54 protein-coding genes, 2 tRNA genes, 1 pseudogene, 1 riboswitch and 1 other annotated feature (2 of these 59 cut by a window edge) are annotated in these 57,671 nt (G+C 35.1%); of the genes and pseudogenes, 25 read left to right on the top strand and 32 right to left on the bottom strand.

The annotated features are described in order from the left end of the window. The 18 genes from LQ617_RS08980 to LQ617_RS09070 form a co-directional block, all read left to right on the top strand. Window positions 1–284 carry the final stretch of an ATP-dependent helicase gene (locus tag LQ617_RS08980; RefSeq protein WP_000181735.1) on the top strand. It extends 1,510 nt beyond the left edge of the window, so 284 of the gene's 1,794 nt are visible here — the last part of the coding sequence; its start codon lies beyond the left edge, outside the window; it ends in the stop codon at window positions 282–284. 199 nt (window positions 285–483) lie between these two features. After that, the gene (locus LQ617_RS08985; protein ID WP_000421279.1) at window positions 484–798 is read left to right on the top strand and encodes a YdcP family protein; all 315 of its coding nucleotides are present in this window, start codon (window positions 484–486) and stop codon (window positions 796–798) included. Window positions 799–818: 20 nt separating this feature from the next. Then, entirely contained in the window at window positions 819–1,196 is a 378-nt protein-coding gene (locus LQ617_RS08990) for a YdcP family protein (RefSeq protein ID WP_001234191.1), read from the top strand. A 9-nt stretch (window positions 1,197–1,205) separates the two neighbouring features. Further along, window positions 1,206–1,979, top strand: a complete 774-nt coding sequence (locus tag LQ617_RS08995) for a Mom family adenine methylcarbamoylation protein (RefSeq protein WP_000185761.1) — start codon at window positions 1,206–1,208, stop codon at window positions 1,977–1,979. A gap of 21 nt (window positions 1,980–2,000) precedes the next feature. Further along, a complete protein-coding gene (locus tag LQ617_RS09000; RefSeq protein ID WP_001130244.1) occupies window positions 2,001–3,404 on the top strand; it encodes an FtsK/SpoIIIE domain-containing protein in 1,404 nt (467 codons plus the stop codon). Window positions 3,405–3,585: 181 nt separating this feature from the next. Beyond that, entirely contained in the window at window positions 3,586–4,770 is a 1,185-nt protein-coding gene (gene mobT, locus LQ617_RS09005) for a MobT family relaxase (RefSeq protein ID WP_000426689.1), read from the top strand. A 283-nt stretch (window positions 4,771–5,053) separates the two neighbouring features. Continuing rightward, complete coding sequence (locus LQ617_RS09015) at window positions 5,054–5,275, top strand: hypothetical protein (RefSeq protein ID WP_001009054.1); 222 nt, start codon at window positions 5,054–5,056, stop codon at window positions 5,273–5,275. A 41-nt stretch (window positions 5,276–5,316) separates the two neighbouring features. Continuing rightward, window positions 5,317–6,096 carry an abortive infection family protein gene (locus LQ617_RS09020; RefSeq protein WP_000675717.1) on the top strand — a complete coding sequence of 260 codons (780 nt, stop codon included), beginning with the start codon at window positions 5,317–5,319 and terminating at the stop codon, window positions 6,094–6,096. A gap of 60 nt (window positions 6,097–6,156) precedes the next feature. Then, window positions 6,157–6,657 carry an antirestriction protein ArdA gene (locus LQ617_RS09025; protein WP_000425404.1) on the top strand — a complete coding sequence of 167 codons (501 nt, stop codon included), beginning with the start codon at window positions 6,157–6,159 and terminating at the stop codon, window positions 6,655–6,657. A 55-nt stretch (window positions 6,658–6,712) separates the two neighbouring features. Then, window positions 6,713–7,351, top strand: a complete 639-nt coding sequence (locus LQ617_RS09030) for a DUF6037 family protein (RefSeq protein WP_000248477.1) — start codon at window positions 6,713–6,715, stop codon at window positions 7,349–7,351. Between the two features lie 71 nt (window positions 7,352–7,422). After that, on the top strand, window positions 7,423–7,818 hold the full coding sequence (locus LQ617_RS09035) for a conjugal transfer protein (protein ID WP_000723887.1): 396 nt from the start codon (window positions 7,423–7,425) through the stop codon (window positions 7,816–7,818). Continuing rightward, window positions 7,802–10,255, top strand: coding sequence for a conjugal transfer ATPase TcpF (gene tcpF / locus LQ617_RS09040; RefSeq protein ID WP_000331165.1), 2,454 nt, complete (start codon window positions 7,802–7,804; stop codon window positions 10,253–10,255). The genes LQ617_RS09035 and tcpF overlap by 17 nt, the downstream gene beginning before the upstream one ends. After that, window positions 10,252–12,279: a CD3337/EF1877 family mobilome membrane protein gene (locus tag LQ617_RS09045; RefSeq protein ID WP_000192393.1), complete on the top strand. Its 2,028-nt coding sequence runs from the start codon at window positions 10,252–10,254 to the stop codon at window positions 12,277–12,279. Before tcpF ends, LQ617_RS09045 begins: the two co-directional genes overlap by 4 nt. Next, window positions 12,276–13,298, top strand: a complete 1,023-nt coding sequence (locus LQ617_RS09050; RefSeq protein ID WP_000768373.1) for a bifunctional lytic transglycosylase/C40 family peptidase — start codon at window positions 12,276–12,278, stop codon at window positions 13,296–13,298. Before LQ617_RS09045 ends, LQ617_RS09050 begins: the two co-directional genes overlap by 4 nt. Before the next feature lie 16 nt (window positions 13,299–13,314). After that, window positions 13,315–14,244 carry a conjugal transfer protein gene (locus LQ617_RS09055; protein WP_000584387.1) on the top strand — a complete coding sequence of 310 codons (930 nt, stop codon included), beginning with the start codon at window positions 13,315–13,317 and terminating at the stop codon, window positions 14,242–14,244. A gap of 274 nt (window positions 14,245–14,518) precedes the next feature. Further along, entirely contained in the window at window positions 14,519–14,605 is an 87-nt protein-coding gene (locus LQ617_RS09060; RefSeq protein ID WP_011058339.1) for a tetracycline resistance determinant leader peptide, read from the top strand. A gap of 15 nt (window positions 14,606–14,620) precedes the next feature. After that, the gene (gene tet(M), locus LQ617_RS09065; RefSeq protein ID WP_000691737.1) at window positions 14,621–16,540 is read left to right on the top strand and encodes a tetracycline resistance ribosomal protection protein Tet(M); all 1,920 of its coding nucleotides are present in this window, start codon (window positions 14,621–14,623) and stop codon (window positions 16,538–16,540) included. 118 nt (window positions 16,541–16,658) lie between these two features. Next, window positions 16,659–16,826: a cysteine-rich KTR domain-containing protein gene (locus LQ617_RS09070; protein WP_001803271.1), complete on the top strand. Its 168-nt coding sequence runs from the start codon at window positions 16,659–16,661 to the stop codon at window positions 16,824–16,826. Between the two features lie 57 nt (window positions 16,827–16,883). Here LQ617_RS09070 and LQ617_RS09075 read toward each other — a convergent pair whose 3' ends face one another. Beyond that, window positions 16,884–17,237, bottom strand: coding sequence for a helix-turn-helix domain-containing protein (locus tag LQ617_RS09075; protein ID WP_001227350.1), 354 nt, complete (start codon window positions 17,235–17,237; stop codon window positions 16,884–16,886). A 530-nt stretch (window positions 17,238–17,767) separates the two neighbouring features. Here LQ617_RS09075 and LQ617_RS09080 point away from each other — a divergent pair. The 4 genes from LQ617_RS09080 to LQ617_RS09095 all read left to right on the top strand — a co-directional run bounded on the left by LQ617_RS09080 (window position 17,768) and on the right by LQ617_RS09095 (window position 20,335). Continuing rightward, on the top strand, window positions 17,768–18,190 hold the full coding sequence (locus tag LQ617_RS09080) for an RNA polymerase sigma factor (protein WP_000804879.1): 423 nt from the start codon (window positions 17,768–17,770) through the stop codon (window positions 18,188–18,190). Beyond that, on the top strand, window positions 18,187–18,417 hold the full coding sequence (locus tag LQ617_RS09085; protein ID WP_000845143.1) for a helix-turn-helix domain-containing protein: 231 nt from the start codon (window positions 18,187–18,189) through the stop codon (window positions 18,415–18,417). The genes LQ617_RS09080 and LQ617_RS09085 overlap by 4 nt, the downstream gene beginning before the upstream one ends. Window positions 18,418–18,914: 497 nt before the next feature. Beyond that, entirely contained in the window at window positions 18,915–19,115 is a 201-nt protein-coding gene (locus tag LQ617_RS09090) for a DUF3173 family protein (protein WP_000633907.1), read from the top strand. Window positions 19,116–19,141: 26 nt separating this feature from the next. After that, on the top strand, window positions 19,142–20,335 hold the full coding sequence (locus LQ617_RS09095; RefSeq protein WP_000237797.1) for a site-specific integrase: 1,194 nt from the start codon (window positions 19,142–19,144) through the stop codon (window positions 20,333–20,335). Window positions 20,336–20,394: 59 nt separating this feature from the next. Here the strand turns inward: LQ617_RS09095 and LQ617_RS09100 are convergent. From LQ617_RS09100 to LQ617_RS09110, 3 genes and pseudogenes are all read right to left on the bottom strand, one after another. Next, a pseudogene (locus LQ617_RS09100) lies at window positions 20,395–20,631 on the bottom strand (MaoC/PaaZ C-terminal domain-containing protein); the annotation flags it as partial. A 96-nt stretch (window positions 20,632–20,727) separates the two neighbouring features. Continuing rightward, on the bottom strand, window positions 20,728–21,471 hold the full coding sequence (locus tag LQ617_RS09105) for a glycerophosphoryl diester phosphodiesterase (RefSeq protein WP_000958858.1): 744 nt from the start codon (window positions 21,469–21,471) through the stop codon (window positions 20,728–20,730). A 916-nt stretch (window positions 21,472–22,387) separates the two neighbouring features. After that, complete coding sequence (locus tag LQ617_RS09110; protein ID WP_020444595.1) at window positions 22,388–22,777, bottom strand: hydroxymethylglutaryl-CoA synthase; 390 nt, start codon at window positions 22,775–22,777, stop codon at window positions 22,388–22,390. Between the two features lie 35 nt (window positions 22,778–22,812). Here LQ617_RS09110 and LQ617_RS09115 point away from each other — a divergent pair, with 35 nt between their 5' ends. Next, entirely contained in the window at window positions 22,813–23,487 is a 675-nt protein-coding gene (locus LQ617_RS09115) for an IS6-like element IS257 family transposase (protein WP_001106057.1), read from the top strand. 31 nt (window positions 23,488–23,518) lie between these two features. Here the strand turns inward: LQ617_RS09115 and LQ617_RS09120 are convergent, their stop codons facing one another. From LQ617_RS09120 to LQ617_RS09165, 10 genes are all read right to left on the bottom strand, one after another. Continuing rightward, complete coding sequence (locus LQ617_RS09120; protein ID WP_001282728.1) at window positions 23,519–23,758, bottom strand: hypothetical protein; 240 nt, start codon at window positions 23,756–23,758, stop codon at window positions 23,519–23,521. Window positions 23,759–24,172: 414 nt separating this feature from the next. Further along, window positions 24,173–25,429 carry an MrcB family domain-containing protein gene (locus LQ617_RS09125; RefSeq protein WP_000566670.1) on the bottom strand — a complete coding sequence of 419 codons (1,257 nt, stop codon included), beginning with the start codon at window positions 25,427–25,429 and terminating at the stop codon, window positions 24,173–24,175. A 321-nt stretch (window positions 25,430–25,750) separates the two neighbouring features. Continuing rightward, window positions 25,751–26,230: a 23S rRNA (pseudouridine(1915)-N(3))-methyltransferase RlmH gene (gene rlmH / locus LQ617_RS09130; protein WP_025906271.1), complete on the bottom strand. Its 480-nt coding sequence runs from the start codon at window positions 26,228–26,230 to the stop codon at window positions 25,751–25,753. 293 nt (window positions 26,231–26,523) lie between these two features. After that, a complete protein-coding gene (locus LQ617_RS09135; RefSeq protein ID WP_025906269.1) occupies window positions 26,524–27,306 on the bottom strand; it encodes an MBL fold metallo-hydrolase in 783 nt (260 codons plus the stop codon). A 40-nt stretch (window positions 27,307–27,346) separates the two neighbouring features. Beyond that, window positions 27,347–28,138: a two-component system regulatory protein YycI gene (locus LQ617_RS09140; RefSeq protein WP_204188935.1), complete on the bottom strand. Its 792-nt coding sequence runs from the start codon at window positions 28,136–28,138 to the stop codon at window positions 27,347–27,349. Beyond that, the gene (locus tag LQ617_RS09145; protein WP_126476466.1) at window positions 28,138–29,460 is read right to left on the bottom strand and encodes a YycH family regulatory protein; all 1,323 of its coding nucleotides are present in this window, start codon (window positions 29,458–29,460) and stop codon (window positions 28,138–28,140) included. The genes LQ617_RS09140 and LQ617_RS09145 overlap by 1 nt, the downstream gene beginning before the upstream one ends. Continuing rightward, a complete protein-coding gene (walK, locus tag LQ617_RS09150) occupies window positions 29,453–31,294 on the bottom strand; it encodes a cell wall metabolism sensor histidine kinase WalK (protein WP_037589684.1) in 1,842 nt (613 codons plus the stop codon). The genes LQ617_RS09145 and walK overlap by 8 nt, the downstream gene beginning before the upstream one ends. 9 nt (window positions 31,295–31,303) lie before the next feature. Further along, complete coding sequence (gene yycF, locus LQ617_RS09155; RefSeq protein ID WP_025906262.1) at window positions 31,304–32,005, bottom strand: response regulator YycF; 702 nt, start codon at window positions 32,003–32,005, stop codon at window positions 31,304–31,306. 167 nt (window positions 32,006–32,172) lie between these two features. After that, window positions 32,173–32,245: transfer RNA gene (locus tag LQ617_RS09160), tRNA-Asp, on the bottom strand. A gap of 18 nt (window positions 32,246–32,263) precedes the next feature. Then, window positions 32,264–32,338, bottom strand: a tRNA-Glu gene (locus LQ617_RS09165). Between the two features lie 107 nt (window positions 32,339–32,445). On the opposite strand from LQ617_RS09165, the gene LQ617_RS09170 reads away from it, so the two are divergent. Beyond that, the gene (locus LQ617_RS09170) at window positions 32,446–33,330 is read left to right on the top strand and encodes a YitT family protein (RefSeq protein WP_025906261.1); all 885 of its coding nucleotides are present in this window, start codon (window positions 32,446–32,448) and stop codon (window positions 33,328–33,330) included. Window positions 33,331–34,338: 1,008 nt separating this feature from the next. Here the strand turns inward: LQ617_RS09170 and LQ617_RS09175 are convergent. The 15 genes from LQ617_RS09175 to hutP all read right to left on the bottom strand — a co-directional run bounded on the left by LQ617_RS09175 (window position 34,339) and on the right by hutP (window position 51,396). Then, window positions 34,339–34,512 (bottom strand): hypothetical protein, encoded by a 174-nt coding sequence (locus LQ617_RS09175; protein ID WP_239740196.1) that lies wholly within the window; start codon window positions 34,510–34,512, stop codon window positions 34,339–34,341. A gap of 725 nt (window positions 34,513–35,237) precedes the next feature. Next, window positions 35,238–36,524: an adenylosuccinate synthase gene (locus LQ617_RS09180; RefSeq protein ID WP_037589494.1), complete on the bottom strand. Its 1,287-nt coding sequence runs from the start codon at window positions 36,522–36,524 to the stop codon at window positions 35,238–35,240. A 285-nt stretch (window positions 36,525–36,809) separates the two neighbouring features. Next, a complete protein-coding gene (gene dnaB / locus LQ617_RS09185) occupies window positions 36,810–38,210 on the bottom strand; it encodes a replicative DNA helicase (protein ID WP_025906258.1) in 1,401 nt (466 codons plus the stop codon). Between the two features lie 99 nt (window positions 38,211–38,309). Continuing rightward, the gene (gene rplI, locus LQ617_RS09190; RefSeq protein ID WP_037589493.1) at window positions 38,310–38,756 is read right to left on the bottom strand and encodes a 50S ribosomal protein L9; all 447 of its coding nucleotides are present in this window, start codon (window positions 38,754–38,756) and stop codon (window positions 38,310–38,312) included. Continuing rightward, window positions 38,756–40,720, bottom strand: a complete 1,965-nt coding sequence (locus LQ617_RS09195) for a DHH family phosphoesterase (RefSeq protein ID WP_037589491.1) — start codon at window positions 40,718–40,720, stop codon at window positions 38,756–38,758. The genes rplI and LQ617_RS09195 overlap by 1 nt, the downstream gene beginning before the upstream one ends. A 14-nt stretch (window positions 40,721–40,734) precedes the next feature. After that, the gene (locus LQ617_RS09200; RefSeq protein ID WP_239740197.1) at window positions 40,735–41,673 is read right to left on the bottom strand and encodes a DUF2232 domain-containing protein; all 939 of its coding nucleotides are present in this window, start codon (window positions 41,671–41,673) and stop codon (window positions 40,735–40,737) included. Between the two features lie 60 nt (window positions 41,674–41,733). Beyond that, window positions 41,734–42,702, bottom strand: a complete 969-nt coding sequence (metX, locus tag LQ617_RS09205) for a homoserine O-acetyltransferase MetX (protein WP_037589503.1) — start codon at window positions 42,700–42,702, stop codon at window positions 41,734–41,736. A 70-nt stretch (window positions 42,703–42,772) separates the two neighbouring features. After that, a riboswitch (SAM riboswitch) is annotated at window positions 42,773–42,874 on the bottom strand. 66 nt (window positions 42,875–42,940) lie between these two features. Beyond that, window positions 42,941–43,267 (bottom strand): AzlD domain-containing protein, encoded by a 327-nt coding sequence (locus tag LQ617_RS09210; RefSeq protein WP_037589489.1) that lies wholly within the window; start codon window positions 43,265–43,267, stop codon window positions 42,941–42,943. After that, a complete protein-coding gene (locus LQ617_RS09215; protein ID WP_162841900.1) occupies window positions 43,264–43,908 on the bottom strand; it encodes an AzlC family ABC transporter permease in 645 nt (214 codons plus the stop codon). The genes LQ617_RS09210 and LQ617_RS09215 overlap by 4 nt, the downstream gene beginning before the upstream one ends. A 275-nt stretch (window positions 43,909–44,183) precedes the next feature. Then, window positions 44,184–44,699 (bottom strand): YceI family protein, encoded by a 516-nt coding sequence (locus LQ617_RS09220; RefSeq protein ID WP_025906249.1) that lies wholly within the window; start codon window positions 44,697–44,699, stop codon window positions 44,184–44,186. Window positions 44,700–44,824: 125 nt separating this feature from the next. Further along, on the bottom strand, window positions 44,825–46,102 hold the full coding sequence (serS, locus tag LQ617_RS09225) for a serine--tRNA ligase (RefSeq protein WP_025906247.1): 1,278 nt from the start codon (window positions 46,100–46,102) through the stop codon (window positions 44,825–44,827). Between the two features lie 63 nt (window positions 46,103–46,165). Then, window positions 46,166–46,361: a binding site (T-box leader), on the bottom strand. Between the two features lie 48 nt (window positions 46,362–46,409). Further along, a complete protein-coding gene (gene hutI / locus LQ617_RS09230) occupies window positions 46,410–47,651 on the bottom strand; it encodes an imidazolonepropionase (protein ID WP_239740198.1) in 1,242 nt (413 codons plus the stop codon). Further along, window positions 47,644–49,311: a urocanate hydratase gene (hutU, locus tag LQ617_RS09235; protein ID WP_107576684.1), complete on the bottom strand. Its 1,668-nt coding sequence runs from the start codon at window positions 49,309–49,311 to the stop codon at window positions 47,644–47,646. The genes hutI and hutU overlap by 8 nt, the downstream gene beginning before the upstream one ends. Before the next feature lie 68 nt (window positions 49,312–49,379). Next, a complete protein-coding gene (hutH, locus tag LQ617_RS09240; RefSeq protein WP_037589485.1) occupies window positions 49,380–50,864 on the bottom strand; it encodes a histidine ammonia-lyase in 1,485 nt (494 codons plus the stop codon). A 94-nt stretch (window positions 50,865–50,958) separates the two neighbouring features. Beyond that, window positions 50,959–51,396 carry a hut operon transcriptional regulator HutP gene (hutP, locus tag LQ617_RS09245; protein WP_037589484.1) on the bottom strand — a complete coding sequence of 146 codons (438 nt, stop codon included), beginning with the start codon at window positions 51,394–51,396 and terminating at the stop codon, window positions 50,959–50,961. A gap of 222 nt (window positions 51,397–51,618) precedes the next feature. On the opposite strand from hutP, the gene LQ617_RS09250 reads away from it, so the two are divergent. After that, entirely contained in the window at window positions 51,619–52,428 is an 810-nt protein-coding gene (locus tag LQ617_RS09250; protein ID WP_239740199.1) for an NAD(P)H-hydrate dehydratase, read from the top strand. A 73-nt stretch (window positions 52,429–52,501) separates the two neighbouring features. On the opposite strand, the gene gyrA is transcribed toward LQ617_RS09250, so the two are convergent. The 3 genes in view from gyrA to recF are tightly spaced (at most 33 nt apart) and all read right to left on the bottom strand, a layout consistent with a single transcriptional unit that may run on beyond the window. Beyond that, on the bottom strand, window positions 52,502–55,102 hold the full coding sequence (gene gyrA / locus LQ617_RS09255) for a DNA gyrase subunit A (protein ID WP_239740200.1): 2,601 nt from the start codon (window positions 55,100–55,102) through the stop codon (window positions 52,502–52,504). A 33-nt stretch (window positions 55,103–55,135) separates the two neighbouring features. After that, complete coding sequence (gyrB, locus tag LQ617_RS09260; protein WP_037589482.1) at window positions 55,136–57,058, bottom strand: DNA topoisomerase (ATP-hydrolyzing) subunit B; 1,923 nt, start codon at window positions 57,056–57,058, stop codon at window positions 55,136–55,138. A gap of 22 nt (window positions 57,059–57,080) precedes the next feature. After that, window positions 57,081–57,671, bottom strand: partial view of a DNA replication/repair protein RecF gene (recF, locus tag LQ617_RS09265; RefSeq protein ID WP_049320720.1) — the 3' portion only. The gene runs 525 nt beyond the window's last position; only the last 591 of its 1,116 coding nucleotides appear in the window; its start codon lies beyond the right edge, outside the window; it ends in the stop codon at window positions 57,081–57,083.

Here is a 57,671-nt window from a genome sequence, read left to right on the forward strand (position 1 = left end):
CTCGAGATGGTATCACACTTACTACAGCACATAAAGTTAAAGGAAATGAGTATGATACTGTTATCGCTATTAATCTTCTAAACGGGAAAATTCCTCATTGGAATGAAATTTTTAATGTTTCTGATAAAGGAATTAGTTCAGCGAGAAAACTACTATACGTAATTTGTTCAAGAGCAAAAAATAATTTATTTCTTTTCTCAGAGGTGGGTTATTTTACGAGTAAAGGAGACTTGCTTTATCCCACTCAATTATTAGATAAAATAGAATTTGATTATAATATTTAAAATACCTAGGTAGTCGTTGTTTTAAATATAGTAGGAATCGGACGCTCAGTACGGAGCGTCTATTTTTTTACCCAATTTTGAAAGGAAGTGAACTTATGAAAATAAAAAATCAAGAATCAAAAGGTCGCTCTCCCCCCTTTAAAACCATCACACAAATAAGATTCATTCAAACATAAAAACAGAAAGGATAGGTAAAAATATGGAACTTAAATATGTCATTCCCAATATGGAAAAAACATTTGGACAATTAGAATATGCTGGTGAAGGGAACATTGAACAACGTCGAATAAATGGCAGACCAACCATTCTCTCTCGTAGTTACAATTTATACTCAACGATTCAACGAGCAGATGATATTGTTGTCATTCTTCCCTCCGAAGCTGGCGAGAAACATTTTGAATCCGACGAAAAAGTCAAACTCATCAACCCACATATTACCGCAGAAGGTTATAAAATTGGCAATCGAGGATTTACCAATTACATTATGCACGCAGACGATATGGTGAAAGCATAAGAAAGGAAAGGTGAAAAAATATGAGATTAGCAGAAGGTATTGTGATTGAAAAAGACCAGACATTTGGCACATTGAAATTTTCCGCCTTGCGTCGTGAGGTTCGTATCCAGAATGAAGATGGTACGGTTTCCGAAGAAATTAAAGAACGTACCTATGACTTAAAATCAAAAGGACAAGGACGCATGATACAAGTCAGTATCCCCGCTTCTGTTCCTTTGAAAGAATTTGACTACAACGCAGAAGTGGAATTAATCAATCCTGTGGCAGATACCGTAGCGACGGCTACTTTTCGAGGGGCAGACGTTGATTGGTACGTGAAAGCAGACGATCTTGTATTAAAAGGACAGACAAAACCTCATCAGAAATATAAAAAAGAAGCGTCCGAAAGTGAAAAATAGGTGTTGCTTATGACAAACACACCATTGATTTTGAAAGAAATTCCGAAGGATGAAGCCATTTCTTTTATTCGGCAATACCATTATTCAAAGATACTCCCTAGATTGTGTAAATACTTTCTAGGGATTTTTTCAGAAGAAAAATTATTAGGCGTTGTGGAATTAGGCTGGGGTACGCAACCCCTACAAACCATACGCAAACTCTTTCCCGACAGTTCCCTTCAAACCACAGATTATTTAGAAATTGGAAAGATGTGTTTTCTTCCAGAAATGAATCAAACCAATTATTTTGGCAGTCAAGCTCTTTCAGCTCTAATTAAGTGGTTGAAAGAACATACGGACTGTCATTTTTTATATACACTGGCAGATGGAATTGAGGGAAAATGTGGCTATGTCTATCAAGCGTCCAACTTCTTTTACTGCGGGTATTTCAAGACAAGTGTCTATCGTGATAAGCAGTCATGGGAAAAGATACACCCTCGAAGTGCTCGCCTTTTATTAGAGGAAAATGCTCGCTTTGAACAGGTAGAGAAAAAGCATTGGCTTTCCCAGGCATTTTGCGAATACAAAGGGATTGAGAAAATCAATGGACGCATGTTTCGCTATCTCTATCCGTTGACAAAAGAAGCGAAAAAACTGTTAGGACACACTCTCTATCGACGTCATTATTATCCGAAAGAAAAAAATTTACGCTTTGAAAAGCGAATCGCTTATCAGAAATATGAAGCCATTTCTCAACCAACTTTTGATAAACAGGCTCGTATCTACAATACACAATTATTTTGATAGGTGGAAAGGAGGATTTTTATGCCATTGCTTCATGACAGAGGAGAGCGAATCAAAGCCAACGATAAGCACTTGGTCTATCATTTTGTACTAATTTCATTGCTGGTAGTTTTTCTAGTCGTCCTACTCCCTTTTCATTGGAGAGCGTTACAATCGGTGAACTGGCAAGCAGTTCAGTTAGATACATTTTTCTATCAACTTCATACGCCATACTTTTGGAGCAGTATTCTCACTGCTCTTTTTGTATGCGGACTTATCAGCTGGCTTTATTATCACTATCGTATAGATTCTATAAAACAGTTAGAGCACCGTCAAAAGTTAGCTCGTATGATTTTAGAAAATCATTGGTATGAAGCCGAAGAAACTCAATCAGAGGGATTCTTTAAAGATTTACCCAGCAAGAAAACCAAACAACGAATCCGCCATTTTCCTAAAATATATTATCGAATGAAAGATGGACTAATCCATATTCATGTAGAAATCACCTTAGGGAAATATCAAGATCAGCTTTTGCACCTAGAAAACAAACTAGAAACAGGATTGTATTGTGAATTAGTGGAAAAAACGTTGAAAGATTCTTATGTAGAGTATGTCCTACTTTATGATACTATTGGCAATCGAATTGGCATTGAAGACGTGGTAGCTCAAGATGGACGTGTCAAATTGATGGAATCGGTCTATTGGGAGTTCGATTCTCTCCCTCACATGTTAATTGCTGGGGGCACTGGTAGTGGAAAATCCTATTTTATTCTCACATTGATTGAATCTCTCCTGCATACAAATGCAAAGCTTTATATTCTTGACCCTAAAAATGCTGATTTGGCAGACTTAGGGGCGGTCATGAATAATGTCTATTACCGTAAAGAAGATATGTTGGCATGTATCAATCAATTTTACGAAGATATGATTGATCGCAGTGAAACCATGAAACAACACCCTAACTATAAAACAGGAGAAAATTATGCTTATCTTGGTTTGTCTGCCAATTTTCTTATTTTTGATGAATATGTGGCAATGATGGATATGCTAGGTCGTGAAAGTACCACCGTTATTCATAAACTCAAACAAATTGTAATGTTAGGACGACAAGCAGGCTTCTTTTTAATTCTTGCCTGTCAACGTCCAGACGCAAAATATTTTAGTGATGGGATTCGGGACAACTTTAACTTCCGTGTGGCTTTGGGTCGTATGTCTGAAATGGGCTTTGGTATGATGTTCGGAAGCGATACACAAAAACAATTTTTCTTAAAACCCATCAAGGGAAGAGGTTACGTGGATACAGGAAAAAGTGTGATTAGTGAGTTTTATACACCCCTTGTACCAAAAAGGTACGATTTCTTAGGAGAAATAGGAAAAGTCATTCAAAAAAAGCAATCTGAGCCTGTACCGCACGAAGTGAAAGGTACAGGTTCAGACTTGCTTTGATTGGTGTGGCGTTAGCCACGCCAATCCTTTAGCCCCCTCTATCTAACAGGGGGGCACAAATACAACTGAAAACAGGCAATTCTCATCAACCAATGTTGATGGTACAAAGGATTGCGGAAAATATGAAAGGTGTAAACTCAAGGGTCATAGTTTACATCTTTTTTAGATTGGAGGTTTGCGAATGGAAAACGAAAAAATTTGGATTAAGGAATTGAAAGAAAAGCGACTGGCTTATGGCGTTTCTCAAAATAAACTGGCGGTTGCTTCTCATATTACCAGACCTTACCTATCGGATATTGAAACAGGCAAGGCAGTCCCTACTCAACAGGTGAAAGAAGATTTACTGAACGCTTTGGAACGCTTCAATCCCGATAACCCATTGGAGATGTTATTCGACTATGTACGGATTCGATTCCCTACCAATGATGTGGCTCAAATTATCGGTGAGGTTTTACGTTTGAATATGGATTATATGCTACACGAAGACTTTGGCTATTATTCTTATCCCGAACACTATCGTTTCGGTGATATTGTTGTCCTAGTCTCTCATGATGTAAGTAAAGGTGTTTTATTAGAACTGAAAGGAAAAGGCTGTCGGCAATTTGAAAACTTTCTATTGGCTCAACATCGGAGCTGGTATGATTTCTTTCAAGATTGCATGGAACATAAAGGTATTTTCAAACGCTTGGATTTAGCTATCAACGATAAAACAGGGATTTTGAATATTCCAGATTTGGCAAAGAAATGTAAACAGGAAGAATGCATTTCCGTCTTTCGAAGCTTTAAAAATTATCGCAGTGGTGAATTGGTTCACCGTGATGAAAAACCATACATGGGAAACACACTTTATATTGGCTCATTAAAAAGTGAAGTCTATTTCTGTATATATGAGAAAGATTATGAGCAATACGTGAAAAATGATGTTCCCTTAGAAGACGCAGAAGTAAAGAATCGGTTTGAAATTCGGTTAAAAAATGACCGAGCCACCCAAGCCATGAAAGATTTATTGGCACATCAACAGGCGGAAAAAACAGCCTTTGAAATTATCAATCGCTATATCCGCTTTGCAGATAAAGACGACACTAAACGTCGGAGTGATTGGAAAACTAATGAACGTTGGGAATGGTTTATCGGTAAAAATCGTGGAGCATTACGCCTAACCACACAGCCAGAGCCTTATTCTTTTGAACGAACATTGAACTGGTTACATCATCAAGTCGCCCCTACATTAAAAATCGCAAGCATTTTAGATGTTCTCAACGGTACAACCATTATCTCCACCATGATTCAGGAAGCCAAACTGACAGAAAAACATGAGAAATTAATTGAACAACAACATCTAGCCATGGAGGATTTGATTACATGAGCCTTTTAACAAAAGAATTAAAGAAGTTAGGGTTTCAGTGTGGCATTGAGTTTCAAGCGTATATACAAAATACAGGGAAATATACGTCTCTCATTATTGAGGGAAAACGGCAAGCTGGTGATACCATCTATACCTATGATTTTTACAAGGTGAGATTTTATAATAATTATACCAATCGAGTAACCGTCTATGGAGAGCATTTAACCCCTTTTCAATTATTAAGGCGTGTAAAAAGCTATATCTATTATCGAGAAAAATATCTTAAGGAAAGGAGGACAATCACATGAATTTTGGGCAGAATTTGTACAACTGGTTCTTGGATAATGCACAGTCATTGGTATTGTTAGCGATTGTTGTCATTGGACTGTTTTTAGGTTTTAAACGAGAATTTTCAAAACTCATTGGCTTCTTGATTATTGCTCTAATCGCCGTCGGACTTGTGTTCAATGCAGCTGGCGTGAAAGATGTGTTATTAAACTTATTTAACCGAATCATTGGTGCTTAACAGATATTTTTCATGATAAAATAGGAAGTATATATTTTGTTATGAAAGGATTTATGAATATGTTTACAAATGATCAATTTAAATCTCTTTTAATTAAAACATTAGAAAGAAAGAGCTCTTCAAATTATTATGAAGGAGGTAACGAGATTGTTTCTAAAATGAAAATATCAGAGGTAACTTTAGATGAGACTGACGATTTTACTTATTATAAAGGATATAAAAAGGGCTGGAATACGCTTTGCACATATCTTAAAATAAGAGTTCCTTTTGATGATTTAGACTTTTTTGAAAGTCATAAAGATTTGATTACCCAGACAGCAAGCTCCATATATGATAAACAAGGTGATAATGTATTAGTGGATACTATTTTAGTACCACTTCCAGAGAATTACGAAGTAATTAACTTTAGTCAGTTGAAAATTAGTGATGTGGTTTCACAAGCTATTGAAGACGCTGAGTCTTTTATGAGTAATGGTGAATATCAACGTGCCTTTGACAGAGTTCACACTGCTTTTCATGGATATTTAATTGAAATACTAAAAAAATATGAAATTACAGTTCCTAGAGACGAAAATCTATCTAAATTATATAGTAGGATACAACAATTAATTGAAAAAGAAATTCAACCTACTGAACTTGCTGATATAGTGAAGACAACGATAAGGTCATCAAATGGAATGATTAGCTCTCTTAATGAAGCAAGAAATAGGCATTCACTTGCACACCCTAATACAAATATTATTGGAAAGAGAGAAGCAAAACTAATAATAGGTATTTCAAGTACAGTTACAGATTATATTAGCGGATACCTTGATAAGTAGCGTCATTAACTGATTGCTACTTTTTTTATGACTATTTTTATAAAAAGGATGTGATAAGAATTGGAAATGAAAGTCTATGTGGCAAATTTAGGACGGTATAATGAAGGTGAATTAGTCGGAGCATGGTTTACTCCACCAATTGATGAGGAAGAAATGGCAGAAAGAATCGGTTTAAATGAGGACTACGAAGAATATGCAATACATGATTTTGAGCTTCCTTTTGATGTGGACGAATACACGCCGATTAGTGAAATCAACCGTCTATGTGAAGCCATTCAAGAAATCGAAGGTACACCTATTTATAATGAACTCAAAGAAATTCAAGGCATGTGGTTTAGTAGCTTGGAAGAATTACTGGAAAACAAAGAGGATATTCATTGTTATAGTGATTGTGATTCGATGGAAGATGTCGCCCGTTATTACGTGGAAGAAACAGGACAGCTTGGTGAAGTCCCTTCCAATTTACAAAATTATATTGACTACCAATCTTTGGGACGTGATATGGAAATAGAGGGTAATTACCTAGTTACCTCTCATGGGGTATTTGAATATTGTCAGTAAGTTTAACAATCCGTGTTATAATTAAATTAATAAATAGCACGGAGAGGTATAAATTATGGTAAATGTATTTGAAAATCTTAAACTATTAAAACTAGACATGAAAGATAAAGGCTGGGTGATAGATTCCTTTTACTTTCGTTACAAACAGCAAAATTATATTGTACTTGTTAAGCTATTTGAAAAAGAGGAAAAAGTTCCAGAATATGCTCTGTTAAAACTAGAATTTTTAAAGGAAAACGATTTTTCAGATATGCTAGCTGTCTATGCTAATTCGGTAAAATTATATACAGACACGAAAACAATAAGAGAATATTTTGGTATCGAATACAGTAGTAACTTGGGAGATGTTTTATTTCAATTTAGCCAAACTCTTGCTCGATTTATTCCGACAGAAGTTAGTGAGAAGAAAAATGAAGACCAAAAAGAAGCCATGTGTTTCTCATTAAGTCAAAGTGATTCAGAAGATCCCAGAAAAAAATATTGTTTTTCAGTTAGAAGAAATCCTTTAAAGGGAAATGGTGAGCTGGGAAAACGAAGTCCTTTTAATGACAATAAAACGAGATTGTATAGACCCAGCTTATATGAACGATTAGGGTCAGATACCAATTTAAGTTTCAGATATTCAATGAATCCAGATGATGAAGAAACTGATGAAGGTATTATTGCAAAATGGACAAAAAATAAAATTGAATAGTTAAAGCATTGAAAGAGCAATCACCTATTTTGATTGTTCTTTTTCTATTTTTACGGAAAGGACGTGAAGACATGAAAAAAATAAGAAGTTACACCAGTATTTGGTCAGTAGAAAAAGTGATTTATGCGATTAATGATTTACAACTCCCTTTCCCAATTACCTTTACGCAAATGACATGGTTTATCGTTTCTTTGTTTGTCGTCATACTCTTTGGCAGTTTACCACCACTTTCTCTGATTGACGGAGCACTACTCAAATACTTAGGGATTCCCATTGTTCTCACTGGGTTCATGTGCCAAAAGACCTTTGACGGAAAGAAACCCTATGGATTTCTAAAGTCTATCATTACCTATGCTCTACGCCCTAAAGTAACCTACGCTGGCAAACAAATACGATTAAAAAAAGAAACAATGAATGAATCGATTACGATTGTAAGGAGTGAACAACTAGATGGCATATCCGATTAAATATATGGAAGATAATCTCGTATTTAATCATGATGGCGAAGTATTCGCTTATTATGAATTAATTCCCTATAATTACAGTTTTTTAAGTTCCGATGAAAAAATTCAAGTTCATGATAATTTCTGTCAATTGATTGCCCAAAATCGTGATGGCAAGATTCATGCTCTGCAACTAGCAACCGAATCAAGTATTCGAGCCACACAGGAACAATCGAAAAAAGAAATCACTGGACGATTAAAAGAGATAGCTTACGAAAAAATAGATGAACAGACCGAAGCGTTAATTTCTATGATTGGTGACAATCAAGTAGACTATCGCTTTTTTATTGGTTTTAAACTCTACCTCAATGAACAGGAAGTATCCGTAAAAAATGTTGGGAAAGAAATTCAAAAAGCATTTGCGGAATTCTTTCATGGTGTGAATCACAAATTAATGGGCGATTTTGTTTCTATGCCTATGGCGGAAATCGAACGCTTTTCTAAGATGGAACAGTTGTTAGAAAGTAAATTATCCAGACGCTTTCAGATTCGTAAATTGGAGAAAGATGATTTTGGTTATATTATTGAACATCTTTACGGGCAAACAGGTGTCCCTTTTGATGACTACGACTACCATTTACCGAAACGATACGAAGATAAAAAAGTGTTGGTAAAGAAATACGATATTCTCAAACCCACTCGCTGTTTAATCGAAGAAAATCAACGCTATTTACGGATTGAACAGGAAGATACCACTACTTATGTGGCGTATTTTACAATTAATAGTATTGTTGGTGAATTGGATTTCCCTAATAGTGAAATTTTTTATTACCAGCAACAGCAGTTTACTTTCCCCGTTGATACCAGTATGAATGTTGAAATTGTCGCCAATAAAAAAGCCTTATCTACCGTTCGCAATAAAAAGAAAGAACTGAAAGATTTAGATAGCCACGCATGGGAAAGCGACAACGAAACCAGTACTAATGTGGTGGACGCTTTAGAATCTGTCGATGAATTAGAAAGTAATTTAGACCAAACCAAAGAATCTATGTACAAACTAAGCTATGTGGTACGGGTATCAGCAAAGAATTTGGACGAGCTGAAACAACGTTGTGATGAAGTAAAAGATTTTTATGATGATCTGTCTATCAAATTAGTACGACCTTTTGGCGATATGCTAGGCTTGCATAATGAATTTATTCCCTCAAGCAAGCGATATATCAATGACTATATTCAATATGTCACGTCGGATTTTTTGGCTGGTCTTGGTTTCGGTGCTACACAAATGATTGGTGAAAATTCTGGTATTTACGTCGGTTACAATCTCGATACAGGCAGAAATATTTATCTCCAACCTAGCCTTGCAAGTCAAGGAATTAAAGGCTCTGTAACAAATGCATTAGCGTCCGCTTTTATTGGTTCATTAGGTGGCGGAAAATCATTCTCTAACAATATGCTGGTCTATTATTCAGTACTCTTTGGCGGACAGGCAACCATTGTTGACCCAAAAGCTGAACGTGGTGAATGGAAAGAAACCTTACCTGATATTGCCCATGAAATCAATATTGTTAATCTCACGAGTGAGAACGACAATAAAGGGTTACTTGACCCTTATGTGATTTTAAAACTCCCGAAAGATTCAGAAAGCCTTGCCATTGATATTCTCACGTTCTTAACAGGTATTTCCAGCCGAGATAGCGAGAAGTTTCCTGTCCTGCGTAAAGCTATTCGGAGTGTAACTCAAAGCAAACAACGAGGGTTGTTATTGGTGATTGATGAATTGCGAAAAGAAGATACGCCCATCAGCAATAGTATTGCTGACCATATCGAAAGCTTTGTCGATTATGATTTTGCCCATCTGTTATTCAGTGATGGCAGTGTCACCCAATCCATTAGCTTGGAAAAACAACTCAATATTATTCAAGTGGCAGATTTGGTCTTACCCGATTCCAATAGCTCTTTTGAAGAATACACTACCATGGAATTATTAAGTGTGGCAATGCTGATTGTCATTAGTACCTTTGCTTTAGACTTTATCCACTCTGACCGTTCCATTTTTAAAATTGTTGACCTTGATGAGGCTTGGAGTTTTTTACAAGTGGCACAAGGAAAAGCTCTATCTATGCGATTGGTTCGAGCAGGACGTGCCATGAATGCAGGGGTCTATTTCGTTACTCAAAACGCGGACGATTTACTAGATGAAAAGATGAAGAATAATATTGGCTTGAAATTTGCCTTTCGTTCCACTGACCTAGTGGAAATCAAAAAGACCTTAGAATTTTTTGGTGTGGACAAGGAAGATGAAAACAATCAGAAACGCTTACGTGAATTAGAAAATGGACAATGTTTAGTTTCAGACATCTATGGTCGTGTAGGGGTTATGCAGTTTCACCCGATTTTTGAAGAGTTGCTTCATGCCTTTGATACCAGACCGCCTGTGCGAAATGAGGTGGAAGAATGACACAAAAACAAAAGAAATTTCTTCACTATAGTTGGATAACGCTCCTTTGTGTGGGCGTTATTTTACTTTTATTAGGCACGCTGGGCAATGCAGTACAAGCGACAGGCTTAGTTGATGAAACCATTGATACAAGCAATGAATACTCCAAGTATGGTTTGAATCAATATCAGCTTGATTATTATGTGGACAATAGCTGGGGCTGGCTTCCATGGAATTGGAGTGATGGCATAGGACAATCGGTGATGTATGGATTGTATGCCATTACTAATTTTATTTGGACAATTTCTCTTTATCTATCGAACGCCACAGGTTATTTGGTGAAAGAAGCCTATGCCTTAGATTTCATTAGTCAAACATCCCAAGCAATTGGCGAAAACATGCAGACGATTGCAGGCATTACACCGAATGGCTTTTCCAGTTCAGGGTTTTATGTCGGTTTCCTCCTTCTTTTTATTCTCATTGTTGGAATCTATGTTGCCTATACAGGATTGGTTAAGCGAGAAACGACGAAAGTGATACGAGCTGTTTTAAACTTTGTCGTGGTGTTTATTCTATCGGCTTCCTTTATTGCGTATGCACCCGATTATATTGCGAAAATCAATGATTTTTCCAAAGATGTCAGTACCGCCAGTCTGAATATTGGGACAAAAATTGTTCTTCCTAACACGGATAGTCAAGGGAAAGACAGTGTGGACATGATACGTGACAGCTTATTCTCTGTTCAAGTAAAGCAACCATGGCTATTGCTTCAATATGGCTCCACTGATGTAGAAGCGTTAGGGGAAGAACGTGTGGAAAGTTTATTGTCTACCAGTCCAGATACAAACAATGGTGAAGATAGAGAAAATGTAGTGATTGAAGAAATTGAAGATCATGACAATACCTATTTAACCCTACCGAAGACGATTTCCAGATTAGGAACAGTCTTCTTTTTGTTTGTATTCAATATTGGTATCTCGATTTTTGTTTTCCTTCTAACAGGAATCATGATTTTTTCGCAAGTGCTATTTATTATTTTCGCTATGTTTTTGCCAATCAGTTTCCTATTAAGTATGTTGCCGAGTTTTGATGGCATGGGCAGGCATGCCATTACCAAGTTATTTAATGTGATTATGACAAGGGCTGGTATTACCTTGATTATTACCGTTGCCTTTAGTATTTCCACTATGCTTTATTCGCTGTCAGCAAGTTCTCCCTTTTTCATGATTATGTTTTTACAAATTGTGACCTTTGCAGGGATTTATTTTAAACTGGGCGATTTAATGAGCCTATTCACTTTACAAAGCAACGACTCTCAAAACATGGGCAGACAAGTGTTTCGCAGACCTCGTCAAATGATGAATCGACAAACCAGAAGATTTCAACGCAGTATGAGTAAGATTTTTCGTGGAAAAGCAGGGTCAACGAAGCAAAAGACAATGACAACAAAGCAGAATCAAACCAATAAAGCTAACCATACTCGTCAAAATGAACGGACTACACCAAAGAAAGAAACAGCACTTTCCAATGTGAAAAAGCAACAAGGCGGTATCGGGCAACGATTAGGTGAAAAGACAGCCCATGTATTGGACACGAAAAATCGTCTAGTCAATAAAAGAAAGCAGGCAAAACAACAGATACAGGCGACACCAACCCATGTCAAATATGCCCTTCATCAAGGAAAAGAGAATGTCACTCATAATGTAACAGACTTTAAACAATCTATGGCAGATACCAAAGCTCAACGCAAACAACAGCGTATGAACCAGCAGGAGCAAAAACGAAAGAACATTGCTCAAAAGCGTTTGGAGCTGGATAAAGCAAAAGAAAAAAGACGAAAAGAAAACCCATCATCTCCTGTTCAGAATAACCAGCAGCATGTTCGCAAGCGTCAGCAAACCGTCACGCCTGTTTTGTCACAAAACACTAAACGTGAAAATCATCAGCGACCATTGAAAAAAGAGCAAAAACAAAAGACACCACCGAAGCAATTCAATCAGAGGAAGCTAAATAAAAGAACGGATAAGCGAGGACAACAAACATGAAGCTAAAAATAACAGTGATTTGTAGTGTGGTCTTCTCTCTCTTCTTTTTTCTCTTATTATTCCTAGTCATTTTCTTTGCAGATGATACGGACAGTGGCGAAAACAACAAGGATTCTTCTATTCCACAAGGCGGTGTGACCGTTTCACCAGAAGTGTTGGCACACCGTCCGTTGATTGAAAAATATGGTAAGGAATATGGGATTGAAGACTATGTTTCTTATATCTTAGCCATTATGCAAGTGGAATCGGGCGGTACAGCAGAAGATGTTATGCAAAGTTCCGAATCTTTGGGTTTACCGCCCAACAGTTTGAGTACCGAAGAGTCCATCAAACAAGGGGTTAAATATTTCAGTGAATTATTAACCAGTGCAGAACAACAAGGAGTGGATATAGATTCTGTTATCCAATCTTATAATTATGGCGGTGGCTTTTTAAATTATGTGAGGAGTCATGGGAAAAAATATACCTATGAATTAGCCGAACAGTTTTCTAAAGAGAAGTCGGGTGGTCAAAAAGCAGACTATCCCAATCCTATAGCCATACCTGTGAATGGTGGTTGGCGATATAACTATGGAAATCAGTTTTATGTTCAGTTGGTTTCACAATACCTAACCGACACTTCCCCAACAGAATTTGATGATGAAACCGTGCAAGTCATTATGGACGAAGCCTTGAAATACGAAGGGTTTCCCTATGTCTTTGGAGGGGCGTCGCCTACCACCTCTTTTGATTGTAGTGGCTTAATACAATGGGTGTATGACAAAGCTGGCATTTCTCTCCCTCGTGTCGCCCAAGATCAGTATGACGCTACGCAAGAAATCTCTATGGAAGAAGCCCAAGCAGGCGACCTTATCTTCTTTCATTCAACCTATAATGCAGGCACATATGTGACTCATGTGGCGATATATTTAGAGGGAAATCGCTTTTATCATGCAGGCGACCCAATCGGTTATGGCGACTTAAGCAGTCGTTATTGGCAAGACCATCTGATTGGGGCTAGACGTGTTATTCATAACTAAGAAAGGAATGAATCAAATGATTATAAAAATCGAGCGAAAAGAAAAGAAGGAGAAACCAAAGAAATCTAAAAAACCGAGCAAGCAAAGAAAAGTTCCGATGATTAAAGTTGGCACGCATAAGAAATTAACCTTTGTTTTATGGGTTTTATTGATTGGTAGTGTCGGATTTGGAATCTATAAAAATTTTACTGCCATTGACACTCATACTGTCCGTGAAACAGAAATCATTAAACAGCAGATTGTCGATACCAACCAAGTAGAAAGTTTTGTGAAATCCTTTGCGAAAGACTACTTTTCGTGGCAACAATCCCAAGAAGCCATTGATAAACGAAATGAAAAATTGACCCATTATTTGACGGAAGAATTGCAGGTATTAAATGAAGAAATGATTCGTAAGGATATTCCTACTAGTTCTAGTGTGAACGATATACAGGTGTGGCAGGTTTCTCAAGTGAATGAGAACACCTTTGAGGTACTGTTTTCTGTTGAACAAGTTATTACCGAAGACAAAGACAAGGAAACTATATCGTCTAGCTTTCATGTGGTTGTCCATATAGATGAATCAGATAATATGGTTATTATCAAAAATCCGACAATGAGTAAGAAACCTCAAAAATCGGACTACCAACCCAAACAGCTAGAAAGTGACCATACAGTAGATACAGAAACGATGGACGAAATCACTAGCTTTTTAGAAACGTTCTTCCAGCTCTATCCTACCGCCACAGAAAAAGAATTGACTTACTATGTAAGTAATCATGTGTTACCTATGATTAACAAGGAATATGTTTTCGAGGAATTGGTGAATCCTATCTTTACCAGAAAAGATAACCAAGTAATCGTGAATGTCGCTGTGAAATATTTAGATCAAGAAACAAAGGCAACCCAAATCTCGCAATTTGAGTTGATATTAGAAAAACAAGATAATTGGAAGATTGTAAAATAACAAATATTGGTACATGATTACAGATACTTTGTAATCATGTACTCTTTTTGATAAAAAATTGGAGATTCCTTTACAAATATGCTCTTACGTGCTATTATTTAAGTGACTATTTAAAAGGAGTTAATAAATATGCGGCAAGGTATTCTTAAATAAACTGTCAATTTGATAGCGGGAACAAATAATTAGATGTCCTTTTTTAGGAGGGCTTAGTTTTTTGTACCCAGTTTAAGAATACCTTTATCATGTGATTCTAAAGTATCCAGAGAATATCTGTATGCTTTGTATACCTATGGTTATGCATAAAAATCCCAGTGATAAAAGTATTTATCACTGGGATTTTTATGCCCTTTTGGGTTTTTGAATGGAGGAAAATCACATGAAAATTATTAATATTGGAGTTTTAGCTCATGTTGATGCAGGAAAAACTACCTTAACAGAAAGCTTATTATATAACAGTGGAGCGATTACAGAATTAGGAAGCGTGGACAAAGGTACAACGAGGACGGATAATACGCTTTTAGAACGTCAGAGAGGAATTACAATTCAGACAGGAATAACCTCTTTTCAGTGGGAAAATACGAAGGTGAACATCATAGACACGCCAGGACATATGGATTTCTTAGCAGAAGTATATCGTTCATTATCAGTTTTAGATGGGGCAATTCTACTGATTTCTGCAAAAGATGGCGTACAAGCACAAACTCGTATATTATTTCATGCACTTAGGAAAATGGGGATTCCCACAATCTTTTTTATCAATAAGATTGACCAAAATGGAATTGATTTATCAACGGTTTATCAGGATATTAAAGAGAAACTTTCTGCCGAAATTGTAATCAAACAGAAGGTAGAACTGTATCCTAATATGTGTGTGACGAACTTTACCGAATCTGAACAATGGGATACGGTAATAGAGGGAAACGATGACCTTTTAGAGAAATATATGTCCGGTAAATCATTAGAAGCATTGGAACTCGAACAAGAGGAAAGCATAAGATTTCAGAATTGTTCTCTGTTCCCTCTTTATCATGGAAGTGCAAAAAGTAATATAGGGATTGATAACCTTATAGAAGTTATTACTAATAAATTTTATTCATCAACACATCGAGGTCCGTCTGAACTTTGCGGAAATGTTTTCAAAATTGAATATACAAAAAAAAGACAACGTCTTGCATATATACGCCTTTATAGTGGAGTACTACATTTACGAGATTCGGTTAGAGTATCAGAAAAAGAAAAAATAAAAGTTACAGAAATGTATACTTCAATAAATGGTGAATTATGTAAGATTGATAGAGCTTATTCTGGAGAAATTGTTATTTTGCAAAATGAGTTTTTGAAGTTAAATAGTGTTCTTGGAGATACAAAACTATTGCCACAGAGAAAAAAGATTGAAAATCCGCACCCTCTACTACAAACAACTGTTGAACCGAGTAAACCTGAACAGAGAGAAATGTTGCTTGATGCCCTTTTGGAAATCTCAGATAGTGATCCGCTTCTACGATATTACGTGGATTCTACGACACATGAAATTATACTTTCTTTCTTAGGGAAAGTACAAATGGAAGTGATTAGTGCACTGTTGCAAGAAAAGTATCATGTGGAGATAGAACTAAAAGAGCCTACAGTCATTTATATGGAGAGACCGTTAAAAAATGCAGAATATACCATTCACATCGAAGTGCCGCCAAATCCTTTCTGGGCTTCCATTGGTTTATCTGTATCACCGCTTCCGTTGGGAAGTGGAATGCAGTATGAGAGCTCGGTTTCTCTTGGATACTTAAATCAATCATTTCAAAATGCAGTTATGGAAGGGATACGCTATGGTTGCGAACAAGGATTATATGGTTGGAATGTGACGGATTGTAAAATCTGTTTTAAGTACGGTTTATACTATAGCCCTGTTAGTACTCCAGCAGATTTTCGGATGCTTACTCCTATTGTACTGGAGCAAGCCTTTAGAAAAGCTGGAACAGAATTGTTAGAGCCATATCTTAGTTTTAAAGTTTATGCACCACAGGAATATCTTTCACGGGCATATAACGATGCTCCCAAATATTGTGCAAATATCGTAAATACTCAACTGAAAAATAATGAGGTCATTATTATTGGAGAAATTCCTGCTCGATGTATTCAAGATTATCGCAATGATTTAACTTTTTTTACAAATGGGCTTAGTGTTTGTTTAGCAGAGCTAAAAGGATATCAGGTTACCACTGGCGAACCTGTTTGCCAGACCCGTCGTCTAAATAGTCGGATAGATAAAGTAAGATATATGTTCAATAAAATAACTTAGTGCGTTTTATGTTGTTATATAAATATGGTTTCTTATTAAATAAGATGAAATATTCTTTAATATAGATTTGAATTAAAGTGGAAAGGAGGAGATTGTTATTATAAACTACAAGTGGATATTGTGTCCTATTTGTGGAAATAAAACAAGACTACGAATACGAGTGGATACTATACTTAAAAATTTCCCTTTATACTGCCCCAAATGTAAGAACGAAACTTTAATTAATGTTCAAAAAATGAATATAATAACAATCAAAGAGCCAGACGCCAAGACGCAGAGCCGATAATTTGAGAAATGAAACTCTCATCTTATCGGCTCTTTTTGTTTATCTGAATTTTACTGACTAGCCTTCAATATTTCTTGCTTCATTGATACCTTTTGCTAGTGCTTCCATTAAGGATAGTTCTTTGTCTGTAAAGCTATCCATGTATTTTTCTACCTGTAACCTTCGAGTGCTTTTAATCAAATTATCTGTAGGTAAGAAAAATTCATCAATAGATACATGGAGTAATGATACAAGATCATACAGCACTTGTGTACTTGGGTGTTGTCCTTTGTTTTCTATATTTGTTAAATAACGTGGGTCAATTTCAATCATTGTTCCCACTTGTTCACGAGTGAGACCCCGTTTCATTCGAGCCTCTTTAATCGCTAAACCAACGGCTCTAAAATCGTATTTATCTTCTTTTTTACGCATACTAAATCACCTCTATACATTTTACTGTTCCTATATAACCATAAACAGGTATAGAAAAACATGTTATATAGTTTATGAGTTCCTATAGAACACTGTGGAATTTATTAATGCGATGAATCCAATTTCAAATAGAAAGGTCGCTGATTTTATTTACCTATACAACTTTATAAAATTTAGTCATACTCCTAGAAAGTAGATAAAATTGGCGACTTAATGGAGGGAAAAGTCGCCATGAGAAAGATAATCTGTCATCTAGTTCTCTTAATTAAGTTCTTATCAAAAAAACTTATCCACCTGTACTGGATAGATATGACCATCAATGTGGTTTTGCAGATTACATAGATAGAAAAATCAAAGCATATGAACAGAGAAAACAATCTGTTTATGTGCTTTTTTGGTCACTTAATAAATATCTTTTAGGATTTCTCTTCATTTATGCAACAAATCCCCCTTTCGTGTCGGGGTTTAGTATGAAGGGAGATAAAGAAGCACATGCCACTCCCTTTCACGACAGAAAGGGGGTGAAAAGCATGAAACCATCTTCTTTTCAAGAAACCATAGAAAATCAGTTTGACTATATCTGCAAACAAGTTATTGAAGATGAACGAAAAGATTACTTCAAACATCTAGACAGACTATCAGCAAAAGAAGTCTCGTTTTCTGATATAGATAACTACCTTGTCAACTCTTTTTCTACTGTTGATACGTACGTCACTGATTTCCAACTATTTAAATTATTTGGATTAAGAATCAATGTTGAAAGTGATTTATTAAGTGAAGCCCTGCGTCATCTTTCAGAGAAAAAACGGAACATTATTTTACTTCATTACTTTATGGATATGAGTGATGTGGAGATTGCGGAGTTACTAAATTTGAATCGTTCGACTGTTTATCGTCATCGAATAAGTGGACTAGCCATGATTAAAGAATTCATGAAGGAGTGTAAAGAATGAAAACAGCTTATCCAAGGGTTCCCTTCCCCCTCATTGTAAAGGCGACAGATGGCGACGTGGAAGCAATTAATCAGATTGTTAAACATTATCGAGGGTATACCTCAAAACGTTCATTACGTCGCATGACAGACGAATATGGAAATTCTCATATGGTTATTGATGAAACCCTACGTGGCAGAATGGAAACGAAACTCATCTCTAAGATTTTATCGTTCGAAATTAAATAGTCCCATTTTTTCGTGGAAGCGTGTCGAATCGTATCCACGCTTCCCGATTTGGGAGGTTTGTTATTCCATCAAAGCATATTGTGTGTTCAGTAGGTTTTGATAGGCTAACAAGCCAAACGTTCTTTGACAACCAAATAAAGGCAATCGAATACGTTTCGGTAAGAAAAGAGCTGATGAACTAACACGCCATGACCTACAAAATTAGTGAGCGATTCATGTTAGTAATTCGAAAGTAATCTTTAGCAGGATTGCTGCCATGACTTTCTTATCGTGATAATGATACTCCCGTATAGCCATAGTCCGAGCGTTAGAAGCGTCACAGGCAATGGGTACGGCTACATGAGAACCATGCAGAAGTGAAATTCCTGTGAGCTTTGCTAGAGCTGTTCGATTGCTAAGATATTCTTCTCTTGTCAGTGTATTATTATAAAACTATTTGATATAATTATAGGTGAATATTGGAGTTTTCCTAGCCTATAATTGGGAAAGGAGTAATAATGATAACGGTCACAAAAAAGGATTTAGTTGAGCTAGGATATGGAACTTCTTTTTCAGCAGACATCATAAAAAAAGCAAAAGAATTGATGATTACAAAAGGGCATATCTACTATCAATCTCGAAAGCTAGATAGAGTCCCTCGTGAAGCTGTTGAAGAAATTCTAGGAATTCGGTTTTCAAATGAAAACAGGTCTGAGTAGTTTTTGCACAGTAAGGAGTAAAAACTATGGTTAAAGACCCAATAAAAAAAGCAAAGAATGGAACCTATTATTTTCGTGCAAATCTAGGTTATGATTCTAAAGGGAAAAAAATTCAAAAATATCGTAGTGGATTCACTACTAAAAAAGAAGCAAGAGAAGAATATTCGAAACTGCTATTGATGAAACCAGAAGAATTAAGTGAGAATAAGGATAAAATGACGTTTAAACATTATATCTTTGAAATTTTCCTTCCATGGTATAAGACACAGGTAAAGCTCAGAACATATGAAAATCGCTTACCAACTATTAAGAAGCATTTCTCTTATTTTGATAAAATGGCTGTTTCCGATATTGAGCCTATTGATGTGCAAAATTGGCAACTAAAATTATCAAAGAAGTGTAAGTCTTCTTATGTAAGAGCTGTTCAAGGACTATTTTCAGTTGCTATGGATCGAGCAATTGTCCTTGGGATAACCACCACAAATCCATCTAAGATTATTGGCAATGTGAAAAAGCAAAAGTCTAAAATTGAATTTTGGACAAAAGAAGAATTTGAAAAAGTAATCTCTCTAATTTACAAAGAAGATTACTATCAACACTTTTTATTTATCTCTCTGTGGTTTTTATTTATGACTGGAATGCGAATTGGTGAAGCTACTGCCATTCAATGGGAAGATATTGATTTTGACTCAGGAGTACTAACCATCAACAAAACACTCTATTACAAGAATCAATCGAATTATAGATTTGTTGAACCAAAAACAAAGGCGAGCGTTCGTCATATTGTATTAGATAAATGCACATTAACTTATTTATCCGAATGGAAGGAAGTACAACAAAATCTAATTCAGACAGACTTTGTAATGAGCTATAACGGTATTCCTACCCAAAAACATACACTATCATATGCTATTGAACGCTATGCTAAGCTGGCTGGTATCCATCGAATCAGAATCCATGGGTTACGGCATTCTCATGCTTCCTTGTTAATCAGTATGGGAGAAAATCCACTTATCATTAAAGATCGTCTAGGACACGAAGATATTGAGACGACTTTAGGAACGTATGGACATCTTTATCCTAACAGTAATTTCGAGGTAGCTAACAAATTAAATGGAGCCATTTCCTTTAAAGAAGCAAAACAAAATTATGATACTTCACCAAAGAATCAATTTACTGTAGACTACTTGCGAAACAAAGAAATGAAAAAAGTGCAATAAAAGTGCAGTAAAAAGATAAGAAGAGCCAGAAACCCTTGGTATAAGAGGATTTCTAGCTCTCCTACAACTATTCCCACTCCGTATTTACCTTCTTCTACCCATAATTTAAATGATATTGAAAGTGTATGCATGCCAGATGCAATGATACCTTTAAATCTACTTTGTTCTGCTTTTTCTTTATCTATATGCATATATTGAGGATCAAAAGTTGTTGCAAATTGGATAATTTCTTCTTCTGTAATATGAAGGCTTTTTGTTTTGAATGTTTCTCCTACTATAAAATCATCGTATTTCATATATGTCTCTCTTTCTTATTCAAATTAATTTTTTAGTATGTAACATGTTAAAGGTAAGTCTACCGTCACTGAAACGTAAGACTCACCTCTAACTTTCTATTGAGACAAATGCACCATTTTATCTGCATTGTCTGTAAAGATACCATCAACTCCCCAATTAGCAAGTTGGTTTGCACGTGCTGGTTTGTTTACAGTCCATACGTTCAATTCATAACCCGCTTCTTTTACCATTTTTACTTTTGCTTTAGTAAGTTTGGCATCTTCAGTGTTTACTATTTTAGCATTACAGTAATCTAAAAGTGTTCTCCAGTCTTCACGAAACGAAGTTGTATGGAATATAACTGCTCTGTTATATTGTGGCATGATTTCTTCTGCAAGTTTAACAAGCACAACATTAAAGCTTGAAATGAGCACTTCTTGATTCTGATTTAAGTTTGTTAATTGTTCTTCCACTTGCTTAACCATACTTTTAGAAAGTGCTAGTCCATTCGGTCCAGTAATACCTTTTAATTCTACATTTAAATTCATATTATATTCATTTGCTATTTTTACTACATCATCGAAAGTTGGCAAATGTTCATCTTTGAATTTTTCACCAAACCAAGATCCTGCAGAAGCATCTTTAATTTCATCATAATTCAATTCAGTTATTTCCCCGGACATATTTGTAGTCCGTTCTAAATAATCATCATGAATGATAATCAGTTGTTCATCTTTTGTAATTGCAACATCTAACTCCAACCAGTTTATACCTTCTACTTCTGAAGCAGCTTTAAATGATGCAATTGTATTTTCCGGAGCTTTACTAGGTAATCCTCTATGTCCATATACAGTTAGCATATTACCTCTCCTTGCATTTTTATTTTTTTAATTAACGTAACTGTATTATCACATTAATCGCACTTTTATTTCCATTAAAAAGAGATGAATATCATAAATAAAGAAGTCGATAGATTCGTATTGATTATGGAGTTAATCTACGTCTCATCTCATTTTTAAAAAATCATTTATGTCCCAAGCTCCATTTTGTAATCAAGTCTAGTTTTTCTGTACCCCTTATCTGCAATTTTACTTAGGATTGCTTTTAACTTACCTCTTATCTGCAATTTTACTTAGGATTGCTTTTAACTTACCCCTTATCTGCAATTTTACTGAGAACTGCTTTTAACGCACCTCTTATCTGCAATTTTGCCTAGAACTGCTTTTAACGTACCTCTTATCTGCAATTTTACTGAGAACTGCTTTTAACTTACCCCTTATCAGCAATTTTGCATGGAATTGCTTTTAACGTACCTCTTATCTGCAATTTTACTTAGAACTGCTTTTAACAAACCTCTTATCTGCAATTTTACTTAGAACTGCTTTTAACGTACCTCTTATCTGTAATTTTACTGAGAACTGCTTTTAACAAACCTCTTATCTGCAATTTTACTTAGAACTGCTTTTAACAAACCTCTTATCTGCAATTTTACTTAGAATTGCTTTTACTATTCCTCTTATTAGTATAATCTCAGTAAGAATGCGTATAAAAATGAAAATTACAACCGATTTTGTAAGTGCTGACGCCTGAGGGAATAGTATGTGCGAGAGACTAATGGCTCGAGCCATACCCCTAGGCAAGCATGCACGTACAAAATCGTAAGATAAAAAAATAAGCATATCACTGTAAACTTTAAAAAATCAGTTTAGTGATATGCTTATTTATTTCGAGTTAGGATTTATGTCCCAAGCTCATCAAGCACAATCGGCCACTAGTTTATTTCTCTATCTTATATGTTCTGATATGGTCTTCTATACTGTATAAGTATACTTTTGAATATGGATCTTGTGTCAATTCACGTTCGAAATCAAATTCTTGATTATCAAATCTGTTAAAGAATGTTTCGTATTCTTCGACTGATAATTGCTCTCTAGATTCTAGCATATTTAAGTGTTTCTCTTTATCTAATGCTTTGTCATATCCTTTAACGATTGAACCACTAAAGATTTCTCCTACTGCTCCTGAACCATAACTAAATAGACATACTTTCTCTTCTGGTTGGAATGTGTGGTTCTGTAATAACGAAATTAAACTTAAGTATAATGATCCTGTATAAATGTTACCAACATCTCTATTCCATAATACGGTTCTGTTGCAAAGTTGAATTTATAGTATAATTTTAACAAAAAGGAGTCTTCTGTATGAACTATTTCAGATATAAACAATTTAACAAGGATGTTATCACTGTAGCCGTTGGCTACTATCTAAGATATACATTGAGTTATCGTGATATATCTGAAATATTAAGGGAACGTGGTGTAAACGTTCATCATTCAACGGTCTACCGTTGGGTTCAAGAATATGCCCCAATTTTGTATCAAATTTGGAAGAAAAAGCATAAAAAAGCTTATTACAAATGGCGTATTGATGAGACGTACATCAAAATAAAAGGAAAATGGAGCTATTTATATCGTGCCATTGATGCAGAGGGACATACATTAGATATTTGGTTGCGTAAGCAACGAGATAATCATTCAGCATATGCGTTTATCAAACGTCTCATTAAACAATTTGGTAAACCTCAAAAGGTAATTACAGATCAGGCACCTTCAACGAAGGTAGCAATGGCTAAAGTAATTAAAGCTTTTAAACTTAAACCTGACTGTCATTGTACATCGAAATATCTGAATAACCTCATTGAGCAAGATCACCGTCATATTAAAGTAAGAAAGACAAGGTATCAAAGTATCAATACAGCAAAGAATACTTTAAAAGGTATTGAATGTATTTACGCTCTATATAAAAAGAACCGCAGGTCTCTTCAGATCTACGGATTTTCGCCATGCCACGAAATTAGCATCATGCTAGCAAGTTAAGCGAACACTGACATGATAAATTAGTGGTTAGCTATATTTTTTTACTTTGCAACAGAACCGAAAATAATCTCTTCAATTTATTTTTATATGAATCCTGTGACTCAATGATTGTAATATCTAAAGATTTCAGTTCATCATAGACAATGTTCTTTTCAACATTTTTTATAGCAAATTGATTAAATAAATTCTCTAATTTCTCCCGTTTGATTTCACTACCATAGATTATATTATCATTGATATAGTCAATGAATAATGACAAATTATCACTCATAACAGTCCCAACCCCTTTATTTTGATAGACTAATTATCTTCATCATTGTAAAACAAATTACACCCTTTAAATTTAACTCAACTTAAATATCGACAAATTAAAAAACAATAAAATTACTTGAATATTATTCATAATATATTAACAACTTTATTATACTGCTCTTTATATATAAAATCATTAATAATTAAACAAGCCTTAAAATATTTAACTTTTTTGTGATTATTACACATTATCTTATCTGCTCTTTATCACCATAAAAATAGAAAAAACAAGATTCCTAAAGAATATAGGAATCTTGTTTCAGACTGTGGACAAACTGATTTTTTATCAGTTAGCTTATTTAGAAAGTTTTATTTAAATTACAGTTTCTATTTTTATTAGATCACAATTTTATTTTAGCTCTTGTTCAAGTAATCATTTTTCGCCAAAAACTTTATACTGAATAGCTTCTACATTAAATACTTTGTCAATGAGATCATCTACATCTTTAAATTCAGAATAATTTGCATATGGATCTATAAAATAAAATTGTGGTTCTTTACCGGAAACATTAAATATTCTTAATATTAAATATTTCTGCTTATATTCTTTCATAGCAAACATTTCATTTAGCGACATAAAAAATGGTTCCTCAATACTAGAAGATGTAGATGTTTTAATTTCAATAAATTTTTCTACAGCTTTATCTGTATTTGTTGGATCAAAAGCTACTAAATCATAGCCATGACCGTGTTGAGAGCCTGGATTATCATTTAAAATATTCCTAAACTGTTCTTTCTTATCTTCGTCTATTTTATTATCAATTAGCTCATTAAAGTAATTTAGCGCTAATTTTTCTCCAACTTTACCGGTTAATTTATTCTCTTTATTTGATTTTTCAATTTCTGAATCATTTTTAGTAGTCTTTGATACACCTTTTTTATATTTTGGAATTATTCCTTTAGGTGCTTCCACTTCCTTGAGTGTCTTATCTTTTTGTGCTGTTCTAATTTCTTCAATTTCGCTGTCTTCCTGTATTTCGTCTATGCTATTGACCAAGCTATCATAGGATGTTTTTGTAACTTTTGAAGCTAATTCATTAAATAGTTCTAAAAATTTCTTTAAATCCTCTAGCATATCTTCTTCTGTGAATCCTTCATTCAAATCATAATATTTGAATCTTATTGATCCATGAGAATATCCTGATGGATAATCATTTTTTAAATCATAAGATGAATCTTTATTTTCTGCGTAATAAAATCTTCCAGTATTAAATTCATTTGATGTAATATATTTATTGAGTTCGGAAGATAAAGTTAATGCTCTTTGTTTTGCAGCATTTTTATCCCGCGGAAACATATCACTTATCTTTGACCATCCTTGATTCAAAGATAAGTATATGCCTTCTCCTTCCGGATGAAAAAGATATACCAAATAATATCCATCCTTTGTTTCTTTTGTTATATTCTCATCATATATTGAAATCCAAGGAACTTTACTATAGTTCCCAGTAGCAACCTTCCCTACAACTGAATATTTATCTTCTTTTATATGCACTTTTAACTGCTTGGGTAACTTATCATGGACTAAAGTTTTATATAGATCACCTTTATCCCAATCAGATTTTTTAACTACATTATTGGTACGTTTCTCTTTAATTAATTTAAGGACCTGCATAAAGTTGTCTATCATTTGAAATTCCCTCCTATTATAAAATATATTATGTCTCATTTTCTTCAATATGTACTTATTTATATTTTACCGTAATTTACTATATTTAGTTGCAGAAAGAATTTTCTCAAAGCTAGAACTTTGCTTCACTATAAGTATTCAGTATAAAGAATATTTCGCTATTATTTACTTGAAATGAAAGACTGCGGAGGCTAACTATGTCAAAAATCATGAACCTCATTACTTATGATAAGCTTCTTAAAAACATAACAGCAATTCACATAAACCTCATATGTTCTGATACATTCAAAATCCCTTTATGAAGCGGCTGAAAAAACCGCATCATTTATGATATGCTTCCCCACGCATGATTTTAAACGCGCGATACACTTGTTCCATCAGGATGACTTTCATCATTTGGTGTGGGAAGGTCATTTTGCTGAATGATAGGGCGTAGTTGCTGCGTTGTAATACTTTTTGATGCAGGCCGTTTGATCCGCCGATGATAAATGTGATGTGTGAATTGCCTCTTGTCATGAGGTTATCGATTTCTTTACTGAGTCCTTCGCTTGTTAACATCTTCCCTTGTATTTCCAGGGTAATGACGTAACTGTCTTGTTTGATTTTAGACATGATTCTGTCTGCTTCTTTTTCTTTCACTATCTCTATATCTTTATCGCTCATATTATCGGGTGCTTTTTCGTCTGCTACTTCGATGAGTTCTGTCTTTGTATATGCACCTAAGCGCTTATTATATTCATCTACGGCTTGTTTCCAGTATTTCTCTTTTAGTTTACCTACCGTTATGATTGTTATCTTCATTTTTATCCACCTTTATTCATCTTGTTAAAAGTTATCCACATGTTATTAACTTATGCACATTTTTCTTTATTATTATATCAACAATTTTAATTTTTTGTACGTTTTCTAAATATTAAGTCGTTTATTTTTATACATTTTATTATGATTTATCCACGGATTTATATACATTGTGGATAAATCCGTGGATAACTACCTATATTATTCACAGTTTGTGGACATTTGTGTATAACTGTGGGTATATATGTGCACAAACTAAAAAGATATCCCCAACTCTATAATTGGGGATATCTTTTTTAAATGTAGTATATGGGTGTTGCTTTTTCTTTATCTGTATCACATAAAATGACTTCTTTATTTGTATCAATATCATGTTCGTTTAATACTTGCCCAACGCTCATTCTTGCTAAATCTTTCATGTTGTTATCTTGGCTTAAGTGTGACAGATAGATACGTTTCGTGCTACCTGTTATTACATCACACATTGCATGTGCTGCATCTTCGTTAGATACGTGACCCATGTCGCTTAATATACGTTGTTTCGTCTTCCATGGATATTTGCCCATTCTTAACATATCCACATCGTGATTACTTTCGAATACAAAGGCATCACTTCCGTGTATCATACCTTTCATGCGGTCTGACACGTAGCCTGTATCTGTAATCATCGTTAACTTTTTATAGTCGTTGTTAAAGATATAGAACTGTGGGTCTATTGCGTCATGTGACACACTAAATGATTCGATATCCATACCTGCCAAAGTCTTTGTTTCATATGGTTCGAAATGGAACTTTTGATCTAGTGGTATGTTTTTATCTTTAGCTTCTATCATTTGCCATGTCTTTTTGTTCGCATAGATAGGTAGTTTATACTTTCTTGCGAGTACACCTAACCCTTTTATGTGATCGATATGTTCGTGGGTTACTAAGATACCTTCTAAGTCGCTGATGTTACGGTCAATTTGTTGAAAGAGACCTTCTATTTTCTTTCCTGTTAAGCCAGCATCGACAAGTAGGCTTCCTTTATCTGATTCTATATAAGTGGCATTTCCTGTACTGCCACTTGCGAGTACGCTCATTGCGATCACAAGTGTTCATCTCCTTTAATTACTGCTTCTCTTACGATTCTTCTAAGACGGTAGATTCTGGTTTAATGGCATCGATATACAATGTCTTCGTTTCTGTTTTACCATCTTTTTCGGATTTTATTTTAACTTCCCATGACGGTACAAGTACTTGTCCGCCTATTTCTTTAACGACACTGTAATAGCCTAACCTTACAGACTCTACTTTATCACCTTTTTTAAGGTACGTGTTGTAATACAATGTCTCTAAAGCTGTCTTAGCATCTGCTATCGTACGTTTATTGTTGTTGTCGCCATTACCTGGTTTAAGTTTGTCTAAATACGTTTGTGTATACGACTTAGCTTTACCATTATCCATATCTATGACAATTTGTCCTTTGTTGTTGTTGAGTATTGGTAAACCTTCATAGTTTTGTTCATAGACGACTTTGTTTTTATCTGTGTTGTTCTTTTTATATTCATAATCTTTACCTTTAAAAGCATCTTTGTTAATGAAGCTCTTAAATGATGACTGTTTACTATCTTTATCTAAATCTGCATCAATATCTTTATTGATTTTCGTGTCTTTTTCACTTAATGAATAAACACCTTCAAGCTCATCTGAATCGAACGATTTACTACTACCTGTAATGGCTTGCATCTTCTTATCTCGATATTCTGGTAACTGCGGGATGTCTATGCCTTCTTTAGCAAAATTAACGTCTGATTGTGCGTTTGATTCTTGAACGATAGAATTATTTACTTTATTAAAGTAGACAACGACCAATCCTATATTAATGAGAATAAACACAATGATGAAGAGTGACTTAGCATGTTTCCAATCCATTAAGAAAGCCCTCCATTCTCGTACCGTTTCCATTCACCGTCATATTTCACATACCATTTCGGTGTAAATTCAATCGTGTCTTGTAAGTTATTAATTTCGTCTTTTGGTAATGATAAATCATAGCCAATTGCTATATTCGTAACTTTGTTAAAATCAATCGAACCATTAGAAGCTAGGCTAAATCTGACTTCTTCTGATGAAGGTAATTTATCCGCTTCTTTTTTAGACGGTACGGCTACTCCTGTTGTAATAAGACCGCGATTGTATTCATTAATCGTATCTCTACCCCACACCGCTTCTATAGATGATAACTTATCATCATTAAACACTGGGTAATTATTTAAGAACATTTGATAGTCTATTTTACCAGATTTTTGATCTGTACTAAACAGACGGAATTCATCTGTATAACCTGCATGTTCATTAATAAATTTAAATGAATTTGTAATTGATTTTGCCATATCTTTTTGACGATTTTCATCTTCTGATAAATTCGTATAACGATATGTTTGTTTCGCTTCGTTCACGGTAGAAATCCCCGTATTGTTGTTATACGTCGAAACGTTATGTTCATTACTACGCGCAATCACCGAATCCCCGAGAATTACGTCATTTAATTCAGATACGGATATTTTGTTAGAAACGTAACGGTAAATATTCATATTATCTGCATTCTCTGGTGCATAAATTTGGTAAATTTCATTCGTAGTCGTTTCATTTGTAATCATGCCTGTATAAGGTTTCAAATCTGGTGCTGCTTCTTTATTCACCTTATCAAATTGCGTGCTTTTAATATTGGTCTGTAGTTTAACAGCCTTTTGCTTATTCTCACTTAAAAGATACACAACAGCTTCTTTCGTTGATTTCGTATCTACAAGAATTCGATCAAAATTAATATTAGGATAATAGTTCATATTCATACCTAATACTTGGTTTAAGTACATTTCACTCGGGATGCTATCAGGGAAATCTAAAATCGTATATCGTTCAGATAAATCTTCAAGTTGAACGACTGACTCACTGCTTAGAATATCAACTTTCTTCACTTCTTTACTCAACAATTGGTCAGTAATCTTCTTGATGTCTTTCACGTTAGACGTCCCTTTCACGTCCGTGCCATTTCGATTAATCATTCTAAACGGCATAATCACACTATCAATAGGCTTACTAATTTTAGGTCCAATAGAAGGTGTTTCTGTATTCACATCTGTTTCTAAATCTGTCAGTTCAGGTGTAAATGTCCATACGCGGTATGTCATAAACACACTGATAAGCACAAGGATTATGAGGATAGCAGATTTAATCAGTTCTCTATTACGCATCCCAATCACCAAACTCATCTTCCATGACTTCACATGGCAATGTTATATAGATGGATGTACCTTGACCTTCTTTACTGCTCGCCCATATTCTACCTTTATGTGCTTCTACGATTTCTTTAGTGATGGCTAAACCTAAACCTGTACCACCCATTTTACGTGCTCTCGCTTTATCTACTCTGTAGAAACGATCAAAGATTTTATCTACTTTATTCACTGGAATACCGATACCATTATCTTTAATTTGTATCGTCATTCGGTTATATAAAGTATTTTGTTTCACATGAAACTCTACACGTTTATGAGATTCTTGTGAGTATTTAATCGCATTTGTAATGACGTTATCAAACACTTGCGTCATCTTATCTGGATCAATTTCAACGAATAAACCTTTAACAGGTATATCTCTAATGAATGTCACGTTCTTACCTTGCGACATTTCGTGTCTGTTAATGATTTTGTTAATAAACATATTAAAATCAATCAATTCAGAGTTCATTTGATCACTTGAACTGTCCATTTTAGAAAGTTGTAATAAGTCATTCACAAGACGAATCATACGATCTGTTTCTTCACGTGTAACATTTAAGAATGTCGGTGCAACTTCAGGATCACGCCAAGCACCTTCTTCTAATGCTTCTATATAACTTCTCATAGATGTTAATGGTGTACGCAATTCATGTGAAACATTCGCAACGAATTCGCGACGTTCATTTTCTAAAATGTGCTGCTCTGTAACGTCATGTAATACGGCAATATAACCATTGATAAAGCCTGTATCTTGAATAATTGTACTGAAGTTAACACGCGCAATAATGCCTTCTTCACTATTAATATCAATAATGAAACTATCATTATTCTCTTGTAAGTCATCTAATGAATAATCATCATCAATATTTAGAATATCTAATATATGTTTCGCTTCTACATCAGCACGTTCTAAACCTAACATTTTAAGTGCCATTTCATTAATAATACGTACGCGACCGCGTCTATCCGTGGCAAGGACACCATCGCTCATATGCGTGATAACCGAGTCTAGACGACGCTTTTCACTTTCCGTATTCGCTTGTGCTTCTTGTACACGTTTAGATAAGTTATTAAATGACAGCGCAAGTTCACCGATTTCGTCATTTCCGTATATCTTAACGCGCTGCGTATAGTTACCTTTAGACATCTCTAACGTTTGGTTACGCATGTCTGATATAGGTTTCGTAATCGTTCTCGCAATGAAGAAACCGAGCACGATTGTGATCAATAATGAGATTGCTGTACCGATGATGAAGATTTGGTTAATGTTGTTTAACTGTTCGTAAACAGAATCAATATCTGATTCAACATATATATCTCCGACAACTTCACCTTCGTATTCAACAGGTTTATTTTTGATCCATACTCTATTACTATCGGATGAATCATTTTTTAATACGATTTTATCATTAGCTTTTCCTAATGATAACGCCTTTTGTACAGAGCTATCGTTTACTTTTTGATTGACGGTATTTTGATTCGTAGCTTTAGATGTCGCCACAATAATTTGATCTTGATCAATAAACTTAATCTCATCAATTTCAGTTCTATTGGCATAATCATCTAATATATTTTGTATTTCTTTTTGGAAGTTCCGATTTGGGTCTTCTGAGTTGTACGTTTTCTTTATGTTGTAATTAATCTGTTTCACGTGTTGTTCAATATTTGTCTTGAAGTTACGTGTCAGCTCTTTCTCAAGACTGTTTGTAAAATATAATCCAATAATTTGCATACCAATAATGATTAATAAAACATAAATAACGACAAGTTTAATGTGTAAGGACTGAAACTTCTTTAGCCAATTCATAATATCAGCCTACTCTTGTGTTTGTAGGAAATAACCCACACCTCTACGCGTCACAATATATTCTGGGTGTGATGCATCGTCTTCGATTTTCTCACGTAGACGACGTATCGTAACATCGACTGTACGTACATCTCCAAAATAATCATAACCCCATACAGTTTGGAGTAAGTGTTCACGCGTCATAACTTGTCCAATATGTTTTGCTAAATAATGAAACAATTCAAATTCACGGTGTGTCAATTCGATATCGACACCACGTTTTTTAATTGAATATGCATCAGGGTATACCGTAATATCTTTAATGACGATTTCATTTGTTTCTTCGTCTTCTGTTTGTGTTGGTTGAGAATAATGTCTACGTAAGTTTGCTTTCACACGCGCGATTAATTCACGTGTTGAAAAAGGCTTCGTCACATAATCATCTGCACCTAACTCTAACCCTAGAACTTTATCAATTTCTGAGTCTTTAGCTGTTAACATAATGATTGGCATTTCAAATTTCTTACGAACCTCTCTACATACTTCCATACCATCTCTACCAGGTAGCATAATATCTAATAATACGATGTCTGGTTCTTCTGCATATATCAAATCTACTGCGTCATTACCGTCATATGCGCAATAAACATCATAACCTTCTTTTTTTAAATTAAATTCAAGTATATCTGCAATTGGTTTTTCATCATCAACGACTACTATTTTTCTAGCCATACATTTACCTCATTTCTTTTTGAAAATAAGTATCTCTAAGCACACAATTGTGCATGATATCCTATACTATAATTTAACACTATTTGTCTATTAATTCTATTGTTTGACGTTAATCTATGATTGAACAACAAAAAAATGCTTATCGTTATTACGATAAGCATTAAAAGCGGTCCCGACGGGAATCGAACCCGCGATCTCCTGCGTGACAGGCAGGCATGTTAACCGCTACACCACGGGACCTTATGTATAAAATTGAGATGGTGACCCCTACGGGATTCGAACCCGTGTTACCGCCGTGAAAGGGCGGTGTCTTAACCGCTTGACCAAGGGGCCTCTGTTTAACACAAGATTGATTATAGCATGACTAATATACAGAAGACAAGATTTTATTTTAAATTTTTTATATAATAAATATAGAAGTACTAAAAAGGGATGATAATATGGAACAAGCACAAGTTATTAGAAAAGGACATCGTAAATTACGTAAAGGAGAAATCCTCAAACGATTCATATTTATCACCATCGGCAGTATATTAATGGGGGTAGGGTTAGAATTATTTTTAGTTCCTAACAATTTACTAGATGGTGGCATTGTCGGTATCGCAATTATTTTGAGTCATCTCACCAATTTAAAGCTTGGATTATTTATCTTTCTACTAAATATTCCGTTTTTCTTTTTAGGATACAAGCAGATTGGTAAGACATTCACGATTTCTACAATTTACGCAATTACAATATTATCTATTACAACAGCCTACTTACATCATTTTGATCCTTTTATTAAAGAAGCATTTTTAGTAACGATCTTTGGAGGCGCAATTATTGGTTTAGGCGTAGGTCTCGTAATACGATATGGCGGATCTTTAGACGGTTCTGAAATCAGTGCTATCTTAATCAGTAGTAAAGCACCATTTTCAGTAGGCGAAATCGTCATGTTGATTAACTTCTTCATATTTACAGCTGCAGGATTTGTATTCAATTGGGAATCAGCGATGTTTTCCGTTATTGCATATTTTATAGCTGCTAAGATGATTGACGTAACCGTTCAAGGATTTGATGAATCAAAAGCTGTATGGATCATTAGCGATACATATAGAGATATCGGAGAAGCCATCAATGACCGACTCGGTAGAGGTGTGACATATCTGAATGGAGAAGGCGCATATACAGGAGAAGATAAAAAAGTCGTATTCTGTGTCATCACACGATTAGAAGAATCCAAACTAAAAGATATCGTAACAGAAATAGATAACACCGCATTCCTATCCATCGGTGACGTGAGCGAAGTAAAAGGCGGACGCTTTAAGAAAAGAGAAATACATTAATCAATCACAGTAACATGCATAAGAATTTATGATTTCAAAGTATAGATAGACGTCTATGATTGCGGACAGTCTTAATTAGGTAGACTGATTAAGTTAGTGTCTAGAGCGCAGTTGGTAGACAACCTTGAAATGATAAGTTTTTATGCTTTTTTTGTTGGGGTGTGGTTGGGATGGTGTGAGTTTGATGTATGTGGTTGAGGATGGTCGGCGATGTATGGGGGTGAGGATTGTTGAGGATGGTCGGCGATGTATGGGGGTGAGGATCGGGTTCAAGATGGGGTTGATAGGTGATCTCTTGGCTTTATTCAGGACTTAAGCCATGACTTGGGACATCTCTTGGCTTTATTCAGGACTTAAGCCATGACTTGGACTATCTCTTGGCTTTATTCAGGAGTTAAGCTACGACTTGGGCGATCTCTTGGCTTTATTCAGGACTTAAGCTAAGACTTGGACTATCTCTTGGCTTTATTTGGTAGTTAAGCAAAGACTCGGGCTATCTCTTGGCTTTATTCAGGACTTAAGCCATGACTTGCGCTATCTCTTGGCTTTATTGGAAAGTTAAGCCACGACTTGGGACATCTCTTGGCTTTATTTGGTAGTTAAGCAAAGACTCGGGCTATCTCTTGGCTTTATTCAGAAGTTAAGCCACGACTTGAGGCATCTCTTGGCTTTATTCAGACGTTAAGCTAAGACTTGAGGCATCTCTTGGCTTTATTCAGACGTTAAGCTAAGACTTGGGCGATCTCTTGGCTTTATTGGGAAGTTAAGCTACGACTTGAGGCATCTCTTGGCTTTATTTGGTACTTAAGCCATGACTTGGGACATCTCTTGGCTTTATTCAGGACTTAAGCTACGACTTAGGCGATCTCTTGGCTTTATTAGGACATTAAGCCACGATTTGAGGCATCTCTTGGCTTTATTCAGGACTTAAGCCATGACTTTGAACAGAACTCAAAAATATAAACCTTAATGAGTATATTATATGTTTCATGTAGCCCTTAATGACCTTTATTTTTTCTGATTGTTGCTTCCATATATATCGGTCAATGCCTGTAATTTCTTTTGATAAGCTATACCTGCCTTTAATGTCTCATTTTCTTTTCTCAGTCTTTCAAGTTCTTCGCGTTCATTTTCATTTAAAGGTAAATTTTTATTATCTGATGTAGATCGTTTTTTAGTCATAGTTTGAGATCCTCCTTTTGTTTATGATCTTGTCTAAATTTTAAAACAGATACTTTAAATTCGCTAGTATAAACAGTATTTCTACTTTTTACTTCTAAAATTTTTACGATCTTGTGAGTTTACTACTCCTTTAACTCACATCTTTTTCAATCTCGTGAGTTTATTCCGACTTTAACTCACATCTTCTCCAATCTTGTGAGTTTACTCCGACTTTAACTCACATGTTCAGCAATCTCGTGAGTTTACTGCCTCTTTAACTCACATCTTCTTCAATCTTGTGAGTTTACTACCTCTTTAACTCACATCTTCTTCAATCTCGTGAGTTTACTACTCCTTTAACTCACATGTTCACCAATCTCGTGAGTTTATTCCGCCTTTAACTCACATGTTCACCAATCTCGTGTGTTTACTACCTCTTTAACTCACATCTTCGCCAATCTCGTGAGTTTACCACCTCTTTAACTCACATTTTCAGCAATCTCGTGTGTTTACCACCTCTTTAACTCACATCTTCGCCGATCTCGTCCACAATCTCGTCCGCTTTCCCAACCCAACTCTAAACAATCCTGTCCATCCCAACCCAACTCACCCCTCATCACACCTTATATCAACGCACAACCCCCAACAACTCATCACCCCAACTCACTCCAAACCACACAACACCTTCCCCCAATATGAAAAAACCAGCAGATACGCTACGTATCTGCTGGTTTCTCTTTATTTTATTAGTCCCATAAGTTTTCTAATAGGTTTGTTTGGTTTCTATCTGGTCCTACTGAGAAGATAGAAATTTTAACGTTACATAATTCAGAGATGCGTTCTAAATAACGGCGTGCGTTATCTGGTAATTCTTCTAATGAACGGCATCCTGTGATGTCTTCTTCCCAACCTGGTAGTTCTTCAAAAATTGGTTTACAACGTTCTAATTCGTTTAAGTTTGCTGGGTATTCAGTGATTTCAACACCGTCAATTTCGTATGCTGTACAGATTTTAACTGTTTTTAATCCTGTTAATACGTCAATTGAGTTGATTGATAAATCTGTAATACCACTTACACGGCGTGAGTGACGTAGAACTACTGAGTCAAACCAACCTACACGACGTGGTCTTCCAGTTGTTGTACCGTATTCACGACCTACTTCACGGATATGGTGACCATCTTCATCAAATAATTCTGTTGGGAATGGACCGTCTCCTACACGAGATGTATAAGCTTTACATACACCAATTACTTTAGATACGTATGTTGGACCAACACCGCCACCTACTGTAACGTTACCTGCAATTGGATTACTTGAAGTAACGAATGGATATGTACCGTGGTCGATATCTAACATCACACCTTGAGCACCTTCGAATAATACTTTTTCATTGTTTACGAAAGCATCATCTAATAATTTAGCTGTGTCTGTTACATATTCTTTCAAACGTTGTCCAGCTGCATAGTAAGTTTCAAAAATTTCTTCAAAAGTGAAACCTTCAGCGTTGAACATTTTTTCGAATAATTCATTTTTATATTCAAGATTTTCTTTTAAGCGTTTTTCAAAAGTTTCTTTATCTAATAAATCAGCCATACGGATACCGATACGTTGTGCTTTATCTACATAAGCTGGACCGATACCTTTTTTAGTTGTACCAATTTTGTTGTCACCGCGTTTTTCTTCTTCTAATTCATCTTGTTTAAGATGATATGGTAAGATGACTTGCGCACGGTTTGAAATTCTTAAATTGTCTGTTGCAACTCCGCGTTCATTTAAAGCATCTAATTCTTTCAATAAAGCTACTGGATCAACAACTACACCGTTACCGATAACACTTGATTTCTCTTGATAAAAAATACCTGATGGTACTAAATGCAATTTGTAAGTTTCTCCATCAAATTTAATTGTGTGACCTGCATTGTTACCACCTGAAAAACGTGCAATAACGTTTGCATCCTCTGCTAAGAAATCTGTAATTTTACCTTTACCTTCGTCTCCCCATTGCGTCCCAACGACTACGATTGATGACATGTGAGCACCTCCGCTTTTTCTCATTAACCATTAAGTATTCTATCAGTACTATCCTTAAATTGCAAACTAAAAACGAACATTAATTACGAGTGTCAAATTACAATTCTTATTCACGCAATAATTGCTAAAAAACACCTTAACCACAGTATTTAAAAGGATTACAACCATTTTATTCATTTTCAAAAACACAAACTTAAGCACATAAGTGTTACTTTACACAAAACAAAAGACGTACATTTTTGCATAATATACAATAAACGTACGTCTTTTGGCTTAAAAACTTTTTTATCCAAATTCCATTCCGGCATGTTGATAGTCAATATCGGTGAATTTGTTATATTGTTTCATGAAGTGTAGTTTAACGGTTCCTGTTGGGCCGTTACGTTGTTTAGCGATAATGATTTCAATTTCACCATTCTCGTCTTGTGCACCCGCATCGACCGCTTCTCCGTCTTCATCTTCGCCGCCTCTTGAGTAATAGTCATCTCTATATAAGAAGGCAACAATATCCGCATCTTGCTCAATCGAACCTGATTCACGAATATCACTCATCATTGGTCTCTTATCTTGTCGTTGTTCAACACCACGAGATAACTGACTTAACGCAATAACGGGACATTCTAATTCTCTTGCGATTGCTTTAAGCATACGAGAGATTTCTGATACTTCTTGTTGTCTATTATCTGAACTACGAGATCCACTACCTTGAATTAATTGTAAGTAGTCAATCATGATCATATCTAATCCATGTTCTTGTTTGAGCCTACGACATTTAGCACGAATATCCGTAATTCGAATACCTGGTGTATCATCGATAAATATTTTCGTTCTTGATAGTTTACCTACTGCAACTGTAAATCTGCTCCAGTCTTCCTCAGTCATTGAACCTGTACGCAATCTATTTGAATCGACATTTCCCGTACTACATATCATACGTGTAGCAAGTTGATCGGCACCCATCTCTAAAGAGAAAATCCCAACTGAATACAAGTCTTGATGCGTTGCAACTTGTTGTGCGATATTTAATGCGAAGGCAGTCTTACCTACTGATGGACGTGCCGCAATAATGATTAAATCATTTCGGTTAAATCCTGCTGTCATTTGGTCTAAATCTCGATAACCAGTTGGTATACCTGGTGTTTGTCCGTTATTTTGATCGAGCTGTTCAGCATTATCAAACACAATACTTAATACATCTTTAATATCTTTGAAGCCTTCCGTACCTCTTGAAGCAGAAATCTCTAAAATTCTCTTTTCTGCATCTCCTAACAATGATTCTAAATCAAGTTCAGGATTATACCCATCTTCAGCAATACTATCCGCCACACGAATGAGTTGGCGTTTCACTGCATGTTTAAACACAATATCTATGTAGAAATGTATGTTTCTTGTTGTTGGGACATTATTTGCTAATTCTGCTAAATAGGCTGGACCGCCCGCTTCTTCTAATAATGATTCTGCAGCCAACTGGTCCATCAATGTAACAGAGTCAATTTCTTTATTCTGTTCATTTAGCATTAACATCGCTCTAAATATGTGTTGATGATTTGCACGATAGAAAGCTTCAGGTATTAATGTTTCACCTGTTGAGTTAATCAGTTCAGGATCAATCAAGATTGCACCGATAACAGATTGTTCAGCCTCTATACTATGGGGCATTTGTTTTGGGTTCATCATATTATCCATACCATCCATACTGATTACTCCTTTCCATTTTTAATAATTTTTATTATAACGCATTAAAATAGGTCGGTAAATCAAATACCGACCATTTTATTGATGCCTTTATTCTTCAACAACATGTACTTTTAATGTACCAGAAACTTTGTTGTGTAGTTTAATTGGTACATTTGTATAACCTAAACTGTGAATACCATTTGGTAAGTCCATTTTACGTTTATCAACTTTGATTTTGTGTTGTTTATCTAATGCTTGCGTAATTTGTTTCGTACTTACTGATCCGAATAATTTACCGCCTTCACCTGTTTTAGCTGGAATTTTAACTTCTAATTCTTTAAGTTTTTCCGCAAGTGCTTTAGCATCTTCTATTTCTTGTTGTTTTAATTCTTCTTGACGTTTGTTTTGTTGTTCTAATTGTTTGAGGTTTCCAGGTGTTGCTTCTACAGCATAATTATTTTTGATTAAATAGTTTTGACCATATCCTACTGGTACGTCTTTCACTTCACCTTTTTTACCTTTACCTTTAACATCTTGTGTGAAAATAACTTTCATTATTCTTCCACTCCTTTATCATCTGATTCAACAACCTCAACTAATGCTTCGATTGCTTTTTCTACTGTTGTATTTTTAATTTGTGTTGCAGCATTGGATAAGTGGCCGCCTCCACCGAGTGCTTCCATCGTTAATTGTACGTTTACTTCTCCTAACGAACGGGCAGAAATACCAATTGTGTCTTCTGATCTTCGTGCTACTACATAAGATGCTTCTACACCTTCTAAGCCAAGCAATTCATCTGCAGCTTGTGCAACTGTAACAGGGTGATATGTTTCATGGTCTTCACCATGCGCAATTGCGACACCACCGCGGAATAATTTAACTGTCTTAATTAAGTCTGAACGTTTAATATACGTATCAATATCGTCTTTTAAGAAGTGCTGACATAGAATCGTATCTGCACCATGACTTCTTAAAAAGCTCGCAGCATCAAATGTTCTTGATCCTGTTCTTAATGTAAAGTTACGTGTATCCACAATAATACCGGCTAACATAATCGTTGATTCGATTCTCGTTAAACGATGTTCTGTTGGTTGATATTCTAACAACTCTGTAACAAGCTCAGCTGTCGAACTTGCATAAGGTTCCATATAAACAAGTAATGGACTTGAGATAATACTTTCGCCTCGACGATGGTGGTCAATAACGACTTTTCTGTTTGCTTTATTAAGCAAGTTCTCATCAATTACAAGTTCAGGTTTATGTGTATCTACGACAACAAGTGTTGTACGTGGTGTCATTTCATGCCAAGCTTCTTCTGATGTAATAAATCTTTCTTTCAAATCAGGCTTCTCGTCTATTTCAGCCATCACACGTTCTAATGTACTATCAATATCCGAATCGTTTAATACAATATATGATTCAAGGTTGTTCATCTTCGCAATACGTGATACACCGATTGCTGCACCGATTGCGTCCATATCTGGTGATTTATGACCCATAATGATCACTTTGTCACCTTCAATTAAGATATCTCGCAACGCATGAGATATCACACGTGCACGTACTCTCGTTCTTTTTTCCATCGGGTCAGTCTTACCGCCGTAGAATCTCACGTTACCGTTACTATTTTTAATGGCTACTTGGTCGCCACCACGGCCGAGCGCTAAGTCTAAACTTGATTGTGATAGTTCACCTAGCTCAATTAAGTTCTCACTACCTTCACCAATTCCGATACTCAGTGTTAATTGGTGACCGATTTCTCTTGTCTTATCTCTTAAATCATCTAATAAGTTGAATTTCAACGTTTCGATATCTTCTAATATACTCTTGTTTAATAACGCGATAAATTGATCAGCACTATAACGTTTAATAAACAATTGATAACGTGATGACCAGTCATCTATAACGCTTGTAATCAGACTATTGATTTCTGAACGTTGAGAGTCATTCATGTTCTGCGTAATTTCATCAAAGTTATCTAAGAAAATAGTTGCTATGATTGGTTTTTCATTTTCATATAATTCATATACACGGGAAGATTCAGTAATATCAAACAGATAAATGGACTGTTCATCTTCAGTATAAGTGACTTTATATTTGTATGATCCTTCTTCAATCTCTACTTCTGAAGTATTTTCTAATCTTTTTAAGATATTCGGAAACACTTCGTTAATTGGTTCGTCTAAAACGTCTCGTTCTAATCGTTTATTAGCAAAATTATTAATCCATTCGATATGATCATTTTTGTCTAATAATATGACGCCTATTGGTAAGTCACTGACTGCACTTGTTTTACTTTTCGTAATTCTACCGGCTAAACTCCCAATATATAAATCTAATTTCAAAAAGCTCTGTCTAACAAAAAATATGCTTACTGCAATTAGAATTATCGTAGCAACCGTCGAAATAATCGCCCAAAATATTGAATTAAAAAAACTGAATACGACTAGCACCAAAGCTAATATCATCATAATAATGTACGGAAATATTAGGGCTTTTTTAACAGATTGACGGTTCATAAACTCACCTCAATTTACTTTTTTATACGTTGTTTCAAGTTAAACCAAATGTCCATTAATCCGAATAAGTACGCAAACGGTTTAAATATAAATGCCATTACAAAGATGATGACACCTACTATAATTGGTAATTTTTTTACTTTTACAAATAAATGGAACAACGATAATGCTTGTATAAATATAACCCATTCTAACACAAATTGTAAGTTAGTGACTATGCCATACGCGACGACATTGTCTTGTGTGACAAACAAACTCACGAGCACTGTAATCACAAAAACAAATGCTACGCTTCTATTGATTTGCCACATAAATAATGGTCTGAACACTGGTGTTGCGACTTTGAATTTTCTTAAAATCGGAAACGTCACAACTAAATTCACAAGCACTAATAAGAATACCCATAATACTATATACCCAGGAATGCTCGCTTGTAATATTTCTAATGAAACTTGTAATGATTCTTCGATTTCAGTTGTTATATTGCCACCCATTTGGAAATATGACAGTAATACATCATGGTACTGGCTAAAGAACTTGCTTGTTAAAGGTAAGTTTCCCGTAATTTGTAAAATTAACACACTACCTATCGTCAAAATACTCATAAATGTTGTCACTAAGTACAACATACGTTCTTTAGATGTACGCTCAATAAGTAACTGCCCAATAAATACACTCATAAAAATAACAAGTGTCATGGCAGTTAATAAGAATACATGATTAAATAAAACAGTTGCACATAACGTTATGACAACCGTCACAAAAAAGGACGGTTTAGAGCGATACCAAAGAATCGTTCCTGGTATCGTAATAAATGGTATGATCAATATTGCTAATAATGGTACAAAGTTTATAATAGCGACACTTAGAACTAGTACAAGTGTTGCTATGATTGTCGCTTTTATATCGACTTTAAAAGACAAATTTTTCACTTCCCAATCTAAATTAAACATCTTTCTCTATTTTACAGATTTTTATCCTTTAAAACAATGTAGGTGACTTTTAAGTTGATATCAGCGTGCTTTAAATTTATATAATTTCAAGAAATGATAAACGTTAGGCGCCCAATCTCCAAAATTTAATAAAAATCCATCATGGCCAACGTTGTCTTGTACATAGAAATGTCTGTGATATTTAAAGAATCGACCTAAAGCTCTTACTTGGTCATCTGGATATAATAAATCATCAGCAAATCCTAACGTTAATACTTTCGTTTCTAATTGACGTAGACGCTCTTCAACATCATCTCGTCCTCTAAATATGTCATGACTGTCTAATACATCTAACAATGTTAAATAGCAGTCTTTATCGAATGCTTCTTTAAATTTATTGCCTTGATATTTTTGGTAGCTTACAACATCATCTGCAGAGAATCTTGATTCGTAATCTTTACTTGAACGATACGTTAAAAAGCCAAGTTGTCTTGCGATACTTAAACCATCTTGTCCGTTCATATGAATAACTTGTCTAGCAATTTCATTAAATGCTCTACTATATGATGACGTCTTCTCTGTCGCAGCTAATATGACTGCTTTTTTCACTTCAAACGAACCGTCATAAAGCATTTCTAACGTTTGCATTCCACCTAAAGAGCCACCAATTAATACGTCTATTTTTTCGTAACCAAATTGTTTCAAACCTAATATATTTGCTCTCGCAACATCTCTCATCGTCAAATGTTCCGGGAAATTAGGTGTATTCAATCTTGAACTTGATCCATAAGGACTGCCAATTACATTAAATGTTATAAATTGATAATCATTAATTGAAAGGTAACCGCCATCTATAATTTCACGCCACCAACCTGCATGCTCATCATCACCATATGTTAAATGGTTGCCAGTTAACGCATGACAAACTACAACGAGTGGCTGGCCTTTATAACCCACATACTCATATTGAAGTTTCAAGTTATCAATCACTTCACCAGATTCTGTTTCAAAATGTCCAAGATCTACTATGCCTGTTTCTCGAGAAATAATCACATTAAAACCCCCTCTTATTTAAATTGAAAGACTTCTTACTCGTCAAAGAAGTAAGAAGTCCTCATCATCCTTATTATGCGAGTATACTCGTTGGTAGTAGCACCGTATCTGTTATGACCGGTTGCTGAAGTGTCGTCGGGCCAATTCCCTCAACTTCTCTGAATAAGCTTTGCTATGTAATTTATATTAAGAATACTAGAAATGAGCATTTCTTTCAATAAGTTAACGAATGAAATTAAAAGACTAATCTCACAATCGCCATAATAAACATACCGGCTATAACTGTAATCGTTAAACTTCTAAATATGAGCGCTATTAGAATCGTTGGTATCGCGACAATAATGCTCTCAAAATTAAGCGTAAATCCAGCATTGCCTTCTTGATTCAACATGCCTTCTAATATTAATGCCGTAAAGAGACATACCGGCACATATTGTAACCACTTGATCACACTTTCAGGTAAATCCGCTTTTGATAACAATACAAATGGAGAAACACGGATAATCCAAGTTAAAACAAAACAACTTAACGTAATTAAAATTAAATACATCGATATACTCATTTATCAAACACCACCCCTACGACAGAAGCAATAATTGTCGACACAATAATAGATAAATAAGTTGGCATAAATAATGTCAGAATAAGCATGCATACAATCGTTAATAAAATTAAATAAAGATATACTAAGACTTTGCTTTTATGTATCGTTTCAAACTGAGCAATCAACAAAAATATAAACATCGCTGTTAAAGCATAATCGAGACCAAACATTTCAGGTTTAGGTATTAAGTTACCAACTAAACCACCAATTATTGATGTGACAATCCATAATAAATAAGCTGAAATATTTAAACCATGCATCCAAGTCGCATTGAGCGATTTCTCTTTCGCATATTTCGTAATCGCAACACCAAATGACTCATCCGTTACAAGTGTACCTATTCCTACATTCGACCAGAAACCATTACCTTTAAATGCTGGGACTAAAGCTAAACTTTGAAGAAACATTCTTGAGTTAACAAAAAATACCGTCAATAGAATTGCTGAAATAGGGGAGTGGATGGCGACCAACGCACATATAATAAATTGAGCAGCACCCGCATAGACAAAAATAGACAACAACGCAATTTCTAAAATAGATAAACCAGATGAAATACCGACAATACCAAATGCTAAAGCAACACTAAAGTACCCAAGCATAGTAGGTATACAGTCTTTCACACCTTGAAGAAACAAACCTTTATTCGTAATACTCGTACTTGTCACAACGATGCCTCCAATCTATAGTTAGAGGTAAGTCTAACGTTTGTCTAACCTCAGTCTTACTTACCTCTAAAGAATTTTAATATGTATTAGTTTTATCATACCTATATTACTTTATCAATAACACTTGATTAAATATTCGGAAAATAATTAAATAAAAAACAACAGAAATTCAATTGAATGAATTTCTGTTGTTTGATTATCTATCTAAATTATTCACTTAAACCGAATTCTGCACTTGCTTCGAATTTAACATCTCTACCGATCATTACGCCACCAGTTTCTAATGCTTGGTTAAATGATACGCCGTATTTTTCACGGTCGATTTTACCAGTTACTGCAAAACCTGTTACTGTTTCACCGTTTAATGGGTTTTTACTTACGCCGTTGAAATCAACGTCAAATGTTTCTTCGTGTGTTACGCCAGCGATTGTTAAATCACCTGTAATTGAATCTTCACTGATTGATTTTGTTTCAAATGTAATATTTGGGTTTTCATCTGCACTAAAGAAGTCAGCTGATTTTAAGTGTGCGTCACGGTCAGCATTTTTAGTGTTAATTGAATCTGCTTTTATTGTAACTGTTGCTTTTAATGTAGAAAGGTCATTGATATCTCCTGATACTTCTACGTTATAATCTTCAAAAGTACCTTTAACGCGAGATACCATTAAATGTTTTACTGTAAATTCTAAACTACTGTGTGCTTTGTCAAAATTGAAATTTGTCATGTGTCAAAACTCCCTTTATTTATTTTGTATACTTAGTATATCAAATATAAAAAGTATATTCAAGCATTAAATCAAAAAAAAGAGTAACCAATATATGATTACCCTTTTTGAGAAATTTAACTCATTTATAATTTAATTGTTTTTAAGCCGCCCATAAATGGTACTAACACTTCAGGTACAGTGATTGTACCGTCTTCGTTTTGGTAGTTTTCAACGATTGCAGCAAATGTACGACCTACAGCTAAACCACTTCCGTTTAGTGTGTGTACGTATTCTGGTTTCGCATCTTTATTTCGTTTAAATCTAATATTTGCTCTTCGTGCTTGGAAATCTGTCATATTTGAACATGAGCTGATTTCTTTATAATCATTGTAACTTGGTAGCCATACTTCTATATCATATGTTTTAGAGCTTCCAAATCCAATATCTCCTGTACATAAGTTCACAGTTCTGTATGGTAATTCTAAAGCTTGTAAAATATTTTCAGCGTGTTGTGTTAATTCTTCTAGCGCTTTAAATGAATCTTCAGGTCTTTCATATCTCACCATTTCAACTTTGTTAAATTGGTGTAATCTAATTAAACCTCTTGTATCTCTACCTGCTGATCCAGCTTCACTTCTGAAACATGCAGATTGCCCTGTAAATTTAATTGGGAATTGTTCATCTTGTAACACTTCATCACGATAGAAGTTTGTTAAAGGTACTTCAGCTGTTGGAATTGTATATAAGCCTTCTTTTTCTACTTTGAATAAATCTTCTTCAAATTTAGGTAATTGGCTTGTACCAAACATAGAATCTGCGTTTACAAGTTGAGGCACCATCATTTCAGTATAACCATGTTGCGTTGTATGCATTGTTACCATGAAGTTCATGAGTGCTCTTTCAAGTTGTGCACCTTGTCCTGTTAAGAATACGAAGCGTGCACCTGATACTTTAGCAGCTCTTTCAAAGTCTGCCATTTTAAGACTTTCAACTAAGTCCCAGTGCGCTTTAGATTCAAAATCAAATTGACGTGGTGTACCCCATTTACGTACTTCTACATTATCATCTTCATCTTTACCAACTGGTGTTTCATCACTAATTAAATTAGGAATTCTTACTAATCTGTACGTAACATCTTCATTTAATTGATTTAAATTTTGGTCGATTTCTTTAATTTGATCGCCAACTTGACGCATTTCTAAAATAACATCGTCTGCATTTTCTTTATTGCGTTTCTTCTGCGCAATTTCCCCGCTTACTTTATTACGACGTGATTTAAGTTCTTCTGTTTGAGCGATGAGTTCACGGCGCTTTTTGTCTAATTCTAAAATTTCATCGATGACCTTTGGATCGTCACCTCTTTTGGCTACTTTATCTTTAACAAATTCCGGTTCAGACCTAATTAATCTAATGTCTAACATAATATTTCCTCCCTTTTATACTATAATTGTTTAAGAAAAAAGCACCACGTTCCTCGTTGTTACACAAGGGACGTGGTGCTTACGCGTTGCCACCCTATTTAACAGTTATTAAAAACTGCACTCTAAGTCATATAACGGTTTCTACCGATTGTTCTTCTTAAAAGGATAGATTCGTTTAAGTTTCATGACTTGTTTACACCAACCACAAGCTCTCTATACATGTACGCTTAAATTACTTATTCCTAAACAATATAGTTATTAAATTAACATAAATATATCAAATTGATATCATATTTTCAAGCTATACTTAAGATTCAGTCAAGAGACCCGTATTTTCATAGACTTTTTTACCGTTAATAATCACTGTTTCGGCATGGTTTACACCGTAATGATATGGTAAATATTCATGGTTTGGAATATCCCATACAACTACGTCAGCTTGATCCCCAACTTCAAGTGTACCTGCTTCTGCATCAATTGCTTTAGATGCATTAACTGTAACAGCATTCCAAATTTCATTAGGCGTCAGTTTAAGCTTTAATGCCGCAATGCTCATTACAAGTTGAAGGTTGTCTGTCACACAGCTACCTGGATTGAAGTCAGTCGCAATTGCTACTGCACCGTTGTTATCAATCATACCTCTTGCATCTGCATATTGATCTTTACCTAAATAGAACGTTGTGCCTGGCAATAATACAGCTACAGTGTCGCTGTCTTTTAACGCTTTCTTATCTTCCTCACTAGAAGCTACGAGATGGTCTGCAGATATTGCACCTTCATCTATCGCTAACCCTAGTCCACCAAGTGGATCGATTTCATCAGCATGAATTTTAACTTTTAAACCTTTATCTTTTGCTGCTTGCATATAACGTCTTGATTCATCAATTGTAAACACACCTGTTTCACAGAAGATATCCGCGAAATCAGCTTTATCTTTCACATCATCTAATAAATCAATCATTTCTTGTAAGAATGTTGCATTGTCTTTCGCATCTTTAGGCACTGCGTGTGGTCCTAAAAATGTATGTTTCATTCGAATCGGTAAGTCTTGCGCTAATTGATGTGCCACATTTAATTGTTTTAATTCAGTTGCTTTATCTAACCCATAACCACTTTTAGCTTCTACAGTTGTCGTACCGAATTGAATCATTCTAATAATTTCTTTTTTAGATTTTTCGTATAGTGTTTCTTCGCTTGATTCACGAGTCGCTTCAACCGTACTTAAAATTCCGCCACCTTGTTTTAAGATATCAAGATAACTTACCCCTTGTTGTTTAAGTGCCATTTCATGTTCTCTAGACCCGCCAAACACTAAGTGTGTATGTGCGTCTACTAAACCTGGTGATACAACTTTATGAGTGGCATCAATGACTTCTTTAGCTTCAAATTCTTCAGTATGTTCACCTGCATAAACGACTTTACCTTCATTTATAACAACTGTACCATTCTTAATAATATTTAATTCATTTAAAGCTTTCCCTTTAAGAGGTCCGTCAGTCTTCTTTGGCAAAATTAATTCACCTATATGTTGGATGATGATATCATTCATGGTTATCTTTCTCCTTTAACATTGGAATATCTACGTTTCTTTCTTTTGCAGTATCAATTGCAATGTCATACCCTGCATCAGCATGTCTTGCTACACCCATACCTGGGTCAGTTGTTAATACTCTACCTAATCTTCTATCTGCACGTTCACTACCGTCTGCTACAACGACCATACCAGCGTGTAATGAGTATCCCATACCTACACCGCCACCATGGTGAACTGAAATCCAAGAACCACCTGCAGCTGTATTTACAAGTGCGTTTAAGATTGCCCAGTCACCTACAGCATCTGATCCGTCTTTCATAGATTCTGTTTCTCTGTTTGGTGATGCTACTGAACCTGAATCTAAGTGGTCACGTCCAATAACGATTGGTGCTGATATTTCACCTTTTCTAACAAGTTCATTTAATGCTAATCCCATTTTTGCACGTTCGCCATATCCAAGCCATGCAATTCTTGAAGGTAATCCTTGGAAAGCAATTTTTTCACTTGCCATATCTAACCAACGCATTAATTTTTCATCTTCAGGGAAGAGTTCACGCATTAATTCGTCTGCTCTTTCAATATCTTTAGGGTCACCACTTAAAGCAGCAAATCTAAATGGTCCTTTACCTTCACAGAACAATGGACGGATATATGCAGGTACGAATCCTGGGAAATCAAATGCATTTTCTAAACCTTCATCAAATGCTACTTGTCTAATATTATTACCATAGTCGAATGCAACAGCACCATTTTTTTGGAATAATAACATTGCTTCTACATGTTTTTTCATAGATGCTGAAGATAATTCTACATATTTTTTAGGGTCACTTTCACGAAGTTTATCTGCTTCTTCAAGTGAATATCCTTCAGGAACATAACCGTTTAATGGATCATGCGCAGAAGTTTGGTCAGTTACGATATCAATTTTAAATCCTCTATTTAAGATTTCATGATGAATTTCAGCAGCATTACCTACTAAACCTATTGATAAAGGTTTACCCGCTTTTTTAGCTTCTTCTGCTTTTTCTAAAGCTTCATCTAATGAATCAGTCATAACATCACAATATCTTGTTTCGATACGTTTTTCAATTCTAGACGGATCGACGTCTACACAGATAGCAACCCCACCATTCATCGTTACAGCTAATGGTTGAGCACCACCCATACCGCCTAATCCAGCTGTTAATGTAATCGTTCCTTCTAATGATCCCCCAAAATGTTGGTTCGCACATTCAGCAAACGTCTCGTAAGTCCCTTGAACAATACCTTGAGAACCAATATAGATCCAGCTACCAGCAGTCATTTGACCGTACATCATAAGCCCTTTTTTATCTAATTCATGGAAATGTTCCCAGTTAGCCCATTTAGGTACTAATACAGAGTTTGATAATAATACACGCGGTGCTTCTTCATGCGTTTTGAAAACAGCGACAGGCTTACCAGATTGAACAAGCATCGTTTCATCATTTTCTAATCTTCTTAACGTATCAACAATCGCGTCGAAACTTTCCCAGTTACGCGCAGCTTTACCAATACCACCATATACAACTAACTTCTCAGGATGTTCCGCAACCTCAGGATCAAGGTTGTTGTATAACATTCTTAGAACCGCTTCTTGCTCCCAACCTTTACACTCAATTTCCAAACCTTTTTTCGCTTTAATCGCTCTAGACATATTTCATTTCCCCTTTACTAAAAAATTAAATGCTTAAATAGAATTGAACTTTATAGGTATTTAGTTAACTATCTCAAATATTCACAAACTTTCTCTATATCATGATGGAATACTCTATCTTGTGTGATTGAAGGTACGATTGATCTTAATTCTTCGTATTTTGCTTTTGTCTTCGGTGATAGTTTGTCTACACCTTTTATTTCTACTGCTTGCAACGCGATAATACATTCTATAGAAATAACTCTTCGTACGTTCTGTATAATTTGATATGCATGTCTTGCGCCAATTGTTCCCATTGATACATGGTCTTCTTGGTTTGCAGAAGATGGTATTGAATCCACGCTTGCTGGATGTGCTAATGTCTTATTCTCTGATACGAGTGATGCTGCTGCATATTGCATGATCATTGCACCGCTTTGTAAGCCTGGTTCTGGACTTAAGAATGCTGGTAATCCGCCATTGAGTTGTGGATTAACTAATCTTTCAAGTCTTCTTTCTGATACATTCGCTAATTCAGCGACACCAATTTTTAAGAAATCTACGGCAAATGCTATTGGTTGTCCGTGGAAGTTACCGCCTGAGATTACGAGTGTTTCGTCATCGTTATCAAATATTAATGGATTATCATTTGCTGCGTTCATTTCTAATTCTAATTTTTCTTTTACATAATTTAATACTTGGAAGCTTGCGCCGTGTATTTGTGGTATACATCTCAATGTGTATGCATCTTGTACACGTACTTCACCTTGTCTAGTTGTTAATTTAGATCCTTCTAACCAATTTCTCATACGCTCTGCTACTTCAACTTGTTCATTAAAGTTTCTAACGATATGCACGTGCTCATCATATGCGTCTACGATACCGTTCAGTGCTTGATGTGTTAATGCAGCAATCCACTCTGCATGATATGCAATATTTTCAGCTTCAATATATGCAATTACACCTTGAGATGTCATCGCTTGTGTACCATTTATAAGGGCTAATCCTTCTTTCGCTTGTAACGAATGTGGTTCCAATCCTACTTCGTGTAAGACTTCTTTCGCATTTCTTGTTTCACCTTTATAATGGACATCTCCTTCACCAATTAACGCTAAAGCTAAGTGAGATAATGGTGCTAAATCTCCTGAAGCACCTAATGATCCTTGCTCAGGTATGACAGGAATAATTCTTCTATTAATAAATTCTACTAATAATGAAACAAGTTTTTCTGTTACACCTGAATGGCCTTTTAACATCGTATTTAACCTTAAGACCATCATGATTAATGACACATTATCTGGAAAAGGTTTACCCGTACCACATGAATGAGAACGGATTAAATTGACTTGTAAATCGTTATATTTTTCTTTTTCTATTAATACATCACTAAATAATCCGAAACCTGTCGTAATACCATAAATCGTTTCTTTATTTTTAATGATTTTCTCTACTGTTTCTCGACTTTTTCTGACATTAACTAACGCTTCTTCCGAAATAGATATTTGACCATCTTCTTTCAAGAATTGTTTAATGTCTTGAATTGTTAAATCTTTACCATTCAATACTAAGTTCACTGAAAACACTCCTTTTTAGGACACAAAAAAATACAACAAATCAAAATTTGTTGCACCTTTCTTATATCTAATATCTAGTAGGTGTTTCTATGTCTTATATATGATTGATACCTAACCCAATTGTTTCATGTTCTTTACCTTTTATAGGCGCTCCGATTGTACCGTACAAACTCACAGCTATCCATTCACCTTCTGCTTTATCTTGATAAGGATAACCTCTAACTATTGAAAACTTTAAGCCAACCGTTCGCATAATTTCACCAATAGATAATTCACCTCTTGTAATACCATTCACCGCTTCTAAAATCGCATGGTATAACGCGTGTGTTTCTCTATACTGACTTTCCGAAATAATCCCTTGTCTTCTAGCCGCTGTTTCAACAGATGCGATGATTTTATTTAATGACATTGTGCCAATTTTGCCTACAATAAATTGCATATCATGACATTGAGGCATTAATTGCTTTGCCGTTTGCTCATCTGTGATCGTTAATAACGTAGCGTACTTCCCAATTGATATTTGTTCAGTCATGTGAAAGCTCCTATCTCATCTAATAACTAATGTCTATATTTATATTAAGTATACGCTTTCAAAAATTTTCTGACAATACTTTTTAGCACATCCATAACTCAGTGATTGATTAATATATTAGCCTGTTAAAGTAATTTATTTGTTACGTTTTGGAAAATTCTCTGTTCAATTTCAACTTTAAGTGGCATAATAAATCGTACAATTATTTGAAGGTGGGTTAATATGAAGACTATTTCATCTGTCACAATTCCAAAAAGAGAACAAGAATCTCATAAAGGGGATTATGGTAGGATATTATTAATCGGAGGTAACGCTAATTTAGGTGGCGCAATTATTTTAGCAGCTAGGGCTTGTGTATTTAGTGGTAGTGGACTTATAACTGTTTCTACACATTCATCCAATTTTGCTGCATTACATTCAAGATGTCCTGAAGCAATGGTTTCAGATATCACGGATTTAAAAAAGCTTTCTAAATTAATTAAGCAATCGGATTGTATTTTAATAGGTCCAGGTCTCGGTTTAGATTTTAAAGGGAATAACACATTAACATTTCTATTCCAAAATATTCAGCCACACCAAACATTAATTATTGATGGAGATGCTATTACGATTTTAAGTAAGTTAAAGCATACTTTACCTGAATGTGAGATTATCTTTACACCTCACCAAAAAGAATGGGAAAGACTGAGTAATATCCCGATAGAAGAACAAACTTATGAAAACAATAAAGAAGCGGTTGATGCGTTAAATGCAACAGTCGTATTGAAAAAACATGGTACTGAATTATTCTTTAAAGATCATGAATATAAATTATCTATCGGTACACCCGCTATGGCAACAGGTGGAATGGGAGATACGTTAGCAGGCATGATCACAAGTTTCGTTGGACAATTTGATTTAGAAGAAGCGGTTATTAACGCAACGTATATTCACAGTTATATTGGTGAAAAGCTTTCTAAAGATATGTATATCGTACCACCATCCAAACTTATAGATGAAATTCCATATGCTATGAAATCATTCGAAGCTTAAATATTCAAAATAAAAAAGCATATCACGCTACTGATGTTGATCAGTAAGTTCGTGATATGCTTCTTTTTATATATTATTCTTCGTCATTATCTTGTTCTTCGATATCTTCATTCACACGTTCCATGAAGTCTTCTCTTAAATCTTCTTTACCTTCTTGTGCGTCAGTTTCAACAGCATCAGTTTCTGTTGTTTCTTCTAACACACCTTCAACAGGTGATTCTGCAATTTCATCTTCGTCTGGCTCAACTTTAGCTACTGTTGCAACATGTTGATTTTCACCTAAACGGATTAATCTTACACCTTGAGCACTTCTACCATTTTGAGAGATATCTGCTACGTGTAATCTAATGATGACACCTGAATTTGTAACAATCATCAAGTCTTCGTCACCGTTGACCGTTGTGATACAAACAAGGTTACCATTCTTCTCAGTTAGAGTGGCAGTCTTAATACCTTTACCACCTCTATTAGAGATACGATATTGATCAGCTGACGTACGTTTACCATAACCTTTTTCAGTTACGATAAGTATTTCATCTTGTTGATTTTCATCTGTAACATCTAATCCAATAACTTCATCATCTTCTCTTAATGTAATACCTTTCACACCCGCAGCTGTTCTTCCTAATGGGCGTAATTTAGATTCATCAAAGCGTATTAATGATGCATGTTTCGTACCAATAATGATTTCTTTCGTACCATCCGTCAGTCTAACCGCAATAAGCTCGTCGCCTTCTTTAAAGTTGATCGCGATTTTACCATTTTTGTTAATACGTGAGAAATTAGATAATTTAGAACGTTTAACTGTACCATGTTTAGTAGCAAAGACTAAGTAATCTTCTTCACTTGATAAGTCTTTAACAGCTATCATTGTACTAATCATTTCATCTTTTTCAATTTCTAAAGCATTAACGATTGGCAAGCCTTTAGATTGTCTAGACATTTCAGGAATTTCGTAACCTTTAAGTTTGTAGACACGACCTTTATTCGTAAAGAATAAGACGTTATCATGTGTACTTAATGTTACGAGTTGGCTAACAAAGTCATCTTCTATCGTATTCATACCTTGTACACCACGTCCACCTCTATTTTGTGAACGATATGTAGATACTGGTAATCGTTTAATATAGTTGTTATGACTTAATGAAATAACGATTTGTTCTTCTGGGATTAAGTCTTCATCTTCAATTTGATCAAGACCTGCTGCCGTAATTTCTGTACGACGCTCATCACCATATTTATCTCTTATTTCAGTAATTTCTTCTCGAATGATTTCTAGTAATTTTTCTTCATCACGTAAAATCTCTTTTAATTCTTCAATAAGTTTAAGTAAATCTTGATATTCTTTTTCAATTTTGTCGCGTTCTAAACCAGTTAAACGACGTAAACGCATATCTAAAATCGCTTGCGCTTGTCTTTCAGATAAGTTGAAACGATTTTGTAAACCTTCCATCGCTTCTGAGTCACTTTGTGATTCTCGAATTAATGTAATGATTTCATCGATATGATCTAACGCGATTCTTAATCCTTCTAGAATATGCGCTCTATCTTGAGCTTTTTTCAAGTTATATTTCGTACGTCTTGTTACGACATCTTTTTGGTGTTCTAAATAATGATATAGAACTGCACGTAAGCCTAATAATTTAGGTTTACCGTCGACTAATGCAATCATATTCACACCAAATGATGTTTGTAATGGTGTTTGTTTGTATAGATTGTTAAGAATAACATTAGCATTCGCATCTTTTCTAACTTCTATAACAATACGTACACCGACTTTTAAGCTTGTTTCATCTCTTAAGTCTGTAATACCTTCAATTTTCTTATCGCGTGCTAATTCAGCAATTTTCTCGATTAATCTCGCTTTATTAACTTGATAAGGTATTTCAGAAATGACGATACGTTCTTTACCATTTTTCATAACTTCGATTTCAGAACGTGCTCTCATTAAGATTGATCCACGACCAGTTTCGTATGCACGTCTAATGCCACTTCTACCCATAATTAAACCAGCTGTTGGGAAGTCAGGACCATGAACGATATCCATTAACTCATTTGTCGTAATTTCTGGGTTATGACTAAGCGCTAATACGCCGTCTATAACTTCATTTAAGTTATGAGGTGGAATATTTGTTGCCATACCAACTGCGATACCTGATGTACCATTCACCAATAAATTAGGGAATCTAGCAGGTAAGACTACCGGCTCTCTTTCGTTACCATCGTAGTTGTCTTGGAAATCAATCGTATCTTTATTGATATCTCTTAATAATTCACTTGTAATTTTAGCCATACGTGCTTCTGTATAACGCATTGCAGCAGCACCATCACCATCCATAGAACCAAAGTTCCCTTGGCCATCTACTAATGGATATCTATAACTAAAGTCTTGTGCCATACGTACCATTGCTTCATAAATAGATGAGTCACCGTGTGGGTGATATTTACCCATTACGTCACCAACAATACGTGCAGACTTCTTGTAAGGTTTGTCTGAAGTCATACCTTGATCATTCATACCATATAAAATACGTCTATGAACTGGTTTTAAACCGTCTCTAACATCGGGTAATGCACGAGATACAATTACACTCATTGCATAGTCTAAGAATGATTCTTTCATTTCTTTACTGATGTTACGTTCACTAACTCTTGATTGTGGTATTTCAGCCATTAATCATATCCTCCTTAAATCGTAAATGATGCTTTATATATCTAACGTTGCGTATTCGGCATTTTCTTCAATAAATTGACGACGAAACTCAACAACATCTCCCATAAGCATTTCAAAAGTTTCGTCAGCTTCTATCGCATCTGTTAGTGTTACTTGAAGCATTGAACGATGTTCAGGATTCATTGTTGTTTCCCACAATTGATCAGCATTCATCTCTCCAAGACCTTTATAACGTGCTATAGACAATTTCGGTGTTGAGCTAAGTTCTTCTTTTAATTTATCTAATTCTCTATCGTTAAATACATAATATTTTTTCTTACCTTGTTCTACTTTGTATAAAGGTGGTTGTGCAATGTATACATAACCCGCTTCAATAAGTGGTCTCATAAATCTATAGAAGAATGTTAATAATAACGTTCTAATATGTGCACCATCGACATCGGCATCTGTCATGATCACTAATTTATGATATCTCGCTTTACTAATATCAAACTCTCCACCAATACCTGTTCCTAGACCTGTAATCATGGCACGAATTTCGTTATTACCTAAAATTCTATCTAAACGTGCTTTTTCAACGTTTAAAATCTTACCACGTAACGGTAGAATCGCTTGTGTCTTAGAGTCACGACCTAATTTAGCAGACCCCCCGGCAGAGTCACCCTCAACGATGTATAATTCACATTCTTCAGGTTTCTTACTTGAACAATCTGCAAGTTTACCAGGTAAGCTTGATACTTCTAATGCTGATTTACGTCTTGTAACTTCTCTCGCTTTTTTAGCGGCAAGACGTGCTCTAGAAGCCATCACACCTTTATCTACAATGATTCTTGCCACGTTTGGATTCTCTAATAAGAATCGTTCAAAGAGTTCAGAGAATAATTTATCAACGATTTGACGTACTTCTGAGTTACCTAATTTAGTCTTTGTTTGACCTTCGAATTGAGGATCACCGTGTTTAACAGATACAACAGCTGTCATACCTTCACGTACGTCTTCACCAGATAGCTTTTCTTCGCCTTCTTTAAGAAGCTTGTTCTTAATACCATAGCTGTTAATAACACGCGTTAATGCACGTTTAAATCCATCCTCATGCGTACCACCTTCATAAGTATGAATGTTGTTCGCATAAGTTAATAAATTCGTCGCAAAACCATTGTTATATTGAATGGCAATCTCAACTTCTACGTCATCTTTAGTATCGTGAATATAAATTGGCTCATCATATAGTACTTCTTTAGATTTATTTAACATTTCAACATAAGATTTAATACCGCCTTCATAGTGGTATGAATCTTCTTGAATGTTTTCATCATCTCTTTCATCTCTCAATGAAATTTGGATACCTTTATTTAAGAACGCTAATTCACGAATACGTTTTTGTAATGTTTCATAGTCATATTCAGTTGTTTCAGTAAAGATTTCACCGTCAGCTTTAAAGCGTATTGTTGTACCTGTATGATCTGTATCACCAATGACTTTCAAATCAAATGCTGGTACACCTCTTTCATACGCTTGATGATAAATTTTATTGTTAAGGTGAACGTAAACTTCTAAATTAGAAGATAGCGCATTTACGACAGATGAACCTACGCCATGTAAACCACCAGATACTTTGTATCCGCCACCGCCAAATTTACCACCGGCATGAAGTACTGTTAAGATAACTTCTACAGCAGGACGTCCCATTTTCTCTTGAATATCAACAGGTATACCTCTACCGTTATCTGTTACTTTAATCCAATTGTCCTTTTCTATTACAAGTTCAACATGATCTGCATATCCAGCTAATGCTTCATCGATACTGTTATCTACAATTTCCCAAACGAGATGATGTAATCCTCTTACAGATGTAGAACCTATATACATACCAGGGCGTTTACGGACTGCCTCTAAACCTTCTAATACTTGTATCTGATCTGCACCATAACTTGAAGCGTTATTTTGTTCTGACACGTATTTCCACCTTCACTTTCATCTACTCAATAATATTGCCTTTAGATACATTAAATACCTTGGCATCTTTCATAATCTCATGTTCTATTCCATCAACAGATGTTGTTGTTACAAACGTTTGTACCTTCTCTTGAATTGTACTTAATAAATGGGTTTGTCGATTATCATCAAGTTCACTTAGCACATCGTCTAACAGTAGAATTGGATATTCACCAACAACTTGATTAATCAACTCAATCTCAGCAAGCTTTATAGATAATGCTGTCGTACGTTGCTGTCCTTGAGAACCATAAGTTTGTACATTCATATCATTAACATGAAAACTAATGTCGTCTCTATGCGGTCCAAAGCGTGCACTTCCACGTTCGATTTCTTTATCCATTGAATCATTAAGCAACGAACAAAAAGCCTCTTTCAGTTCAGTTACATCTTGATATGTTTCTGACAGTTTAATATTCGGCTCGTATTGAACCTTTAAACTTTCTTTTTCGCTCGTAATGCCTTGATGGATCACTTCGGCAATCTTTTCTAATTCACGAATAAAGTGCGCACGTTTCAAAGTCACATTGGCTGCCGCTTCTGAAAATTGCTCATTGAATACTTCTAACATCGT

Origin of the sequence: Mammaliicoccus sp. P-M59, from assembly GCF_022386135.1 — a bacterium.
Lineage (GTDB): Bacteria > Bacillota > Bacilli > Staphylococcales > Staphylococcaceae > Mammaliicoccus > Mammaliicoccus sciuri_A.

Bases quoted from the DNA above. Each gene is read 5' to 3' on its own strand.
- LQ617_RS09090 (WP_000633907.1), top strand. From the start codon at position 18,915: ATGATAACGGTCACAAAAAAGGATTTAGTTGAGCTAGGATATGGAACT.
- mobT (WP_000426689.1), top strand. From the start codon at position 3,586: ATGGAAAACGAAAAAATTTGGATTAAGGAATTGAAAGAAAAGCGACTG.
- dnaB (WP_025906258.1), bottom strand. From the start codon at position 38,210: ATGGATAATATGATGAACCCAAAACAAATGCCCCATAGTATAGAGGCT.
- LQ617_RS09195 (WP_037589491.1), bottom strand. From the start codon at position 40,720: ATGAACCGTCAATCTGTTAAAAAAGCCCTAATATTTCCGTACATTATT.
- walK (WP_037589684.1), bottom strand. From the start codon at position 31,294: ATGAATTGGCTAAAGAAGTTTCAGTCCTTACACATTAAACTTGTCGTT.
- LQ617_RS09020 (WP_000675717.1), top strand. From the start codon at position 5,317: ATGAAAGGATTTATGAATATGTTTACAAATGATCAATTTAAATCTCTT.
- serS (WP_025906247.1), bottom strand. From the start codon at position 46,102: ATGTTAGACATTAGATTAATTAGGTCTGAACCGGAATTTGTTAAAGAT.
- LQ617_RS09125 (WP_000566670.1), bottom strand. From the start codon at position 25,429: ATGATAGACAACTTTATGCAGGTCCTTAAATTAATTAAAGAGAAACGT.
- LQ617_RS09015 (WP_001009054.1), top strand. From the start codon at position 5,054: ATGAATTTTGGGCAGAATTTGTACAACTGGTTCTTGGATAATGCACAG.
- LQ617_RS09045 (WP_000192393.1), top strand. From the start codon at position 10,252: ATGACACAAAAACAAAAGAAATTTCTTCACTATAGTTGGATAACGCTC.
- LQ617_RS09135 (WP_025906269.1), bottom strand. From the start codon at position 27,306: ATGAGCGTACTCGCAAGTGGCAGTACAGGAAATGCCACTTATATAGAA.
- LQ617_RS09035 (WP_000723887.1), top strand. From the start codon at position 7,423: ATGAAAAAAATAAGAAGTTACACCAGTATTTGGTCAGTAGAAAAAGTG.
- LQ617_RS08990 (WP_001234191.1), top strand. From the start codon at position 819: ATGAGATTAGCAGAAGGTATTGTGATTGAAAAAGACCAGACATTTGGC.
- LQ617_RS09050 (WP_000768373.1), top strand. From the start codon at position 12,276: ATGAAGCTAAAAATAACAGTGATTTGTAGTGTGGTCTTCTCTCTCTTC.
- tcpF (WP_000331165.1), top strand. From the start codon at position 7,802: ATGGCATATCCGATTAAATATATGGAAGATAATCTCGTATTTAATCAT.
- LQ617_RS09095 (WP_000237797.1), top strand. From the start codon at position 19,142: ATGGTTAAAGACCCAATAAAAAAAGCAAAGAATGGAACCTATTATTTT.
- hutP (WP_037589484.1), bottom strand. From the start codon at position 51,396: ATGACTGAACAAATATCAATTGGGAAGTACGCTACGTTATTAACGATC.
- rplI (WP_037589493.1), bottom strand. From the start codon at position 38,756: ATGAAAGTTATTTTCACACAAGATGTTAAAGGTAAAGGTAAAAAAGGT.
- LQ617_RS09175 (WP_239740196.1), bottom strand. From the start codon at position 34,512: ATGACTAAAAAACGATCTACATCAGATAATAAAAATTTACCTTTAAAT.
- LQ617_RS09170 (WP_025906261.1), top strand. From the start codon at position 32,446: ATGGAACAAGCACAAGTTATTAGAAAAGGACATCGTAAATTACGTAAA.
- LQ617_RS09210 (WP_037589489.1), bottom strand. From the start codon at position 43,267: ATGAGTATATCGATGTATTTAATTTTAATTACGTTAAGTTGTTTTGTT.
- LQ617_RS09250 (WP_239740199.1), top strand. From the start codon at position 51,619: ATGAAGACTATTTCATCTGTCACAATTCCAAAAAGAGAACAAGAATCT.
- LQ617_RS09085 (WP_000845143.1), top strand. From the start codon at position 18,187: ATGAAAACAGCTTATCCAAGGGTTCCCTTCCCCCTCATTGTAAAGGCG.
- LQ617_RS09220 (WP_025906249.1), bottom strand. From the start codon at position 44,699: ATGACAAATTTCAATTTTGACAAAGCACACAGTAGTTTAGAATTTACA.
- LQ617_RS09145 (WP_126476466.1), bottom strand. From the start codon at position 29,460: ATGCGTAATAGAGAACTGATTAAATCTGCTATCCTCATAATCCTTGTG.
- LQ617_RS09075 (WP_001227350.1), bottom strand. From the start codon at position 17,237: ATGCGTAAAAAAGAAGATAAATACGATTTTAGAGCCGTTGGTTTAGCG.
- LQ617_RS09120 (WP_001282728.1), bottom strand. From the start codon at position 23,758: ATGAGTGATAATTTGTCATTATTCATTGACTATATCAATGATAATATA.
- LQ617_RS09030 (WP_000248477.1), top strand. From the start codon at position 6,713: ATGGTAAATGTATTTGAAAATCTTAAACTATTAAAACTAGACATGAAA.
- LQ617_RS09215 (WP_162841900.1), bottom strand. From the start codon at position 43,908: ATGCTTGGGTACTTTAGTGTTGCTTTAGCATTTGGTATTGTCGGTATT.
- LQ617_RS09080 (WP_000804879.1), top strand. From the start codon at position 17,768: ATGAAACCATCTTCTTTTCAAGAAACCATAGAAAATCAGTTTGACTAT.
- LQ617_RS08995 (WP_000185761.1), top strand. From the start codon at position 1,206: ATGACAAACACACCATTGATTTTGAAAGAAATTCCGAAGGATGAAGCC.
- LQ617_RS09105 (WP_000958858.1), bottom strand. From the start codon at position 21,471: ATGCTAACTGTATATGGACATAGAGGATTACCTAGTAAAGCTCCGGAA.
- LQ617_RS09000 (WP_001130244.1), top strand. From the start codon at position 2,001: ATGCCATTGCTTCATGACAGAGGAGAGCGAATCAAAGCCAACGATAAG.
- hutI (WP_239740198.1), bottom strand. From the start codon at position 47,651: ATGAATGATATCATCATCCAACATATAGGTGAATTAATTTTGCCAAAG.
- LQ617_RS09140 (WP_204188935.1), bottom strand. From the start codon at position 28,138: ATGGATTGGAAACATGCTAAGTCACTCTTCATCATTGTGTTTATTCTC.
- LQ617_RS09180 (WP_037589494.1), bottom strand. From the start codon at position 36,524: ATGTCATCAATCGTAGTCGTTGGGACGCAATGGGGAGACGAAGGTAAA.
- LQ617_RS09115 (WP_001106057.1), top strand. From the start codon at position 22,813: ATGAACTATTTCAGATATAAACAATTTAACAAGGATGTTATCACTGTA.
- hutU (WP_107576684.1), bottom strand. From the start codon at position 49,311: ATGTCTAGAGCGATTAAAGCGAAAAAAGGTTTGGAAATTGAGTGTAAA.
- LQ617_RS08985 (WP_000421279.1), top strand. From the start codon at position 484: ATGGAACTTAAATATGTCATTCCCAATATGGAAAAAACATTTGGACAA.
- LQ617_RS09200 (WP_239740197.1), bottom strand. From the start codon at position 41,673: ATGTTTAATTTAGATTGGGAAGTGAAAAATTTGTCTTTTAAAGTCGAT.
- gyrA (WP_239740200.1), bottom strand. From the start codon at position 55,102: ATGGCTGAAATACCACAATCAAGAGTTAGTGAACGTAACATCAGTAAA.
- yycF (WP_025906262.1), bottom strand. From the start codon at position 32,005: ATGGCTAGAAAAATAGTAGTCGTTGATGATGAAAAACCAATTGCAGAT.
- rlmH (WP_025906271.1), bottom strand. From the start codon at position 26,230: ATGAAGATAACAATCATAACGGTAGGTAAACTAAAAGAGAAATACTGG.
- LQ617_RS09055 (WP_000584387.1), top strand. From the start codon at position 13,315: ATGATTATAAAAATCGAGCGAAAAGAAAAGAAGGAGAAACCAAAGAAA.
- LQ617_RS09060 (WP_011058339.1), top strand. From the start codon at position 14,519: ATGCTTTGTATACCTATGGTTATGCATAAAAATCCCAGTGATAAAAGT.